General features: G+C 70.7%; 51 protein-coding genes, 1 tRNA gene and 1 pseudogene (2 of these 53 running past the window's edge). 34 read left to right on the top strand and 19 right to left on the bottom strand.

All coding sequences use genetic code 11. From position 1 onward, the window contains the following. Both MCHLDSM_RS38915 and MCHLDSM_RS02430 read left to right on the top strand, forming a co-directional pair. Positions 1 to 8: pseudogene (locus tag MCHLDSM_RS38915) on the top strand (Rv3654c family TadE-like protein); its annotated part reaches 322 nt to the left of the window's first position; the annotation flags it as partial. A gap of 49 nt (positions 9 to 57) precedes the next feature. Continuing rightward, complete coding sequence (locus tag MCHLDSM_RS02430; protein ID WP_048468713.1) at positions 58 to 1,284, top strand: serine/threonine-protein kinase; 1,227 nt, start codon at positions 58 to 60, stop codon at positions 1,282 to 1,284. A 7-nt stretch (positions 1,285 to 1,291) separates the two neighbouring features. Here MCHLDSM_RS02430 and MCHLDSM_RS02425 read toward each other — a convergent pair whose 3' ends face one another. Continuing rightward, on the bottom strand, positions 1,292 to 2,368 hold the full coding sequence (locus MCHLDSM_RS02425; protein WP_048468712.1) for a PAS domain-containing protein: 1,077 nt from the start codon (positions 2,366 to 2,368) through the stop codon (positions 1,292 to 1,294). A 162-nt stretch (positions 2,369 to 2,530) separates the two neighbouring features. Further along, positions 2,531 to 4,861 carry a DNA 3'-5' helicase SftH gene (locus MCHLDSM_RS02420; RefSeq protein ID WP_048468747.1) on the bottom strand — a complete coding sequence of 777 codons (2,331 nt, stop codon included), beginning with the start codon at positions 4,859 to 4,861 and terminating at the stop codon, positions 2,531 to 2,533. Positions 4,862 to 5,160: 299 nt separating this feature from the next. Here MCHLDSM_RS02420 and MCHLDSM_RS02415 point away from each other — a divergent pair, with 299 nt between their 5' ends. The 3 genes from MCHLDSM_RS02415 to topA all read left to right on the top strand — a co-directional run bounded on the left by MCHLDSM_RS02415 (position 5,161) and on the right by topA (position 9,060). Beyond that, positions 5,161 to 5,364: a cold-shock protein gene (locus MCHLDSM_RS02415; protein ID WP_006243848.1), complete on the top strand. Its 204-nt coding sequence runs from the start codon at positions 5,161 to 5,163 to the stop codon at positions 5,362 to 5,364. A 139-nt stretch (positions 5,365 to 5,503) separates the two neighbouring features. Next, positions 5,504 to 6,097: a hypothetical protein gene (locus tag MCHLDSM_RS02410; RefSeq protein WP_048468711.1), complete on the top strand. Its 594-nt coding sequence runs from the start codon at positions 5,504 to 5,506 to the stop codon at positions 6,095 to 6,097. A 155-nt stretch (positions 6,098 to 6,252) separates the two neighbouring features. Beyond that, on the top strand, positions 6,253 to 9,060 hold the full coding sequence (gene topA / locus MCHLDSM_RS02405) for a type I DNA topoisomerase (RefSeq protein WP_048468710.1): 2,808 nt from the start codon (positions 6,253 to 6,255) through the stop codon (positions 9,058 to 9,060). Positions 9,061 to 9,063: 3 nt separating this feature from the next. Here the strand turns inward: topA and MCHLDSM_RS02400 are convergent, their stop codons facing one another. Next, complete coding sequence (locus MCHLDSM_RS02400) at positions 9,064 to 10,674, bottom strand: adenylate/guanylate cyclase domain-containing protein (protein ID WP_048468709.1); 1,611 nt, start codon at positions 10,672 to 10,674, stop codon at positions 9,064 to 9,066. Between the two features lie 82 nt (positions 10,675 to 10,756). Here MCHLDSM_RS02400 and MCHLDSM_RS02395 point away from each other — a divergent pair, with 82 nt between their 5' ends. After that, complete coding sequence (locus tag MCHLDSM_RS02395; RefSeq protein ID WP_048468708.1) at positions 10,757 to 11,971, top strand: DNA polymerase III subunit delta'; 1,215 nt, start codon at positions 10,757 to 10,759, stop codon at positions 11,969 to 11,971. A gap of 46 nt (positions 11,972 to 12,017) precedes the next feature. Then, positions 12,018 to 12,093 (top strand) — tRNA-Thr (locus MCHLDSM_RS02390). 77 nt (positions 12,094 to 12,170) lie between these two features. Here MCHLDSM_RS02390 and MCHLDSM_RS02385 read toward each other — a convergent pair. Then, complete coding sequence (locus tag MCHLDSM_RS02385) at positions 12,171 to 13,967, bottom strand: hypothetical protein (RefSeq protein ID WP_201780353.1); 1,797 nt, start codon at positions 13,965 to 13,967, stop codon at positions 12,171 to 12,173. A 57-nt stretch (positions 13,968 to 14,024) separates the two neighbouring features. Here MCHLDSM_RS02385 and MCHLDSM_RS02380 point away from each other — a divergent pair, with 57 nt between their 5' ends. Next, positions 14,025 to 14,963: a GDP-mannose 4,6-dehydratase gene (locus MCHLDSM_RS02380; RefSeq protein ID WP_048468707.1), complete on the top strand. Its 939-nt coding sequence runs from the start codon at positions 14,025 to 14,027 to the stop codon at positions 14,961 to 14,963. Here MCHLDSM_RS02380 and MCHLDSM_RS02375 read toward each other — a convergent pair. From MCHLDSM_RS02375 to MCHLDSM_RS02355, 5 genes are read right to left on the bottom strand one after another with little or no spacing between them, the layout of a single operon-like run. Next, the gene (locus tag MCHLDSM_RS02375) at positions 14,960 to 15,301 is read right to left on the bottom strand and encodes a DUF2304 domain-containing protein (protein WP_048468706.1); all 342 of its coding nucleotides are present in this window, start codon (positions 15,299 to 15,301) and stop codon (positions 14,960 to 14,962) included. The genes MCHLDSM_RS02380 and MCHLDSM_RS02375 overlap by 4 nt on opposite strands. Beyond that, positions 15,298 to 15,984 (bottom strand): polyprenyl-phospho-N-acetylgalactosaminyl synthase PpgS, encoded by a 687-nt coding sequence (locus MCHLDSM_RS02370; protein ID WP_048468705.1) that lies wholly within the window; start codon positions 15,982 to 15,984, stop codon positions 15,298 to 15,300. The genes MCHLDSM_RS02375 and MCHLDSM_RS02370 overlap by 4 nt, the downstream gene beginning before the upstream one ends. Before the next feature lie 33 nt (positions 15,985 to 16,017). Then, a complete protein-coding gene (locus MCHLDSM_RS02365; RefSeq protein WP_048468704.1) occupies positions 16,018 to 17,259 on the bottom strand; it encodes a polysaccharide biosynthesis protein in 1,242 nt (413 codons plus the stop codon). After that, positions 17,256 to 18,602 (bottom strand): M1 family metallopeptidase, encoded by a 1,347-nt coding sequence (locus MCHLDSM_RS02360; RefSeq protein WP_234713821.1) that lies wholly within the window; start codon positions 18,600 to 18,602, stop codon positions 17,256 to 17,258. The genes MCHLDSM_RS02365 and MCHLDSM_RS02360 overlap by 4 nt, the downstream gene beginning before the upstream one ends. Beyond that, positions 18,599 to 22,519: a Pls/PosA family non-ribosomal peptide synthetase gene (locus MCHLDSM_RS02355; RefSeq protein ID WP_048468702.1), complete on the bottom strand. Its 3,921-nt coding sequence runs from the start codon at positions 22,517 to 22,519 to the stop codon at positions 18,599 to 18,601. The genes MCHLDSM_RS02360 and MCHLDSM_RS02355 overlap by 4 nt, the downstream gene beginning before the upstream one ends. Before the next feature lie 226 nt (positions 22,520 to 22,745). Between MCHLDSM_RS02355 and MCHLDSM_RS02350 the strand changes: the two genes are divergently transcribed. Together MCHLDSM_RS02350 and MCHLDSM_RS02345 are read left to right on the top strand one after the other, a co-directional pair. Then, positions 22,746 to 23,771 carry a TerC family protein gene (locus MCHLDSM_RS02350; RefSeq protein WP_048468701.1) on the top strand — a complete coding sequence of 342 codons (1,026 nt, stop codon included), beginning with the start codon at positions 22,746 to 22,748 and terminating at the stop codon, positions 23,769 to 23,771. Positions 23,772 to 23,839: 68 nt separating this feature from the next. Further along, positions 23,840 to 24,247 carry a hypothetical protein gene (locus tag MCHLDSM_RS02345; RefSeq protein WP_048468700.1) on the top strand — a complete coding sequence of 136 codons (408 nt, stop codon included), beginning with the start codon at positions 23,840 to 23,842 and terminating at the stop codon, positions 24,245 to 24,247. Here MCHLDSM_RS02345 and MCHLDSM_RS02340 read toward each other — a convergent pair. The 3 genes from MCHLDSM_RS02340 to MCHLDSM_RS02330 all read right to left on the bottom strand — a co-directional run bounded on the left by MCHLDSM_RS02340 (position 24,229) and on the right by MCHLDSM_RS02330 (position 26,561). After that, a complete protein-coding gene (locus MCHLDSM_RS02340) occupies positions 24,229 to 25,392 on the bottom strand; it encodes a serine hydrolase domain-containing protein (protein WP_048468699.1) in 1,164 nt (387 codons plus the stop codon). The genes MCHLDSM_RS02345 and MCHLDSM_RS02340 overlap by 19 nt on opposite strands. Before the next feature lie 17 nt (positions 25,393 to 25,409). After that, the gene (locus MCHLDSM_RS02335) at positions 25,410 to 25,931 is read right to left on the bottom strand and encodes a 2-oxo-4-hydroxy-4-carboxy-5-ureidoimidazoline decarboxylase (RefSeq protein ID WP_048468698.1); all 522 of its coding nucleotides are present in this window, start codon (positions 25,929 to 25,931) and stop codon (positions 25,410 to 25,412) included. 144 nt (positions 25,932 to 26,075) lie between these two features. Further along, entirely contained in the window at positions 26,076 to 26,561 is a 486-nt protein-coding gene (locus tag MCHLDSM_RS02330) for an inorganic diphosphatase (protein WP_048418624.1), read from the bottom strand. A gap of 110 nt (positions 26,562 to 26,671) precedes the next feature. Between MCHLDSM_RS02330 and dacB the strand changes: the two genes are divergently transcribed. The 5 genes from dacB (at position 26,672) to MCHLDSM_RS02305 (ending at position 32,949) form a co-directional block, all read left to right on the top strand. After that, positions 26,672 to 28,042, top strand: coding sequence for a D-alanyl-D-alanine carboxypeptidase/D-alanyl-D-alanine endopeptidase (dacB, locus tag MCHLDSM_RS02325; protein ID WP_048468697.1), 1,371 nt, complete (start codon positions 26,672 to 26,674; stop codon positions 28,040 to 28,042). After that, on the top strand, positions 28,039 to 29,100 hold the full coding sequence (locus MCHLDSM_RS02320) for an Rv3626c family coenzyme F420 biosynthesis-associated protein (protein WP_048468745.1): 1,062 nt from the start codon (positions 28,039 to 28,041) through the stop codon (positions 29,098 to 29,100). Before dacB ends, MCHLDSM_RS02320 begins: the two co-directional genes overlap by 4 nt. Next, positions 29,079 to 30,047: a tRNA lysidine(34) synthetase TilS gene (tilS, locus tag MCHLDSM_RS02315; protein WP_048468696.1), complete on the top strand. Its 969-nt coding sequence runs from the start codon at positions 29,079 to 29,081 to the stop codon at positions 30,045 to 30,047. The genes MCHLDSM_RS02320 and tilS overlap by 22 nt, the downstream gene beginning before the upstream one ends. A gap of 41 nt (positions 30,048 to 30,088) precedes the next feature. Further along, on the top strand, positions 30,089 to 30,646 hold the full coding sequence (hpt, locus tag MCHLDSM_RS02310; RefSeq protein ID WP_172506342.1) for a hypoxanthine phosphoribosyltransferase: 558 nt from the start codon (positions 30,089 to 30,091) through the stop codon (positions 30,644 to 30,646). A gap of 83 nt (positions 30,647 to 30,729) precedes the next feature. After that, a complete protein-coding gene (locus tag MCHLDSM_RS02305) occupies positions 30,730 to 32,949 on the top strand; it encodes a molybdopterin-dependent oxidoreductase (RefSeq protein WP_048468695.1) in 2,220 nt (739 codons plus the stop codon). On the opposite strand, the gene MCHLDSM_RS02300 is transcribed toward MCHLDSM_RS02305, so the two are convergent. From MCHLDSM_RS02300 to MCHLDSM_RS02290, 3 genes are all read right to left on the bottom strand, one after another. Beyond that, positions 32,942 to 33,679, bottom strand: a complete 738-nt coding sequence (locus tag MCHLDSM_RS02300) for an SIMPL domain-containing protein (protein WP_048468694.1) — start codon at positions 33,677 to 33,679, stop codon at positions 32,942 to 32,944. The genes MCHLDSM_RS02305 and MCHLDSM_RS02300 overlap by 8 nt on opposite strands. 37 nt (positions 33,680 to 33,716) lie before the next feature. Then, positions 33,717 to 35,126, bottom strand: coding sequence for a PE-PPE domain-containing protein (locus MCHLDSM_RS34840; RefSeq protein ID WP_168439962.1), 1,410 nt, complete (start codon positions 35,124 to 35,126; stop codon positions 33,717 to 33,719). A gap of 70 nt (positions 35,127 to 35,196) precedes the next feature. Next, positions 35,197 to 36,141, bottom strand: coding sequence for an alpha/beta fold hydrolase (locus MCHLDSM_RS02290; RefSeq protein ID WP_048468693.1), 945 nt, complete (start codon positions 36,139 to 36,141; stop codon positions 35,197 to 35,199). Between the two features lie 217 nt (positions 36,142 to 36,358). Between MCHLDSM_RS02290 and ftsH the strand changes: the two genes are divergently transcribed. From ftsH to MCHLDSM_RS02235, 11 genes are all read left to right on the top strand, one after another. After that, the gene (gene ftsH / locus MCHLDSM_RS02285) at positions 36,359 to 38,701 is read left to right on the top strand and encodes an ATP-dependent zinc metalloprotease FtsH (RefSeq protein WP_048468692.1); all 2,343 of its coding nucleotides are present in this window, start codon (positions 36,359 to 36,361) and stop codon (positions 38,699 to 38,701) included. A gap of 17 nt (positions 38,702 to 38,718) precedes the next feature. Further along, positions 38,719 to 39,327, top strand: coding sequence for a GTP cyclohydrolase I FolE (folE, locus tag MCHLDSM_RS02280; RefSeq protein WP_048468691.1), 609 nt, complete (start codon positions 38,719 to 38,721; stop codon positions 39,325 to 39,327). 44 nt (positions 39,328 to 39,371) lie between these two features. Then, on the top strand, positions 39,372 to 40,193 hold the full coding sequence (folP, locus tag MCHLDSM_RS02275; RefSeq protein ID WP_048468743.1) for a dihydropteroate synthase: 822 nt from the start codon (positions 39,372 to 39,374) through the stop codon (positions 40,191 to 40,193). Next, positions 40,186 to 40,572 (top strand): dihydroneopterin aldolase, encoded by a 387-nt coding sequence (folB, locus tag MCHLDSM_RS02270; protein WP_048468690.1) that lies wholly within the window; start codon positions 40,186 to 40,188, stop codon positions 40,570 to 40,572. Before folP ends, folB begins: the two co-directional genes overlap by 8 nt. Next, a complete protein-coding gene (folK, locus tag MCHLDSM_RS02265; RefSeq protein ID WP_048468689.1) occupies positions 40,569 to 41,096 on the top strand; it encodes a 2-amino-4-hydroxy-6-hydroxymethyldihydropteridine diphosphokinase in 528 nt (175 codons plus the stop codon). The genes folB and folK overlap by 4 nt, the downstream gene beginning before the upstream one ends. Then, complete coding sequence (locus tag MCHLDSM_RS02260; protein ID WP_048468688.1) at positions 41,096 to 41,572, top strand: DUF3180 domain-containing protein; 477 nt, start codon at positions 41,096 to 41,098, stop codon at positions 41,570 to 41,572. Before folK ends, MCHLDSM_RS02260 begins: the two co-directional genes overlap by 1 nt. Before the next feature lie 77 nt (positions 41,573 to 41,649). Then, positions 41,650 to 42,825, top strand: coding sequence for a DUF6779 domain-containing protein (locus MCHLDSM_RS02255; RefSeq protein WP_048468687.1), 1,176 nt, complete (start codon positions 41,650 to 41,652; stop codon positions 42,823 to 42,825). 90 nt (positions 42,826 to 42,915) lie between these two features. Then, the gene (locus MCHLDSM_RS02250; protein ID WP_048468686.1) at positions 42,916 to 43,863 is read left to right on the top strand and encodes a Rossmann-like and DUF2520 domain-containing protein; all 948 of its coding nucleotides are present in this window, start codon (positions 42,916 to 42,918) and stop codon (positions 43,861 to 43,863) included. Further along, positions 43,863 to 44,804: a pantoate--beta-alanine ligase gene (gene panC, locus MCHLDSM_RS02245; protein ID WP_174545742.1), complete on the top strand. Its 942-nt coding sequence runs from the start codon at positions 43,863 to 43,865 to the stop codon at positions 44,802 to 44,804. Before MCHLDSM_RS02250 ends, panC begins: the two co-directional genes overlap by 1 nt. Then, positions 44,804 to 45,211, top strand: a complete 408-nt coding sequence (panD, locus tag MCHLDSM_RS02240; RefSeq protein ID WP_048468684.1) for an aspartate 1-decarboxylase — start codon at positions 44,804 to 44,806, stop codon at positions 45,209 to 45,211. The genes panC and panD overlap by 1 nt, the downstream gene beginning before the upstream one ends. Before the next feature lie 6 nt (positions 45,212 to 45,217). Further along, the gene (locus MCHLDSM_RS02235) at positions 45,218 to 46,033 is read left to right on the top strand and encodes a type III pantothenate kinase (RefSeq protein ID WP_048468683.1); all 816 of its coding nucleotides are present in this window, start codon (positions 45,218 to 45,220) and stop codon (positions 46,031 to 46,033) included. On the opposite strand, the gene MCHLDSM_RS02230 is transcribed toward MCHLDSM_RS02235, so the two are convergent. Then, complete coding sequence (locus MCHLDSM_RS02230) at positions 46,034 to 47,257, bottom strand: alanine racemase (RefSeq protein WP_048468682.1); 1,224 nt, start codon at positions 47,255 to 47,257, stop codon at positions 46,034 to 46,036. It abuts the gene before it with no gap. Between the two features lie 50 nt (positions 47,258 to 47,307). Between MCHLDSM_RS02230 and lysS the strand changes: the two genes are divergently transcribed. The 6 genes from lysS to MCHLDSM_RS02200 all read left to right on the top strand — a co-directional run bounded on the left by lysS (position 47,308) and on the right by MCHLDSM_RS02200 (position 53,866). Continuing rightward, a complete protein-coding gene (gene lysS, locus MCHLDSM_RS02225) occupies positions 47,308 to 48,822 on the top strand; it encodes a lysine--tRNA ligase (RefSeq protein ID WP_048468742.1) in 1,515 nt (504 codons plus the stop codon). A 115-nt stretch (positions 48,823 to 48,937) separates the two neighbouring features. Then, on the top strand, positions 48,938 to 49,279 hold the full coding sequence (gene lsr2, locus MCHLDSM_RS02220; RefSeq protein WP_048418605.1) for a histone-like nucleoid-structuring protein Lsr2: 342 nt from the start codon (positions 48,938 to 48,940) through the stop codon (positions 49,277 to 49,279). 276 nt (positions 49,280 to 49,555) lie between these two features. After that, positions 49,556 to 52,099: an ATP-dependent protease ATP-binding subunit ClpC gene (clpC1, locus tag MCHLDSM_RS02215; protein ID WP_048468681.1), complete on the top strand. Its 2,544-nt coding sequence runs from the start codon at positions 49,556 to 49,558 to the stop codon at positions 52,097 to 52,099. Positions 52,100 to 52,284: 185 nt separating this feature from the next. Beyond that, positions 52,285 to 52,500, top strand: a complete 216-nt coding sequence (locus MCHLDSM_RS02210; RefSeq protein ID WP_048468741.1) for a CbtB domain-containing protein — start codon at positions 52,285 to 52,287, stop codon at positions 52,498 to 52,500. Positions 52,501 to 52,526: 26 nt separating this feature from the next. Next, positions 52,527 to 53,318 (top strand): CbtA family protein, encoded by a 792-nt coding sequence (locus MCHLDSM_RS02205; protein WP_048468680.1) that lies wholly within the window; start codon positions 52,527 to 52,529, stop codon positions 53,316 to 53,318. Then, positions 53,315 to 53,866 carry a histidine phosphatase family protein gene (locus tag MCHLDSM_RS02200; protein ID WP_048468679.1) on the top strand — a complete coding sequence of 184 codons (552 nt, stop codon included), beginning with the start codon at positions 53,315 to 53,317 and terminating at the stop codon, positions 53,864 to 53,866. The genes MCHLDSM_RS02205 and MCHLDSM_RS02200 overlap by 4 nt, the downstream gene beginning before the upstream one ends. 1 nt (position 53,867) lies before the next feature. Here the strand turns inward: MCHLDSM_RS02200 and MCHLDSM_RS02195 are convergent, their stop codons facing one another. Together MCHLDSM_RS02195 and mhuD are read right to left on the bottom strand one after the other, a co-directional pair. Further along, positions 53,868 to 55,184, bottom strand: coding sequence for a serine hydrolase (locus MCHLDSM_RS02195; RefSeq protein WP_048468678.1), 1,317 nt, complete (start codon positions 55,182 to 55,184; stop codon positions 53,868 to 53,870). A gap of 22 nt (positions 55,185 to 55,206) precedes the next feature. Then, the gene (gene mhuD / locus MCHLDSM_RS02190) at positions 55,207 to 55,548 is read right to left on the bottom strand and encodes a mycobilin-forming heme oxygenase MhuD (protein WP_048468677.1); all 342 of its coding nucleotides are present in this window, start codon (positions 55,546 to 55,548) and stop codon (positions 55,207 to 55,209) included. A gap of 39 nt (positions 55,549 to 55,587) precedes the next feature. Here mhuD and MCHLDSM_RS02185 point away from each other — a divergent pair, with 39 nt between their 5' ends. Further along, positions 55,588 to 56,352 carry an alpha/beta fold hydrolase gene (locus tag MCHLDSM_RS02185; RefSeq protein WP_048468676.1) on the top strand — a complete coding sequence of 255 codons (765 nt, stop codon included), beginning with the start codon at positions 55,588 to 55,590 and terminating at the stop codon, positions 56,350 to 56,352. Here MCHLDSM_RS02185 and MCHLDSM_RS02180 read toward each other — a convergent pair. Then, a complete protein-coding gene (locus MCHLDSM_RS02180; protein ID WP_048468675.1) occupies positions 56,326 to 56,580 on the bottom strand; it encodes a hypothetical protein in 255 nt (84 codons plus the stop codon). The genes MCHLDSM_RS02185 and MCHLDSM_RS02180 overlap by 27 nt on opposite strands. A gap of 72 nt (positions 56,581 to 56,652) precedes the next feature. Between MCHLDSM_RS02180 and MCHLDSM_RS02175 the strand changes: the two genes are divergently transcribed. After that, positions 56,653 to 56,786, top strand: the start of a protein-coding gene (locus tag MCHLDSM_RS02175) for a helix-turn-helix domain-containing protein (protein WP_048468674.1). 847 nt of this gene lie beyond the right edge of the window; only the first 134 of its 981 coding nucleotides appear in the window; its start codon is at positions 56,653 to 56,655; the stop codon falls past the right edge of the window.

Here is a 56,786-nt window from a genome sequence, read left to right as displayed (position 1 = left end):
CGGGATGAGCACCGGCGGGCGTGTTTACGGCGTCGTAAGGCGGGTTACGCACACCTCATGACCGGCCGCGAACTTCTCGTGGGCCGCTACGAACAACGCGGCGTTCTCGGTCGCGGCGGCATGGCCGAGGTCCGCGACGGATGGGACACCCGGCTGTGCCGACCCGTGGCCATCAAGGTGCTGCATCCGGCGTTCAACAGCGACCCCGACCTGCGTCGACGGTTCGAGGTGGAGGCGCGCGCAGCCGCCGCCCTCGAGCATCCCAACGTCGTCGCGGTGCACGACTTCGGTGAGCACGACGACTCGCCGTTCATCGTGATGGAGCGGCTCCCCGGCCGCACCCTGCACGACGTGATGGGCGCCGGCCCGATGACCCCGCATCAGGTGCGCGCCGTGCTCGATGACGTCCTCGCCGGCCTGGGCGCCGCCCACGCCGCCGGGGTGCTGCACCGCGACATCAAACCGGGCAACATCCTGCTCTCGGCCAGCGGGGACCGGATGAAGGTCGCCGACTTCGGCATCGCCAAAACGGGCGGCGCCGCCGACACCAAGACCGGCCAGATCATCGGCACCATGTGCTACATGAGCCCGGAACGGGTGATGGGCGCCCCGGCCTCGGTGGCCGACGACCTCTACGCCGTGGCCGTCATCGGCTACGAGGCGCTGCTCGGGCGCCGGGCCTTCCCGCACGACCACCCCGTCGCCCTCGCCCGCGCCATCATCGACACCCCGCCACCGCCGGTGAGCGCCTGTCGCGCCGACGTCGACCCCGTACTGGCCGCTGTCATCGAACGCGGGATGGCCCGCGACCCGGCTCAGCGCTTCGCGAGCTCCGATCAGATGCGGGCCGCACTCGCCGGCGATCCCGCCGCACTGAGGGGCGGACCCGCCCCGGCGCCCGTCGTCACCGGTCCGCGCCCGGCGACCAGGGTGATGGCCGCACCGCTGCCGCCGACCGCCGGCTACCCGCCGCCGCCGCAACTCCGCTCGTCGCAGCGCAGGCGCCCGCGCCGCTACCTGCTCGCCGCGGCCGGCATCCTGGCCGCGTTCGTCGTGTCGGCACTGGCACTGGCGCTGGATCCGTTCGCCTCGTCACCGTCACCGGCGTCGATCAGCACCAGCACGAGCGTGCCGCCGCCCACCACCAGCGTCGCCCCGCCTCCGCCCCCGGCGCCGGTTCCCGTCGTGCAGGAGCCTGCGCCTGCACCTCCGCAGCCCGCGCCGGGACCCGGCAACGGCCATGGGAACGGCAAGGGCAACGGCGGCGGGAAGAAAAAGGACTGAGCACGGCTCAGCGCTTGCCGTTTTTCCTTGTGCGCGTGCGTTTTTCGTCCACCGCGGGCGGTTGCCTCTCGTCGAGCTGCGCGTCCTCGATCTCAGTGGGCGTCGGCAGGCGCAGCTCGGCCAGCCCGGCATGCACACCTTCGCGCAGCTCGACTCGGTGCACGGTCACATGCACCGGCGTCCATCCGCCGTCACGGGCGATCACGCGCAGCACTCCGGACACGGCGCCGCTGCCGAAACCGGCGGCCATCTCCATCGCCGTGGCCATGTCGTCCGGGTGGATCCCCTCGGCGCCGGACATTCCTGCACGCCAGTCGAAGAACGGCGCCGGGTCGTCGAGCCACTTCACCAGCATCCAGTGCTGCGGATCGACCAGCGCCCGGTGCACGCCCGGCCGGGCCAGGCCCGCGAGGATGCGCTGCGCCAGCAGATCGTCCTGCACCGTGCGGCCCTCCCGCACGCTGCGCCAGTTCATCGCCCGGCACACCAGACGATCTCGGCCGTCATCGTCGGTCTCGGCAAGGGAGCGCGCCACGAATCCGATGGTGATCTGTTCGCCGCGGTAGTCGGTGACATCCCAGGTGCTGCAGATCGTCACGCCCGCTTCGGGTTTGATCAGCATGCTGATGACCTCGGCCTCGTGCGGCTTGAGGTCACGGCGCGGCAGATCGTCGGCGAAGGCGCGGTCGTGCGTGGGCTGCTTCGTCGGATCCCAGCCGCCGATCTCCAACGATTCGGTGGTGTCGGTGGCGGTGCCGGCGGTCAGATCCCACACCAGGGGGCCCACCGGCGGGCGCGGGGGCGGTTCCTCGTCGGCCGCGCCGATCCACATCTGCACGCCATGGATGCGGCCGTCGGACATCACGACGACCTCGGTGCGGATCACGCAGTCGTTCTTCGGGGTGATGCTGCTCAACCCGGACCCGCCGCGCACCGTCTCACTGATCGCCGTCTGGATCGCCATCAGATGCGGATTGCGCCGCAGCAACGACGAGATGGGGATGAGGTTGACGGTCCGCGCACCCTGCGCCACCACGGTGGGCTCACTGCCCAGTGTCTCCACGAGCATCCAGTCGTGGCTCATGCGTCGATCCTACCGACGACGGGCCGCGGCAAACACGACAGCGCAGCCCCGCGGTCTTGCCCCGCCCGCATGTGAAGGGGTAGGTTGCGATCCATCGAGGCGGTTACGGATACCGTTGTCGGCAACCACGGCGACTGTCGAGGGGTCGGTCGCCAGCACGGGTCACCCCCTCGTCAGCGCGTCGAGAACCAGGCGCAACACCCGGACGGCACCGTCCTTGTCCAGCGGATCGTTGCCGTTTCCGCACTTGGGTGACTGCACGCACGACGGGCATCCCGCCGGGCATTCGCACGCCTCGATGGCCGAGGCGGTGGCGTCCCACCAGCGCGCGATCGCACCGTAACCGCGCGCAGCGAAGCCGGCGCCGCCCGGATGGCCGTCGTAGACGAAGATCGTCGGCAGCCCGTCGACGGGCCCGACCGCGGTGGACACCCCACCGATGTCCCCGCGGTCGCAACTGGCGATCAGCGGCAGCAGTCCGATGGCCGCGTGTTCGGCCGCGTGCAGCGATCCGGGTATCCGCAGCGGGTCGATTCCCCTGTCCGCCAACGCTTCCGGTGTGATCGTGCACATCACCGCCATGGTGTCGAGCGTGCGGGTGGGCATGTCGAGTTCGCAGAAGTCGATGATCTCCCCATCGAGGCGGCGGCGCAGATATCCGGTCACGGTGTTGCTCACACACACCGGCACCAGGCCGACGGTGACCGGCCCGTGCGCAGAGCGTTCGCCGGGGCCGGTGGCGGTGATGTCGGTCAGTTCCCGCGCGAATGTGGTGTAGCCGGGGTCCTCGGCATGTACGAACGCGATGCCGTCCTCGAAATCCAGCGAATCCACCACGTAGGTCTCGCCCTGATGCAGGTAGACCGCGCCGGGATGCACCGAGGCGGGCGCCTGCCCCGCCCCCGCGCTGCCGAGCATCCGGCCGGTGTCGGCCTCCAGGATCGCGATCTGCCCACCGCTCGCCCCGCGGATGTCCACCGCGGGGTGGGGGTCCACGCCGGGGGCGGGGAAATAGCCACTGGGGCGCCGGCGCAGCAGTCCGTCGTCGACGAGCGTGCCCGCCACCGCCTCGGCGTCCCACATCCGCACCTCGGCGTCGGTCAACGGTAATTCGGTTGCCGCGCAGAGAAGTTGAGGGCCGAGCACGTAGGGGTTGCCCGGATCGATGACCACCCGCTCGATCGGCTTGTCCAGCAGAGCCGCCGGATGGTGCACGAGGTAGGTGTCGAGCGGGTCGTCGCGGGCGATCAGCACCACCAGGGCGCCCTGCCCGCGCCGCCCGGCGCGGCCCGCCTGCTGCCAGAACGATGCGACGGTACCGGGAAACCCGGCCAGCACAACGGCATCCAGGCCCGCGATGTCCACGCCGAGCTCGAGAGCGTTCGTGGTCGCCATCCCGCGCAGGCGACCGTCGGCCAGGGCCCGTTCCAGTGAGCGCCGGTCCTCGGCGAGATAGCCCGCCCGGTAGGACGCCACCTGTTCGGCCAACTCCGGTGCCGTGTCGGCCAACCGCGCCCGGGCGCCCAGGGCGGCGAGCTCCGCGCCGCGCCGTGAGCGGACGAACGTCATCGTGCGCGCCCCCTCGGTGATCAGGTCGGCCATCACCCGGGAGGCCTCCGCGCCGGCCGACCGGCGCACCGGCGCCCCGTTCTCGCCGACGAGGTCGGCGATCAGCGCAGGCTCCCACAGCGCCACGGTGCGCGCCCCCTGCGGTGAGCCGTCCTCGGTGACCTCGGCTACGGTCTGTCCGATCAGCTCCGACGCCGTGCGCGCCGGCTCGGCCGTGGTGGCACTGGCGAAGATGACGGTCGGCATCTCCCCGCCGGGGGCGTAGCGGGCGCACAGCCGCAGCAGGCGGCGCAGCACCATCGCCACGTTGGATCCGAAAATACCTCGGTAGTAATGACATTCGTCGACAACGACGTATCGGAGGTGACGCAGGAAGATCGCCCAGCGGGCGTGGTTGCGCAGCATCGACAGATGGATCATGTCCGGGTTGGAGAAGATCCACCGCGACCGTTCGCGCGCGAACCGGCGCACGTCGGCGGAGGTGTCGCCGTCATACGGCGTCGGCGCGACGTCGTCGAGTCCGGCGGCCGCGGTCAGCGAGGCCACCGCGCGCAACTGATCGTGCCCGAGCGCCTTGGTCGGGGACAGGTACAGCGCCCGGGATCGCGGATTCTCCGACAGCGCCGTCAATATCGGGAGCTGGTAGGCCAGTGACTTGCCCGACGCGGTGCCGGTACTGAGCACGACGTGGCGACCGTCGCGGGCGAGTTCGGCCGCGGCGAGCTGATGCGACCACGGGGCCTCGATTCCGCGATCATGGAAGGCCCGCACCACATCTGGGGGCGTCCACGCCGGCCAGGCGAGGCTGCGCGCACGGCGCGGCGGGAGGTCGGCGACGTGGCGCAGCGGGTGCTCGTCGGCCGGGGTGCCCTCGACCGCGCAGGCCAGCAGCTCGCGGCCGAAACCCGGCCCCGGATCAGCCACCTCGGACCCTTCCACACATCCCCTACATCGCGTCGTACCTGAATTGTCGCCTACATGTTGGTTCTGAAGCGCTTGTCGGACTGTCGCAGCAGCGCGAGACGTGGTTGACTTACCGCGGTCGCAGCTTCTGTGTTCGTGTATACGCACTCGCAGGAACGACGTTGCGATCGCGGTTCCTGCGAGGGTTGTAGGTCGGGTCGAGTTCCGAGCACTCCACGAAGGTATGGCGGTCGGAACGGGCCCGGTCTGCCGGAAGTCGGTGGACCGCTCCCGGTAAGAAGAGAAGGAAATTACGAAAGATGCCACAGGGAACTGTGAAGTGGTTCAACGCGGAGAAGGGCTTCGGCTTCATCGCCCCCGAGGACGGCTCCGCTGACGTTTTTGTCCACTACACGGAGATCCAGGGTTCCGGCTTCCGCACCCTGGAAGAGAACCAGAAGGTCGAGTTCGAGGTCGGCCAGAGCCCCAAGGGGCCGCAGGCCACCGGCGTTCGCGCCGTCTGAGTAACCGAAGACCTCTTCGAACACCCCCGCGCCATCCACACCAGGACGACGCGGGGGTGTTTCGTTTCGCCGTGAGGCGACGCGCAGCGGCAACGCGGGGTTCACGTCGGCGCGCTCGGGCTGGCCTACTGTCGTCAGTGTGAGCCAGCTGTCCTTCTTCTCGGCTGAGTCGGTGCCGCCGGCGATCGCCGATCTGACGGGGATTCTGGCTGCGCCGGGACAGGTCGTTCTGGCCGGGGGACCCCAGGGGCAGGCCGCGCGCCTGTCGGTGGTGGTCGATCAGCTGTGGCGTGCCGAGGCGTTGGCGGAGATGATCGCCGAGGCCGGCCTGGACCCCGAGATCTCCCGCACCGACGAGAACAGCCCGCTGGTGCGGACAGCACTCGACGTCCGACTGGTCGCGATCGCCGTGGAGTGGACGCGCGGAGCGGTCAAGACCGTGCCCGCGCAGTGGCTGCCCGGCCCGCGGGAGTTGCGCTCCTGGACGCTGGCCGCGGGCAGTCCGGAAGCCGACGACCGCTACCTGCTCGGGTTGGACCCGCACGCGCCGGACACCCATGCCGCGCTCGCGTCGGCGATGATGCGGGTGGGAATCGCGCCGACGCTCATCGGGACGCGGGGGGCGCGGCCGGCGCTGCGGATCAGCGGTCGGCGACGGCTGTCGCGCCTGGTAGAGAACGTGGGGGAACCTCCGGAGGCCCCTGAGGCGTTGGCTCAGTGGCCGAGGATCTGACGGTTCGGGGGTGATCGCGGCGCGGGGGGCCGGTTTGCGTCGGCACGCCCGGGGTGCGAAATTGACTGTTGCCGCAGCGGGGCAGCACAGGAACGTGCGAGCCTGCAGGGCGACAGAGAGAGAAGTAGTACGAGTGAGAACAGTGAACGGGATAGGTGGCTGACGCAGACCGCGATCGCGGTGGCAACGGCAGAGTGCGGCGGCTCGTCATAGTCGAGTCGCCTACCAAGGCGCGCAAAATCGCTGGTTATCTCGGTTCCAACTACATCGTCGAGTCGTCCCGCGGACACATCCGCGACCTGCCGCGTAATGCGGCCGACGTGCCCGCGAAGTACAAATCCGAGCCCTGGGCCCGTCTCGGGGTCAACGTCGAGCACAACTTCGAGCCGCTCTACATCATCAGCCCGGAGAAGAAGAGCACCGTCGCCGAGCTGAAGGACCTGCTCAAGAACGTCGACGAGCTCTACCTGGCCACCGACGGTGACCGCGAGGGCGAGGCCATCGCGTGGCATCTGCTGGAGACGCTCAAGCCGCGCATCCCCGTCAAGCGGATGGTGTTCCACGAGATCACCGAGCCGGCGATCCGCGCCGCCGCCGAAGATCCCCGCGATCTGGACAACGCGCTGGTCGACGCCCAGGAGACGCGCCGCATCCTCGACCGCCTCTACGGCTACGAGGTCAGCCCTGTGCTGTGGAAGAAGGTCGCGCCGAAGCTGTCGGCCGGCCGGGTGCAGTCCGTCGCGACGCGCATCATCGTCCAGCGCGAACGCGAGCGGATGGCGTTCCGCAGCGCCGGGTACTGGGACGTCACCGCCGAACTGGACGCCAGCGTCTCCGACGCGCAGGCCAGTCCGCCGACCTTCACGGCCAAGCTGAACACCGTCGACGGGCGCCGGGTCGCGACCGGCCGGGACTTCGACTCCCTGGGCGGGCTCAGGAAGCCCGACGAGGTCCGTGTCCTCGACGAGGCGGGGGCGAACGCCCTGGCCGCGGGCCTGCGTGGCGCGCAGCTGCAGGTCGCCTCGGTCGAGCAGAAGCCCTACACCCGCCGGCCGTATCCGCCGTTCATGACCTCGACGCTGCAGCAGGAGGCGGGCCGCAAGCTGCGGTTCTCCTCCGAGCGCACGATGAGCATCGCGCAGCGGCTGTACGAGAACGGCTACATCACCTACATGCGTACCGACTCGACCACGCTGTCGCAGTCGGCCATCGAGGCCGCCCGCAACCAGGCGCGCCAGCTGTACGGCGAGGAGTACGTGCACCCGTCGCCGCGCCAGTACACCCGCAAGGTGAAGAACGCCCAGGAGGCGCACGAGGCGATCCGCCCCGCCGGCGACGTGTTCCAGACGCCGGGCCAGCTGCACGCCGCGCTGGACACCGACGAGTTCCGGCTCTACGAGCTGATCTGGCAGCGCACGGTGGCGTCGCAGATGGCCGATGCGCGCGGCACCACGCTGAGCCTGCGCATCGCGGGCCAGGCCACCAGTGGCGAGCAGGTCGTGTTCAACGCCAGTGGCCGCACCATCACGTTCGCCGGATTCCTGAAGGCCTACGTCGAGAGCCTCGACGAGCAGGCCGGTGGCGAGGCCGACGACGCCGAGAGTCGGCTGCCGAACCTGACCCAGGGCCAGCGCGTGGACGCCAGGGACCTGACCGCCGACGGGCACACCACCAGCCCGCCCGCCCGCTACACCGAGGCCTCGTTGATCAAGGCGCTCGAGGATCTGGGCATCGGCCGGCCGTCGACCTACAGCTCGATCATCAAGACGATCCAGGACCGCGGCTACGTCCACAAGAAGGGCAGCGCGCTGGTCCCGTCGTGGGTCGCGTTCGCCGTCATCGGGCTGCTGGAGCAGCACTTCGCGCGGTTGGTGGACTACGACTTCACCGCCGCGATGGAAGACGAACTCGATGAGATCGCCTCGGGCCACGAGCGAAGGACCAACTGGCTCAACAACTTCTACTTCGGCGGCGAGCACGGGGTGGACGGCTCTATCGCGCGTTCCGGCGGGCTGAAGAAGCTGGTGGGCGGCAACCTCGAGGAGATCGACGCCCGAGAAGTCAACTCCATCAAGCTGTTCGACGACGCCGAAGGCCGCGCGGTCAACGTCCGCGTCGGCCGCAACGGGCCCTACCTGGAACGCATGATCGTCGGCGAGGACGGCGAGCCGACTCCGCAGCGCGCCAACCTCAACGACGAGCTGACGCCCGACGAGCTGACCCTGGAGCTCGTCGAAAAGCTTTTCGCCACACCGCAAGAGGGTCGCTCGCTCGGCGTGGATCCGGAGACCGGGCACGAGATCGTCGCCAAGGACGGCCGCTACGGTCCGTACGTCACCGAGGTCCTTCCGGAACCTCCCGACGACGGCGAGGCAGGCTCGACGGCGAAGAAGGGCAAGAAGCCGACCGGACCCAAGCCGCGCACCGGATCACTGCTGCGCTCCATGGATCTGGAGACCGTGACGCTCGAGGATGCGTTGAAGCTGCTGTCGCTGCCCCGCGTGGTCGGGGTCGACCCGGCCACCAACGAGGAGATCACCGCGCAGAACGGCCGCTACGGCCCATACCTCAAGCGCGGCACGGACTCTCGGTCGCTGGCCACCGAGGAGCAGATGTTCGACATCACCCTCGACGAGGCTCTGAAGATCTACGCCGAGCCGAAACGGCGCGGCCGGCAGGGTGCTGCCACCCCGCCGCTGCGCGAGCTGGGCGTCGACCCGGTCAGTGAGAAGCCGATGGTGATCAAGGACGGCCGCTTCGGCCCCTACGTCACCGACGGCGAGACCAACGCCAGCCTGCGCAAGGGTGACGACGTCGCGTCGATCACCGACGCGCGGGCCTCGGAACTGCTCGCCGACCGGCGGGCGCGCGGACCGGTGAAGAAGAAGGCGCCGGCGAAGAAGGCGGCCAAGAAGACGGCGGCGAAGAAGGCACCGGCGAAGAAGGCCGCCAAGAAGGCCTGATTCCTAGCGGGTCGACTGCGACACGTCGCCGCTGACCTCGCGCTCGACACTGTCGGGCGTCACCAGGTGCACGGGACGGGCGAGCTGCGTCGGCGCGGTGCGACCGCGCAGGTTCACCGTCTCCCCGACGTCCCAGCACAGCGCCTCCGCGTCGAGGGCCTCGCTGACCGCGATCGCCGATGCCAGCACGTGGCCCTTCTCGAGCTTCGCCAACTCGGTGAGGCGGGCGGCCTCGTTGACCGGGTCGCCGATCACGGTGTACTCGAAGCGGGCCTGCGCGCCGATGTGGCCGGCGATCGCCCGACCGGCGGACACGCCGATGCCGAACTCGGTCTCGCCGAGCACCTCGATCAGCTCGTCGTGCAGCTCCCGCGAGGCAGCCAGCGCCGCCCCGGACGCGTCGGGGTGTTCGATCGGGGCGCCGAAGATCGCCAGCGCCGCGTCGCCCTGGAACTTGTTGACGAACCCGCCGTGCCTGTTGACGGTGTCCACGACCACCCGGAAGAAGTCGTTGAGCAGGTTGACGACCTCGGCGGCCGGAATGGTGGCGGCCAGGTGCGTCGACCCGACCAGGTCGACGAACAGCACCGCCACGTCGCGTTCCTGGCCGCCGAGTTCGGTGCCGCGCTCGAGCGCCCGGCGGGCGACGTCCTCGCCCACGTAGCGGCCGAACAGGTCGCGCAGCCGCTGCCGTTCGGCGAGGTCGCGCACCATGTCGTTGAAGCCGGCCTGGAGCAGGCCCAGCTCGCTGGCGTCGTAGATCTGCATGTGGGCGTTGTAGTTGCCGCGCTGCACCTCCCCGAGCGCCCAGCGCAGCTGGCGCAGCGGGTCGGCGATCGACATGGCGACCAGCACGGTGCCCGCCAGCCCGATCACCAGCGCGACGATCGCCAGCAGCAGGATCGTCGTGATCACCCGGTCGGCGGGCGCGTTGAGGATGTCGAACTTGCTGGCCACCAGCGCGAGCAGGATCGCCACCAGCGGCACCCCGGTGGACAGCACCCACGTCAGCACCTGGCGCAGGATGACGCCGGGGGCGTGGAACTTCTCCGGCACGCCGCCGCGCAGCGCGGCCACGGCGACCGGCCGCAGCACCCGCTCGGACTGCAGGTAGCCGATGATCGCCGTCGCGGTGGCCCCCAGACCCGTCGCCACGGCCACCACCGGGGCCGACTTACTGGCCACCGGCCAGCTCGCGACGATGAACACCACCGATCCGAGCAACCAGTTCGTCGCGCTGATCACCGAGCGGTAGAACGGCATCCGCAGCGCCCGCATGCGGGCGACCTCGGTGTCCGCGGGGTCCCGGTCGCCGAGCAGCATGTCGCGGCGCTGCCAGCGCATCACCGGGATCAGCATCCGCAGCGTCAGGTACGACGCCACGGTGAACGACACGAACAGGTAGCCCAGGAAGATCGACAGGTTGTAGGTGGGCAGGTCCTGCAGCTGGATCCGGTCCTCCGGGGGTAGCCCGAAGCGCAGGAACCCGAGCACCAGCAGGGCCCCGATGATGTCGGCCTGCAGCATGCCGAGGGTGAACACCGGCCAGGGTGTGCGCGCGACCCAGCGGACGAATGCACTGATTCGCCCCATCTGGATCGCTTCGGCTGCCACCAGATCACCGTATCGGGCGGAGCTGACGGCTACGGGGCGTCTGAGACGGACGTGTCGGTTCGCAGCATTACTGTTATCCGCGATGGCCGGTGTTTTCTCGCGTCTTGTGGGCCAAGACGCCGTCGAGGCGGAGCTCACCGCTGCTGCGCGGGCAGCCCGCGGTGATTCCTCTCACAATGGGGCTCCCGGTGAGGTGGGCACCATGACGCACGCCTGGCTGATCACGGGTCCGCCGGGGTCGGGGCGCTCGGTGGCGGCGCTGTGCTTCGCCGCCGCGCTGCAGTGCACCTCGGACGGTGTGCCGGGGTGCGGGGAGTGCCGGGCCTGCACGACGACGATGGCGGGCACCCACGCCGACGTGCGCCGCATCATTCCCGAGGGCCTGTCGATCGGGGTCGACGCGATGCGCACGATCGTGCAGATCGCGTCGCGCCGGCCCGGGACGGGCCGCTGGCAGATCGTCGTCATCGAGGACGCCGACCGGCTCACCGAGGGCGCTGCGAATGCGTTGCTGAAGGTCGTGGAGGAGCCGCCGCCGTCGACGGTGTTCCTGCTGTGCGCGCCGTCGGTGGATCCGGAGGACATCGCGATCACGCTGCGTTCGCGATGCCGCCACGTCGCGCTGGTGACGCCCGGGGTGGACGCGATCGCACGGGTACTGGTCGACACCGACGGGCTGTCGGAGGCCGAGGCGGCCTGGGCGGCGTCGGTGAGCGGAGGCCATGTCGGCCGGGCGCGCCGGCTGGCCACCGACGAGCAGGCCCGGGAGCGGCGCCGACGGGCGCTGGGGCTGGCCCGGGATGCGGCGACGCCGTCGCGGGCCTACGCCGCGGCCGAGGAGCTGGTGTCCACCGCGGAGGCCGAGGCCAGGGCGCTGACCGAGGACCGCAACGAGGTCGAGACCGAGGAGCTGCGCACCGCACTGGGCGCCGGCGGCACCGGCAAGGGCACTGCGGGCACGATGCGCGGGGCGGCCGGGGCGCTCAAGGACCTGGAGCGCCGGCAGAAATCCCGTCAGACGCGGGCCTCGCGCGACGCGCTGGACCGGGCGCTCATCGACCTGGCCACGTACTTCCGCGACGCGCTGCTGGTGTCCTCCGGCGCGGCCGACGTCGCCCCCAACCACCCCGACATGCGCGACAAGGTCTCGGCGATGGCCGCCCACGCGTCGCCCGCGGCGCTGCTGCGGTGCATCGAGGCGGTGCTCGAATGCCGGGAGGCGCTCGCGGTCAACGTCAAGCCGAAGTTCGCCGTCGACGCCATGGTCGGGACCGTCGGGCAGGCACTCCGCGGCTGACTTGGGGCGCGGGCGGGCCCTGTCGTAGAGTGGTGCCGCCCGACGTGCCGCCTTAGCTCAGTCGGTAGAGCGATTCACTCGTAATGAATAGGTCGGGGGTTCGATTCCCCCAGGCGGCTCCACTTTCTCCAGCCCCGAGTGTGCGTCCAGGGCGCGAATTGGGGCGGATTCGCGCCCTCACCGCACACTGGGCACTGCGCTACCGCGGCGCGAGAAACCCGACGGGCCCAGACGCCACGCACACCGACAGCGCCGCGGTGTTCGCTCGCACGGTGATGGCGTCCCCGGCTCCGGGCAACCGGACGAACACCCGGTTCAGGCCCGGCCGCACCGGCACCTTGACCTCGGGCCCTTCCGACAGCGCCAGCATCAACGATCCGTCGGAATTCGCCAGGTAGTTGATCTCGACGGTCCAGTCCGCGGGCAGCAGCGGCCCGTCCAGCGGCATCCGCACCGGGAAGTCCGGCTGCACCAGGTAACCGCATCGCGGATCGGGCCCCTGCCGGATGCTGCGCACCCAGGTCACCTTCGCGCCGACCAGCCGGCCCGAGGAGTCCAGCATGCGCAGATCCGTTGTCGCCGAGGCGAAATCGGGACGATCATCCAGCAACGCGAACATGTGGGAGGCCAGGTTCTCCGGCCACGCCACCCGCTGCAGCACCAGCGGGTCGACCTCCTGGTCGAGCATCGGCGCGTCTGACGCGGCGTGCGCGGCGGCCAGACTCGCCTGCGCGGTGTGCAGGTAGTCCTTCGTGGGGTTGTCGCGCCAGCTGGTCAGGCACGTCGCGCTGGAATACAGGCTGCTCACCACGAAAAGCCCTGTGACGCCGATGATCCCGACGGTCCGCATACGGGACGTGTCGAGCCACCGCGCTCTGTCCCGGTTCGGCGCGCACAGCCCGACCGTGGCCAGCAGTGCCAGCACGACCACCAGATCGGGCAGATAGCGCAGGGTCTGCGCCAGTTCCAGCGCGGTGAACCGCGAGGAACGCATCAGATAGATCGGCACCTGGCAGGCCACCGCATAGGCCAGCGCGGCCAGCCACACCGGGCCCAGTCGCTGCTTGCGCAGCAGCGTCACCGCGACCACCGCGGCCAAGGCGAGCCAGCCCAGCACCATGACCACCGCGGGCGGGGTCGCCCATGGCGAGGCCGGCGCCCAGCGCTGCCAGTCCCACGGACCGCCGATCAGACCCGGCACGATGCCGTGAGTCATCGAGCGCCACAGCAGATCCGCCGTCATCGACAGGTCGAAGCTCCACCGCTGCTGATCGACCACCGCCACGTAGACGCCGACCCAGCCGGCGATCAGCACCAGGCACGCCACCCACAGCAGCCGCCCGCGCCGCCACACCTCACGCACCGTCGCGCCGCCGGTGACATGGCCGTGCAGGGCGGCCACCGCGAACGCAACGAACGGCACGATCGCCGACTTCTCGAAGAACAGCAGCGCCCCGAAGAACACCACGGTCCCGGTCACGGCGTAGCGCCTCGACCCGGTGCGCACCAGCAGCAGGGCGTCCGCGCACACCCACGCCAGCGCCGCCAGCATCGGTAGCGAGTTCAGTCCGGCCGCCCACCACGCGTACCCGGGTAGCGCCAGCGGGGTGAACAACGCGAACGTCAACGGGATCAGCAGCACCGGGCGCCGGCCCAGGATCACGTGCAGCGCCCGAAGCAGCGCCAGCGACGCCAGCAGTGCGAGCACCACCAGGCTGATCGCCGGCCCGATCCACTCCAGTGGCGCGAGCCGGGTGATCGTCCCGGCGACCAGGAACGCGCCGGGCATCACGTGGCCGTCGTGGTCGTCGAACAGGTAGCCCGGCGACAGCAGCGGTTGGGTGCCGGCCCGGCCGACCAGTATCAGATCGTCCCAGTAGAAGTAGCCGCCGAAAGCGAGTGCCGCCCGGATCACCAGGTGCAGCGCGATCAGCGCGACGGCGGTGCGGGCGACCCAGCCGGTCGTCTCCTCGCGCAAGCGCTCGTCGGGCTTCATGTCGCCTCGACTGTACGTATGTGACGAGCGCTGATAGTCCGCCGGTAGGGTGGCCCCGTGCGGACACTGGTCACGGGGGCAGCAGGATTCATCGGGTCGACGCTGGTCGACAGGCTGCTCGCGGACGGGCACCACGTCGTCGGTGTCGATGACCTGAGCTCAGGCCGCAGCGAGAACCTCGGGCAGGCCGAGCGCTCCGACGACTTCGAGTTCGTCAAGGCCGACATCGTCGAGGCCGACCTCGTCGGCCTGCTCGAGGACGTCAAGCCGGAGGTGGTGTTCCATCTCGCCGCGCAGATCTCGGTCAGCCGCTCGGTCACCGAGCCGGTGTTCGATTCCAGCGTCAACGTGGTCGGCACCGTCCGGCTGGCCGAGGCCGCCCGCCGCGCGGAGGTCCGCAAGGTGGTGCACACGTCGTCGGGCGGATCGATCTACGGCGTGCCGCCGGCCTACCCCACCGACGAGACCAACCCGCTCGACCCGGCGTCGCCGTACGCGGCCAGCAAGGTGTGCGGCGAGGTGTACTTCGGCATGTTCCGGAACCTCTATGGCCTGGACTGCAGCCACATCGCGCCCGCCAACGTCTACGGTCCGCGCCAGGACCCGCACGGTGAGGCCGGCGTGGTCGCGATCTTCTCCCGCGCGCTGCTGGCCGGCCGGCCGACCAAGATCTTCGGCGACGGCAGCGACACCCGCGACTACGTGTTCGTCGACGACGTCGTCGACGCGTTCGTGCGCGCCTCCGGCGAGGCCGGGGGAGGGCAGCGGTTCAACATCGGCACCGGCGTGGAAACCTCGACGCGGCAACTGCATTCGGAGATCGCCAGGGCGGCAGGCACGCCCGACGAGCCGGAGTTCCATCCGCCGCGCCTCGGCGACGTGCGCCGCTCCTGCCTGGACAACAGCCGCGCCGGTTCGGTGCTGGGGTGGCGGCCGACGGTCGCGCTGAGCGACGGGGTGGCCCGGACCGTGGACTACTTCCGGACCAACGGCTAGGACTGCTCGGGCACCTGGGCGTTCTGCAGCGCCACCGCGCGCGCCAGCCGGGTGTACTTGAGCTCGATGTCCTTGAACCGCATGTAGGTCGACAGCGTGGTGAACGCGAACGCGATGATCAGCACGTACTCCAGCAGATCCGTACCGCGGTCCACACCAAGCCAATTCGCGACCACGGTGGTGTCGTCGGGCCGCAGGATCGCGTAGATGCCGGCGATCACGAACAACACGTAGCCGACCTTCACCCACGCTTTGCTGCGCGCGCTGCCGCGGGAGCGCAGCAGGTAGACCAGCAGCACCAGCACCGAGGCGATCAGCAGCACCTGGATCCAGTTCATCGTGTCGTCCTTCTGCGCAGCAGACCGTCGAAGACGATGTTGACGCCGTTGAGCAGCGGCTGGCCCTTCGCCTTCGAGTAGTCGGTGTAGAGGATGTCGACGGGCACTTCGGCCACCCGCCAATGCCTTTCGTGTGCCAGCGCGATGAACTCGCCGGCGTGCCCCATGCCGCTGATCGTGAGGTCGAGCTCGTCGGCGACGCGCCGGCCGAACACCCGCAGTCCGTTGTGCGCGTCGGTCAGACCGAGCTCGCGGTTGCGCGGGCTCACCCGCGCCACGGTCTTGAGCACCCACCGCTTCAGCAGCGGCGTCTGCGTGGCGGCACCGGCGAACCGGGTGCCCACCACGAGATCGACGTCGCCGGCGCGCAGCCGCTCGATCATCGTCACCACGTCGGCGACTCGGTGCTGCCCGTCGGCGTCGAACGTGGCGAACACCTCGGCGCCGGGCCGGCGGCGGGCGTACTCCACCCCGGTCTGGATCGCCGCGCCCTGCCCGAGATTCACCGGATGGGTGACCACGTGCGCGCCGGCCCGCAGGGCCGCGTCCCCGGTGCCGTCCTCGCTGCCGTCGTCGACACAGACGACGTTGGCGAACACCGAGCGCACGTCAGTGATGACGTCGCCGATGACGGTCGCTTCGTGGTAGGCCGGGATGACGACCCACACGTCGCGGTAGCGCATGTCCGAGGTGTCGATGCGCAACAAAGTACACGCTCAGGCGGTCGGAATTCTGGCAAGGGCGGCCAGGTGCACGGCGATGCCGAGCAGAGGTCCGCACAGCAGCGCGACGACCGTGCGCACCTCCAGGTCCAGCGGCAGGGCCAGCAGCAACGCCGAGGCGACCGTCGCCGACATCCACCCGACCGCGTAGGCGCGGTGCAGCGCGGCGGCCACGGCGGCCGCCCCGGTGAGCGTCAGCAGCGCGATCGCCACCGCCGCCGCGGTCAGCCACCCCAGCAGCGCGCCGTCGGCGACGTAGTCGTCGCCGAAGCCCTCGCGCAGCAGCCACGGTCCGAACGCGGCGGCCAGCGCCACCCCGATCACGCCCAGCGCCACGACGACGGCGGCCGGGGTGATCAGCGCCCGCAGCCGGTGCGCACGCTGGTCGACGAAGTGCGCGATGAGATTGCCCTGCATCGCGGTCAACGGCACCAGCAGCGGGGCGCGGGTCAGCGTGACGGCCAGGATCACCACACCGCCCGCCGCGCCGAGATCGCCCGAGGTGGCCTTGAGCAGCACCGGGAAACCCATCACCAGCACCGCGCTGGCGCCGGCGGCCGCGATCGAGTGGCCCGCGCCGCGCAGGAACGTCACCGTGCCGCCGGGCGTGGACAGCCGCGCCGCGGCGCGGGTGACCGGCGACGCGGCCAGCATCAGCAACCAGCCGATCGAGCCGGCCACGGTCGCCCACAGGTAGCCGCCCAGCCCCCAGCCCAGCAGGAAACTGCCCGCCGCGACCGCCACGCGCAACAGCGCGTCGGCCACCATCAGCGCCCCGTACTCCGACCACCGGTCCAGCCCGGCGAGCAGCCCCAGCAGCGTGGTGTGCAGGCAGAATCCCGCCAGCCCGGCGGCCAGCAGGATGACGCTGAGCAGGCGGGCGTCGGCGAAGACGTGTCCCGCCCACAGCGGCGAGGTGGCGGCGATCACCACGGCCGCGACGATGCCGACGCCGATCGCGACCCGCACCGGCCGGGTGCGCGGCCCGGCATCATCCCCGGAAGCAGCCTGACGGACCTCACGGGTGGTCTCCTGCAACAACCCGAACGCAGCGCCGCTGGCCAGCCCGAACGCTCCCCAGAACACGCCGAAGATCGAGAAGCCGGCGGGTTCGAGATCGCGCGCGGCGAGATAGAGCACGGCGTATCCGCACAGCGCGGACACCGCCGTCGCCGCGCCGACCCGCACGACGCTGCCCCGCGTGACCGCGCCCGGACCCGCCGCGGCGTCGGTCACGACGGGGGGTCCAGCGGCGGGACGTCGGTCGAGTACAGCCACGCCGCCCACAGCGGTCGCAGCGACTCGTCGGCGTAGCGGGCCGCCAGCCCGATGAAGTCGTCGGTCACCACGCTGGCGTGCCGGTAGCGCGTGGTCCACTCCTTGAGCAGCGCGAAGAAGTCCTTGTCGCCCAGCCGTTTCCGCAGCACGTGCAGAGTCAGCGCGCCGCGCTTGTAGACGCGGTCGTCGAACATGTCCCGTGGTCCGGGATCGGCGAGCACCAGATCGTGCGCGGAGCTCTTCAGCCGCTGGTGATAATGCCGGGCGAGTTCGTCGGCACTGCGTTCCCCGCAGTGTTCGGACCACAGCCATTCGGCGTAGCAGGCGAAACCCTCGTGCAGCCAGATGTGGCGCCACCGTTGCACGGTCACCGAGTTGCCGAACCACTGGTGGGCCAGCTCGTGGGCGATCAACCGCTCGGCGCCGCGCTCGCCGTCGCAGTGGTTCGCGCCGAAGATCGAAATACCCTGCGCCTCAAGGGGAATCTCGAGGTCGTCGTCGGTCACCACCACGGTGTAGCCGGACTCGAGCGGATACGGGCCGAACAGTTTGACGAACAGCTTCATCATCTGGCCCTGGCGGCCGAAGTCGTGGTCGATCTCCCGGCGCAGCCGCTCGGGCGCCACGGCGTGGATCTCGACGCCGTTCTTGGCCAGGCGGTGGCGCTCGTACATCCCGATCTGCAGCGTGATCAGGTACGTCGAGGTGGGTTCGGGCTGTTCGTAGACCCACGTCGTCATCCCCGCGCGCACCCGGCGGTTCAGCAGCTTGCCGTTGGCCAGCGCGAGATACGGACTCTCCGTGCTGATCTGGATGCGGAAGCTGGCCTTGGCGCTCGGATGGTCGTCGCACGGGAACCACGACGACGCCCCGTTGGGCTGCCCGGCCACCAGCACGCCCTCGGTGAGCTCCTCGAAACCCACTTCGCCCCACAGGGATCGGATCGGACGCGGCGTGCCGCCATAGCGCACCGCGATCGTCATCGCCGCGCCCGCGGGCAACCGGTCGGCCAGGCTGATGTGCAGCTTGGCCCCCGAGGTGCGGAAGTGCGCCGGCCGCTTGCCGTTCACCGTGACCTTCGAGACCGACAGCGCCGCGGAGAGGTCGAGCGTGAAGGTCTGCAGTTCGGCGAGCGTGACCGCGGTTATCGTGGCGGCCCCGGCCAGCCGGTTGATCGCGACCTTGTACTCCAGGTCGAGTTCGTAGCGGGACACCCGGTAGCCGAAGTTGCCGGTGGCGGGCAGGTACGGATCGATGACGGGCGGCGACCCCTTCTTGGCCACCCGTTTACGGGCTCTCACGCGGCCGCGGGCTTCTTCGTCTTCGGGCCCGGAGCGTCGTCGCGCTTCTTGCGCGAGGGCAGCCACGGTGCGATCGGATTGCCCTGCCAGCGGGTCGAGGCCGGCACCTCGTCGCCACGCACCACCAGAGACGCCGGCCCGACGGTGGCCCCGGCGCCGATCCGCGCGGCCGGCAGCGCCACGCAGTGCGGTCCGAGGGTGGCTCCGCGCTCGAGCACGACGGTGTCCATCCGCATGATCCGGTCGTGGAACAGATGGGTCTGCACCACGCACCCGCGGTTGACCGTCGCGCCGTCGCCGAGGGTCACCAGGTCGGCCTCGGGAAGCCAGTACGTCTCACACCACACCCCGCGTCCGATCTCGGCGCCCAGGGCGCGCAGCCACACATTCATCACCGGGGTACCCGTAGCGGCCCGGGCGAACCACGGCGCCGCGACGGTCTCGACGAACGTGTCCGACACCTCGTTGCGCCACACGAATGACGACCACAGCGGATGTTCGATCGCGGTGATCCGGCCCACCAGAAGCCATTTCGCCAGCACCGCGATCCCGCCGGCCACCGCCCCGGCGGCCAGCAGCACCAGTCCGGTCAGGCATGCGGCGCCCAGCCAGCCGAGTGTCAGCGCCAGGGCCTGCACGGCCAGCAGCACGCCGACGCCGATCGCGAATGTGACGACGACGGGCACGAACCGGAACGTCTCGACGGTGGCGCGCAACGCCCGCAGCCGCGCCGAGGGATGGAACGTGCGCAGGGCGTCGGCCGCGGTCGGCTGCCGCCGCAGCCGCCTCGGCGGGCTGCCCAGCCACGACGATCCCGCCTTGGCTTTGTGCGGCGTCGCCGACAGCACCGCCACCAGGCCGTCGTCGGGCACCCGGCGGCCCGGCTGGGTGATCCCCGAGTTGCCGAGGAACGCCCGCTTGCCGACCGTCGCGCGCGCGACGTGGATCCAGCCGCCGCCCAGTTCGTAAGAGGCCACCATGGTGTCGTCGGCCAGGAACGCGCTGTCCTCGACGACGGTGAACTTCGGGATCAGCAGCGCGGTGGAGATCTCGGTGCCCTTGCCGATCCGGGCGCCCAGCAGGCGCAGCCACCACGGCGTCAGCAGGCCCGCGTAGATCGGGAACAGGTAGTTGCGGGCGCCGTCCATCAGCCGTTCGGTGGCCCACAGCTGCCAGCCCGACCGGCTGCGGACGGGGTGATAGCCCTCGCGCAGACCCAGCGACAGCAGCCGGACGCCGAGCACCGTCAGCGCCGCGTACACCACGAGCGCCGCCGCGGTGGCCGGGATGCTCCACAGCAGTGCGGGCAGCACCGCCTCGCCCAGGGTCGCCGTCCCGCGCACACCCCAGGCGACCACCGCCAGACCCACCGCCAGCGCCGCCAAAGGCAGCGCGCCCAGCAGCACCGACGTCGCGCCGTACACCGCGACCCAGAACGGGGACCGGGGCGGGCGGTGGTCTGGCCACGGGTGCTTGGCCTTACCGGACTTCACCGCCGGTGAGCCCTTCCAGTACTGCCGGTTCTTGACCTTTCCGACCACGCCGGAGCCGGGCGCCACGTCGGCGTTCTTGCCGACCACCGCGCCGGGCAGCAGCGTCGTGCGCGCGCCGATGGTGGCGTCGTTGCCGACGGTGATCGGCCCGAGGTGGAACTGGTCCCCGTCGATCCAGTGCCCGGTCAGGTCGACCTCGGGTTCGATGGAGCACCGGTGCCCGAGCGTCAGCATCCCCGTCACCGGCGGCGCGGAATGCAGATCGACCCCGGTTCCCACCGAATTGCCCAGGGCCCGTGCGTAATACACCAGCCACGGCGCACCGGCCATGTTCTCGGCGCCGCTGGCCTCGGCGAGGCGTTCGGCCAGCCACACCCGCAGGTGCACCGAGCCGCCGCGCCGGTAGGTGCCGGGCTGGAGTGTGCCGGCGAGGATGCGGGCGCCCAGCACCGCGATGCCCATCCGGCCGGGCGGCGTGACGAACAAGATGAACCCGGCGAGGATCCACCACCAGCTGAGCGGCCACGCCCACGGCACCAGGGCGAGTTCGGCGGCGACGTTGTTCGCGATCGCCAGCCACACCACCCACTGCATGCCGGTCAGCGTCGCCAACGGGACCGTCAGCGCCACCTGCACCGCCTGGGTCAGGCGCGAGACCGGCTTGACCTCCCGGGTCTCGACGGCCGGCGGCGGCTCCAGTTCCTCGAGGTAGCCGGCCAGCGAGCCGAGCCGCGGATGGTCATACAGGTCGGCGACCGTCACCTGCGGGTAGCGCTGCCGCAGCGCGGCGATCAGCTGGGCCGCTGACAGCGAGCCGCCACCGAGGGCGAAGAAGTCGGCCTCTGGACCGTCGATCTGGGCGGCCAGCACCTCGCGCCACAGCCCGGCCAGCCAGCCCAGCGTGCCGCCGAGGTCGGCGGCGTCATCTTCGGCCGGGCCGACCGGCCACGGCAGCGCGTCGCGGTCCACCTTGCCCGACGTGCGGGTCGGCAGCTCGTCGACGACGACCAGCCGCGGCACCAGCGCCGCGGGCAGCGACTCGGCCAGCCGGGACCGGGCCGCGTGCAGATCGAAGGCGGCCCCGGGTGCGACCACGACGTAGCCGACCAGCAGCGGCGTTCCGCCGGCCGTGCGGCGCACCGCGGCGGCGCCCCCGCTCACCCCGGGCAGGTGGACCAGCGCGGTGTCCACCTCGCCCAGCTCGATCCGCCGGCCGCCGACCTTCACCTGGTCGTCGGCCCGTCCGACGAAATACAGACCGTCAGGTTCCAGCCGGACCAGGTCACCGCTGCGGTAGGCGCGGCTCCAGGCCAACGTCGGCATTGCGGCGTACTTCTCGGCGTCCTTCTCCGGGTCGAGGTAGCGCGCCAGCCCCACCCCGCCGATGACGAGCTCGCCGACCTCGCCGATCTGCACCGGGTTGCCCGCGGCGTCGACGACGGCCAGGTCCCAGCCGGCCAGCGGCAGCCCGATGCTCACCGGGCCGCTGCCCGTCAACCGGGCCGCGCAGGCCACCACCGTCGCCTCGGTCGGGCCGTAGGTGTTCCAGACCTCGCGGCCCTCGACTGCCAGCCGCTCGGCCAGCTCCGGCGGGCACGCCTCGCCGCCGAAGATCAGCAGACGCACCGCCTCCAGCGCCTCGGCCGGCCACAGCGACGCCAGCGTCGGCACCGTCGACACCACGGTGATGTCGCGCGACACCAGCCACGGCCCCAGGTCCATGCCGCTGCGCACCAGCGACCGCGGCGCCGGCACCAGGCAGGCGCCGTGCCGCCAGGCCAGCCACATCTCCTCGCACGACGCGTCGAACGCCACCGACAGACCGGCCAGCACCCGGTCTCCCGGGCCGAGCGGATTGCCCTGCAGGAACATCTCGGCCTCGGCGTCGACGAACGCCGCCGCGTTGCGGTGGGTGACCGCGACCCCCTTCGGGGTGCCGGTCGAGCCCGACGTGAAGATGATCCACGCGTCGTCGCGGCTCAGGGGGGCCGTCGCGCGCCAGCCGCGCGAGGAGCCGGGCCCGCGGACCAGCCCCCGCTCGGTGATCACGGCGACGACGTCGGCCTCGGTGAACACCAGCTCGGCGCGCTCGGGCGGGTCGTCGGCGTCGACCGGGACGTACGCCGCGCCGGTGGCCAGCGTCGCCAGGATCGCGACGTAGAGCGCGTAGCTGCCCGACGGCATCCGGATCCCGATGCGGTCCCCGCGGCCGATCCCGCGCGCCGCGAGCCAGGCCACGCTGTCCTCGACGTCGGCGATCAGCTCGGCGTAGGTGAGCTGCACGGTGCCGTCGTCGAGCGCGGTCGCATCGGGGTAGCGCCGCGCGGTCTCGTAGAGGATGTCGATCAGCGTGCGTGGCTGCGGAGCCAGGGAGGACAGCAGATATTGACCGGGGATCTCGGAGGTTGGATCCGCTGCTGTCACGGGTACAAACTACTCACTGCGCGAAGCCGCTTCTCGCCGTCGGGTGGCCTTCGATTTCGCGTGTCGGCGGCCCGACTGGCAGAATGACCGGCTTGGAGGGGAGTATTCCTTCGCCACAGCGTCGTCATCACGTCGTCCGTGACCGGACGACCGGTGCTGTGGGCCGACCACCGGTGACGGAGGCGGTGGAAGAGACCTCCGGCGTTGAACGACGACCGGAGGTTTGATGAACGTCAGTGCACTCGAGTGGGGCATCACGCTCAGCGTGACCATCGCGATCCTGCTCTTCGATGTGATCGTGATCGGGCGCCGCCCCCACGAGCCGTCCCGCCGCGAGACGGGAACCGCGCTGACCGTCTACGTCGGCCTGGCCATCGCGTTCGGGATATGGACCTGGTTCTTCCACGGCAGTCAGTACGGCGTCGAGTTCTTCGCCGGCTGGCTCACCGAATACAGCCTGTCGGTCGACAACCTGTTCATCTTCTTGATCATCATGGCCAGCTTCAAGGTGCCGCGGGTCTACCAGCAGCAGGCGCTGCTCGTCGGCATCATCCTGGCGCTGATCTTCCGCGGCATCTTCATCGCGCTCGGCGCGGTGGCCATCGAGCAGTTCAGCTGGGTGTTCTACCTGTTCGGTGCGTTCCTGGTGTACACGGCGCTGAAGCTGGTCCGCGACACCGACCACGACGACGACGCCGAGAACGGCGTGGTGCGGTTCGCGCAGAAGCACCTCAAGTTCACCGACACCTGGGACGGCCTGAAGCTGTGGGTGAAGGAGAACGGCTCGCGGCTGATGACGCCGATGTTCCTGGTCATCGTCGCGCTGGGCACCACCGACCTGTTGTTCGCGCTCGACTCGATCCCCGCGATCTACGGCTTGACCCGCGAGCCCTACCTGGTGTTCGCCGCCAACGTGTTCGCGCTGATGGGCCTGCGGCAGCTGTACTTCCTGCTCGGCGACCTGCTCAAGCGGCTGGTCTACCTGTCGCAGGGGTTGGCGTTCATCCTCGGCTTCATCGGCGTGAAGCTGCTGCTGCACGCGCTGCACGAGAACGAGCTGCCGTTCATCAACGGCGGCGAGCCCGTGCCGGTGCCGGAGATCCCGACGCTGGCCTCGCTGGGCGTCATCGTGGTGACGCTGCTGATCACGACGGCGGCGAGCCTCTACAAGACGCGGGTGCACGACATGCGCAAGGGCGAGGACGAGGCGCAGCAGGAGAACGCCGACCCGGCGGCGGACACGACGCGCTGAAACATTCCGTTGTGCTCGCGCTGATCGCAACGGGTGCCTTGGGTATCGGGGCTGGCTAGCGTGGCCGGGTGCGGCTTTTCCTCTCCGACGACGCGGGTGTGCGCGAGCTCACCGACGGCCACCAGCCGATCATCCGGGTGGCGGCGCCCGACCTGCAGCGCGCGCGACGGGTCCGAGCCCGCATCCGGTCGGGTCCGGAGGACCTCGCGGTCATCCTGGACGTGACCGTCGCCGTTGCCGGCGACTTCCGGTCGGCGCGCAGTGCGTTCGACGCCGGCGACAGCGCCGACGCCGGCGACACGATCCGGTACGCCGGGACCGTCGCCGGGCTGGTGGGCCTCATCGGGGACATCGAGTCGGCGGGGGTGGCCGACGGGGTGACGCTGATCGCGGCGTCGGACCGTCAGGACCTCGGCCGGATCGGGCGCGACGTGTTGCGCGGGCTCGCGTCGCGCGATCAGGCTCGCGCGTCCTGAAGCGCCTCGTCGATCAGCCGCGCGTACCGCTGTGAGCGGTCGGTGCCCGTCGTGCCCTGCCCCATCTTGTTCATGACGTAGGCGAACGTCGCCCGTCGGTCGAGGTCCATCACCACCAGCGAGCCGCCCCAGCCGCCCCACCAGCAGACCCGGCCGGCGGGCACCGCACGGACGCTCTCCGGGGTGGACAGCCCGAAGCCGATGCCGAAGCGCAGCGGCACACCGAGCACCAGGTCGATACCGTGGGACTGCTCGGCGAAGATCAGGTCGACGGTGCCGGGGGACAGCAGGCGCACGCCGTCGACGCCGCCGCCCAGGGAGATCGGCCGTAGCGCGGTGACGAGGCCGCGCGCGTTGCCGTGCCCGTTGGCGCCGCCGATGTCGGCGTGGCGCCACCGCGCGGTCTCGGCGACCGCGACGCCGTAGGCGCCGGGAGGGAAGGCCGCGAACGTCTGGACCGCGGGGTGATCCGCGGGGAGCCGGTCGAGCCCGCGGTCGCGCGGCGGCGGTGCGACCAACTGCGCGATCCGCGGCTCGTCGGCCTCGCGCGCCCCGATCTGGACGTCGGCGCCCAGCGGCCCCGCGATCTCGTCGCGCACGAAGTCCTTCAGCGTGACACCGGTGATCCGGCGGACGAGCTCGCCGATCAGGTGGCCGTAGTTCATGGCGTGGTAGCCCGACGCGGTGCCCGGCGGCCACCAAGGCGCCTGGTTGGCCAGATGGGCCGTCGCTCCGTCCCAGTCGTAGATCTGCTCGACGTCGAAGGGCACCTGCCACCCCGACACCCCGGAGGTGTGGGAGAGCAGGTGGCGCACCTCTATCGCGTCCTTGCCGTGGGCGGCGAACTCCGGCCAGTACGACGCGACCGGGGCGAAGGGGTCGAGCGCGCCGCGGTCGACGAGGATCAGCGCCGCCAGCGCGGTCAGCGTCTTGGTGCACGACCAGAAGTTGACGATCGTATCCTGTTGCCAATCAACGGTTTTCGTGCGATCGGCGTACCCACCCCACAGGTCGGCGACGAGCTCGCCGTCGAGGTCGACCGCGATCGAGGCGCCGAGCTCCTCACCTGAGGCGAGCTCCTCGGCCAGCGCCTCGGCGAGACGGTCGAACCGCCCGTCCCACCGACCCTGCACGGCACCAGTCATGGGCCGAGCCTAGGCGGTCACCAGTTGTCGTAGCCGCCCTCCGGGCCGAGCATGCGTTCCAGCCGGGTGCGGTTGATCCGGGCGAGTTCGTTGCGCACGATCTTGCGTTCGGTCTCGTAGTCGTTGAGCATCCGGTCGCGCATCGTGGCGAGCACGTCGTCGGCACGGTAGCCGTTGACGAACATCACGAAGCCGAACCCGAAATGGTCGAGATAGGCCTTGGACGCGGCGGCCAGCTCGGCCATCATCTCCGGGCGCTCGTCGCTGATCGCGCACTGCTCGGCCTTGCACTTCTCGCTGCCTGGGCGCCGCCCCACGTCCGGGTACGCCTGCAGGATCGAGTCGATCGAATCCTCGGCGAGGGCGAACAGCAGCGAGTCGGCGCAGCGGAACAGCTGGTCGTGACTGTCGAACGGGCGTTGCCGGGCCAGGTCGGCGGCCAGCGGGACGCTGGAGCAGCATTCGTAGACCGCGTGCACGGCGCGGCGCATCGGCATCGTATTGAATGCCTCCAGCCCGATCCCCTGATGCAGCAGCACACCGCCATGATCGAACCTTCAGGGCACGCGGGCGTTACGCCGTGTTACGGCCACGCTAATTCCCGCGGGATCGCGCCTCGAAATCCACTTTTTGCAGCGACGTACTCGTACTTCTGTCGCAAAAAGTGGATCTCGCCAGGTAACTCAGTGCCCCTCGGTCTTGAACCTCTCGACCGACCGGTTCACCTCGGCCTCGGCCTCCTCGCGGCCCACCCAGTCGGCGGCCTTGACGAACTTGCCCGGCTCGAGGTCCTTGTAGTGCACGAAGAAGTGCTTGATCGCGTCGAGCTCGAAGTCCGACACGTCGCCGATGTCCTGGATGTGGTCCCACCGCGGATCGGCGAGCACGCACAGCACCTTGTCGTCGCCGCCCTTCTCGTCGGTCATCCGGAACATGCCGACCGGGCGCGCCTCGACGATGCAGCCGGGGAACACCGGCTCGGGCAGCAGCACCAGCGCGTCCAGCGGATCGCCGTCCTCGCCGAGGGTGTCCTCGATGTAGCCGTAGTCCGTCGGGTAGCCGAACGCGGTGAACAGGTAGCGGTCCAGTTTGACCTTGCCGCTGTCGTGGTCCACCTCGTACTTGTTGCGTGAACCCTTCGGGATCTCGATGAGAACGTCGAACTGCACCGGGAGGCTCCTTCGCGTGACGGGCGATCTACAGGCCGGAATCACCTTAATCGGGAGCGATACCCTGCTGTAGCGGGGTGGCTTTCGACCGATCGAGGGACAGGGGAAGTATGCGGCCCACTCGATGGCGACGGTCCACCTATGTGGTGGTGGGGGCGATGGTCGCCGTGCTGGTGGTCGTCGTCGTGGCCGCGGCCGCGCTGCTGGTCGGCAGGCAGACCTCCGACGCCGTGGCCGTGAAGCCCGCGCCTGCGCCGGCCACCGCCGATCCGGGCGTGGTCCCGGTGCCCGACACCGCCGACGCGCCGACGCCCGCCGGGCTCGCGGCGGTGCTCCGACCGGTGCTGGCCGACCCGAACCTCGGCCTGTTCACCGGCCGCATCACCGACGCGATGACCGGCGACGAGCTGTGGGCCCAGGGCGCGCACGTGCCGATGCAGCCCGCGTCGACGAACAAGCTGCTGACCACCGCCGCGGCGCTGCTGACACTGGATCGGGACGCCAGGTTGACGACGCGTGTGGTGAGCACCTCGCCCGGCGTCGTGGTGCTCGTCGGCGGTGGTGACCCGACCCTGTCGGCCGCCCCGCGCGGCGTTGACACCTGGTACCGCGACGCCGCCCGCATCGTCGACCTGGCGGATCAGGTGCGCCGCAGCGGGGTCTCGGTCAGGACCGTGCAGGTCGACGTCAGCGCCTACAGCGGCCCCACCATGGCGCCCGGCTGGGATCCGCTCGACATCGACGGCGGCGACATCGCGCCGATGGAGGCGGTGATGCTCGACGGCGGCCGCACGCAGCCCGTCACGGTGGAATCGCGGCGGTCCCGCACCCCGGCGCTCGACGCCGGCCGCGCGCTGGCCGTCGCGCTCGGCGCCGACCCCGCGACGGTGACGGTGCTGCCGTCCGCGGCGCGGGGCAAGGAGATCGCCTCCGTGCAGTCACCGCCGCTGATCCAGCGGTTGCGCGACATGATGAACGCCTCGGACAACGTGATGGCCGAGTCGACCGGCCGCGAGGTCGCCGCCGAGACGGGCCGCCCGCAGAGCTTCGCCGGTGCGGCCGGCGCCGTGCTCGGCGCGCTGGACGACGCGGGCATCGACACCGGCGCGGCGCGTCTGCTCGATTCCAGCGGGCTGTCGGTCGACGACCGGCTGACCGCCGAGACCCTCGACGAGGTGGTGGGCGCCGCAGTCGGCGACGACCATCCCCGGTTGCGTCCGCTGGTCGACCTGCTGCCGATCGCCGGCGGCAGCGGCACGCTGTCCAACCGCTACCTCGACGCCGCCGGGCGCGGCGCCGCGGGGTATCTACGCGCCAAGACCGGATCGCTGACCGCCACCAATTCGCTGGCGGGTATCGTCACCGACTCCAGCGGCCGCGTGCTGACGTTCGCGCTGCTGTCCAACCAGGCCGGGCCGAGCGGGCGCACCGCGCTCGACGCCTTCGCCGCGACCTTGCGGACGTGTGGGTGCCGAACATGAATCAGCGTGGCGGGCATGGCTTTTCGGTGGGCAACGCGGTGGACTGGAACCTGGCCGCCGCGTTCGGGGGCAAGCTGGCCCGCCCCGAGCCGCCGGCAACGGACTACACCCGCACGCAGGCGGTGACCCAGCTGGCCGAGTCGGCGCGCGCGGCGGAGATCCCGGTGCGCGAGGTGACCGGCCTCGCCGAGGGCGAGGGGATCCCGGAGGCGCGTGTCGTCAACCGGCCGGACTGGATCCGCGCCGCCGCGCACTCGATGCGGGTGATGACGGGCGGGGGCGACGCGGCGGCCAAGCCGCGTGCCGTCAGCGGGCGTATCGCCGGCGTGCAGACCGGTGCGGTGCTGGCGTTCGTGTCGTCGGGGATCCTGGGGCAGTACGACCCCTTCGGTGACGGTGGCGGTGAGCTGCTGCTGGTGTATCCCAACGTGATCGCCGTAGAGCGGCAGCTGCGGGTGAACCCCGCCGACTTCCGGATGTGGGTGTGCCTGCACGAGGTCACCCACCGCGTCCAGTTCCGCGCCAACCCCTGGCTGGCCGGGCACATGTCCGGTGCGCTCGCGGTGCTCACGGAGGAGAGCGCCGAGGACATGACCAAGGTCGTCGGCCGGCTCGCCGAGTACGTCCGCGATCGCCGATCCAATACCCAAGAGGCGGAACCGAATTCGGCCGGCATCCTCGGGCTGGTGCGGGCCGTGCAGTCGGATGCGCAACGGGAGGCGCTCGACCGGCTGCTGGTGCTCGGCACGCTGCTGGAAGGTCACGCCGACCACGTGATGGATGCGGTCGGTCCCGCGGTGGTGCCCTCGGTGGCGACGATCCGGCGGCGGTTCGACCAGCGCAGGCACCGTCGGCAGCCGCCGCTGCAGCGGCTGCTGCGTGCGCTGCTCGGCATCGACGCGAAGATGGACCAGTACACCAGGGGCAAGGCGTTCGTCGACCGCGTGGTGTCGACGGTGGGCATGGAACGGTTCAACGTGATCTGGACCGGTCCGGACACGCTGCCGCTGCCCGCGGAGATCGACGAGCCGCAGCGATGGATCGACCGGGTGCTGTAGCGCAGCTGCGCGCGGCGCTCACCCGGTTCGCCGGGGAGCACGCGGTCGACGGCGAGCGCTGGTGCGTCGCGCTGTCCGGCGGCCCGGACTCGCTGGCGCTGACCGCGGTCGCCGCCGCGCTGAGGCCGACGACGGCGCTGATCGTCGACCACCGCCTGCAGCCCGACTCGCACGCAGTCGCCGAGGCCGCGCGAGAGCAGGCGCTGGCGTTGGGATGCGTTGCGGCGCAAATGCTCTGCGTGGACGTCGGCACCGACGGCGGGCCGGAGGCGGCGGCCCGGACGGCGCGCTACGCCGCGCTCGACCAGGCCCGGGCGGGCGCGCCGGTGCTGCTGGGGCACACGCTCGACGACCAGGCCGAGACGGTGCTGCTCGGCCTGGGCCGCGGATCGGGCGCCCGCTCGATCGCGGGGATGCGGCCGCACGATCCGCCGTGGTGCCGGCCGCTGCTGGGGGTGCGGCGCAGCGTCACCCACGCCGCGTGCGCCGAGTTGGCGCTGACACCGTGGCAGGACCCGCACAACACCGACCCGCGCTACACCCGGGTGCGGTTGCGCAGCGAGGTGCTGCCGCTGCTCGACGACGTCCTCGGCGGCGGGGTCGCCGAGGCGCTGGCCCGCACCGCGACCGCGCTGCGCGAGGACAACGACGCGCTCGACGGCCTCGCGGGCGACCTCACCGCCGGCCTGGAACCCGGTGCCGAGCTGCCGGTCGCGTCGCTCACCGCGCTGCCGGGCGCGGTGCGGCGCCGGGTGATCCGGAGCTGGCTGCTGGCCGGCGGCGCCGCCGGCCTGACCGACGGGCAGATCCGGGCGGTCGACGCACTGGTCACCGCGTGGCGCGGGCAGGGCGGAGTGGCCGTGCCGAGCCCGGTGCCGCGGCAGCGGTTGTTCGCGGGCCGGCGCGGCGGTGCGCTGACGCTCTACCGCGAGCCGGTGGCCGACTGAGCACCGCTACGCTCTAGGGCGTGCCTGCGCATGCTGCGGAAATGTATCCCGGCGACATCAAGTCGGTGTTGCTGTCCGAGGAGCAGATCCGCTCCAAGACCGCCGAACTCGCAGAGCTGATCGCCGCCGACTACCCGACGCCCGGCGCGGGTGGTCAGGACCTGCTGCTGATCACCGTGCTCAAGGGCGCGGTCATGTTCGTCACGGACCTGGCCCGGGCCATCCCGCTGCCCACCCAGCTCGAGTTCATGGCGGTCAGCTCCTACGGCTCGTCGACGTCGTCGTCGGGGGTGGTGCGCATCCTCAAGGACCTCGACCGCGACATCAACGACCGCGACGTGCTGATCGTCGAGGACATCGTCGACTCGGGGCTGACGCTGTCGTGGCTGCTGCGCAACCTCGCGACGCGCCACCCCCGCTCGCTGCGGGTGTGCACGCTGCTGCGCAAGCCCGACGCGGTGCGCGCGGACGTCGAGATCGAGTACGTCGGCTTCGACATCCCCAACGAGTTCGTCGTCGGCTACGGCCTGGACTACGCCGAGCGCTACCGGGACCTGCCCTACATCGGCACGCTGGACCCGAAGGTCTACGAAGACTGACTCCCATCGCCCAAACCCACGTTTGGGCGCGAAAGTGCGAGAAGTTCTCGCCATTTCGTCGATCTGGACGCAGGATCGAAGCCATGCCTGAGACCGCGCTCCGGATCTGTCCCTTCTGCGAAGCCACCTGCGGCCTCACCCTGACCATCGACGACGGCCGGGTCGTCAGGGCCCGGGGTGACCGCGACGACGTGTTCAGCGCGGGCTTCATCTGCCCGAAGGGCGCGAGCTTCCCCGAACTCGACAACGACCCCGACCGCCTGCGGGCGCCGCTGGTCCGGCGCGACGGCGTGCTGACCGAGGCGACGTGGGAGGAGGCGTTCGCCGCGATGGCCGACGGTCTCGGCGCGGTGCTGCGCGAACACGGCGGCGCGGCGGTCGGCGCCTACCTCGGCAACCCGAACGCCCACACCGTGGCGGGGGCGCTGTACCCGCCGCTGATCATCCGCGGGCTCGGCACCCGCCAGGTGTTCTCGGCCAGCACGCTCGACCAGATGCCCAAGCACGTGTCGCTGGGGCTGATGTTCGGCAGCCCGGTCGCTTTCACGGTGCCCGACCTCGACCGCACCGACTACCTGGTGATCATCGGCGCCAACCCGCTGGTGTCCAACGGCAGCCTCGCGACCGCCGCCGACTTCCCCGGCAAGCTGCGCGCGCTGCGCAAACGCGGAGGGCGGCTCGTCGTCATCGACCCGGCCCGCACCCGCACCGCCGAGCTCGCCGACCGTCACCTCGCGCCGCGCCCCGGGACCGACGCCGCGCTGCTGTTCGCGGTCGCCCACGTGCTGTTCGACGAGGACCTGGTCGCGCTCGGCGCGCTCGCCGAGCACGTCACCGGCCTCGAGGAGGTGGAAGCGCTGGCCCGCGACTTCGCCCCGGACACCGTCGCCGGGTACTGCGGCGTCGACGCCGAGGAGATCCGGACGCTGGCCCGCGAGCTCGCGGCCGCGCCCAGCGCTGCGGTGTACGGCCGGATGGGCACGTCGACGGTCGAGTTCGGCACGCTGGGCAGCTGGCTCGTCGACGTCGTGAACGTCCTCACCGGCAACCTGGACCGGCCCGGCGGCGCGATGTTCCCCTGCTCGCCGGTCGCACCGGCGCCGCGCGGTCACCGGCCCGGCCGCGGATTCGTCACCGGCCGCTGGCACAGCCGCGTCTCCGGCCGGCCCGAGGCGCTGTCCGAACTGCCCGTCGCGGTCCTCGCCGAGGAGATCGAGACGCCGGGGGAGGGCCAGATCAGGGCGATGATCACGGTCGCCGGCAACCCGGTGCTGTCGGCGCCCGACGGCGAGCGGCTCGACCGGGCGCTGGAGTCCGTCTGGTTCATGGTCAGCGTCGACCCCTACCTCAACGAGACGACCCGGCACGCCGACGTCATCCTGCCGCCCCCGCCGCCGTCCCACGCCCCGCACTTCGACTTCGCGCTGAACGGTCTCGCGGTCCGTAACAACGCGCGGTACTCGCCGCCCGCGCTGCCGCTGCAGGGCCGACCCGACGAGGCGGAGATCCTGTCGCGGATCGCGCTGGTCATCTATGGGCTGGGGCACGACGCGGACCCCGCGCTGGTCGACGAGCAGGTGATCGCCACGACGCTGGCCAAGGAGACCGCCGATGCCGGGTCGCCGGTGGCCGGACGGTCGGTCGACGAGCTGACCGCGATGCTGCCCGACGGGCCGGGGTACGAGCGCCGGCTGGACATGATGCTGCGGCTGGGCGCCTACGGCGACGCCTTCGGCGCGCGGCCCGATGGGCTGACCCTGCAGCGGCTCAAGGACGCGCCGCACGGCATCGATCTCGGCCCGCTGCAGCCGCGCCTTCTCGACGTGCTGCGCACACCGTCGGGCCGCATCGAGCTCGCTCCGCCGGCGCTCGTCGACGACACGGCCCGGCTGCGCGGCGCCCTGGGCTCACCCGCCGAGGGGTTCGTGCTGATCGGCCGCCGGCATCTGCGCTCCAACAACAGCTGGATGCACAACCTGCCCGCGCTCGCGGGCGGCACCAACCGCTGCACGCTGCGGATGCACCCCGACGACGCGGCCGACCTCGGCGTCACCGACACCGCCGTCGTCAAGGGCGCGGGCGGCGAACTGGTGGTGCCGGTCGAGATCACCGAGGACATCCGGCGCGGCGTGCTGTCCCTGCCGCACGGCTGGGGCCACGACCGCGCCGGCACCGGTCAACAGCTGGCGGCCGGCCAACCCGGCGTCAACGTCAACCAGCTCAACGACGGCTCGGTGCTCGACCCGTTGTCGGGCACCGCGGTGCTCAACGGGGTCCCGGTCACCGTCGGACCGACTAGTTGAGCTGCCAGACCACCGTCACGGAGAATCCGACGGTCTGCTGACCCGGTTCGAGCGGCACCGCGGCCTCCATCGCGCGCGGCGCCGCGGGCAGCGGCACCGGTGGCGTCGGCGCGGCGGATTCGGAGATCGAGATGACCTTGCCCAGCCCCAGCCCGGAGAGCTGGGCGTACTGGGTGGCGCGGTCCTTGGCGTCCTCGAAGGCCCGTGCGCGGGCGTCGCGGACCAGCTGGGAATCGTCCTCGATCGAGTAGCTGATCGAGTTGATCCGGGTGGCGTTGCCGCCGGTGCTGACGATCAGGCCGATCGCGTCGGAGGCCTTGGCGAGGTCGCGGATGGTGACGGTGATCGCGTTGGTGGCGCGGTAGGCGGAGATCGTGGTGCTGTCGCTGCCGTACTGCGGCTGCAGATCGGCGGCGGTGGTGGCGATGTCCTTGCGGTCGATGCCGGCGCCCACCAGCGCGTCGATGACGGCTTTCTGGCGGTCGTTGGTCTGGTTCATCGCGCCGGTGGCGTCGGGGGCGAGGAACTCCATCGACGCGTTGACCGTCAACGTGTCCGGGGTGCCCTGCACCTCGCCGGCGCCGACGACGGTCACCTGCCGGCTGTCCGAGCCGGGTGTCAGGGTGGGGCCGCTCTGGGAGTCGCAGCCGGCCAGCGTCGCGGCGACGACGCCCACCGCGGCGACGGCGAGGGGGAACCGGAGGGACGTGGCGCGGGCTGGGATCGGCATGGCTGGCACACTAACCCGCCGATCGCCGCCGGCGGTGTCACTCCTGGCGGTGCCGCCCCCAGCGGTGCGGCGTCGACGCCTTCGACGTGCTCGATGCGGTGGTGTCGCGCTTCGGTGTCTCGGCGGCCTCGGGCGTGTCGGTCGCGGTCGTCGGCTTCTCCGCGGGCTCCGTGGCCGGCTCGTCCTTCCCGGCGGGCTCGGACGACGTCGCCGCCGCGGTCGATTCCTCTTCGGCGGCAACCTTTTTCGAGAACAGCTTCCGGCGTGGCGGCTTGTTGACGGTCTCGTCGGCGGTGTCGTCGGCGGTGACGGCCGCCTTCGTGGCAACGGCGGTCTTCGTGGCGGCGGCCGTGACCACGGTGTCGTCGGTAGACGCCGGTTCCTGGTTCGGCGCCGACGGCTCGGCGGGCGTCGTCAGATACGGCCGGTCGTAAGCCTTTTCGACGATTTCCTTCAGCGGCTCGTTGAGCGCGTCGGCCAGTGCGGTCATCCCCATCGCGCGCAGCGGCCGCAGCAGCGGCAGGTCTTGCGTCGGCACGAACACGTAGGTGGTGTTTCCCTCCGTCCACACCACGTTGGCCGGGTCGTCGAGGTCCACGCTGCGGTAGTCCAGGTGCATCGGCGACAACATTCCGGCGGCGACGTTGGCCAGCGCGAGCAGGTTCAGCGGGTTGTCGGGGAAGTCGGCCATCGGGTCGTACTGCCGCACGATGTCGATCACGTGGTAGTCCGTGGGCGTGATCGGCGGCCGGGTACCGCCGTAGGCGCGCCGCGGGTTGCCGATCAACACGAACGACACGTCCTCCGGCGACGGCGCGCCCGGCTTGCCGGCGTTGTCGGCCATCCACTGCTCGGCCACCCCGGCCCCGTTACTGAACCCGAGCACGATCGTCGGGCTTCCGCCCGGCTGCACGCCGGTCGTCTGCGAGAGCCGGGCGTCGAGCGCCCGCACGCCGTCCGGGGTGACGAACGGTACGTACGGGACCGTCGAGCAGCGGTTGGTCGCGCACATCGACCCCTCGAGTGCGGTGTCGATCGACCAGACCGGCCACAGCGGGCTGATCGTCAGCACCGTGGCCGGCGCCGGCTCGTCGGCGGCGACGGCGGCCGACGGCGGCGCCGTGCCGAGCGAGAGCACCGCTGCCGCGGCGAGCAGCGGCGGCACCATCTGGCGCGCCGACAGCCGGGGCAGTGCGACCGGTGCCCGGGTGACGGGGTGCTCCTCGCGCAGCGATCCCTCGAGATCGTCGATCACCGCGACGAGTAGCGCGTCGCGGTCGCCGAAGTGGACGGCGAGTTCGGCCTCGCTGACCCCGGCCGCGTCGGCGACCTCCGCCATGCTCGCCGCCGGACCCAGATCGGTGAACGCCCGGCGGGCCGCCGCGACCAATTCGCCGCGGTCAGGGCACTGGTTTTGACGCGTGCGCCGCTTTGCTATGAAGTTCATGCCAATTTCCCCCCGCTGGAGTGCGCCCCGTCCCGCAGCAAACATACCCAACGGTGAGGGGGATCACACCTCAGACGCGAAGGAACTCGATCAACAGCCGACTGACAGCGTCCGGACACTCCTCGGTCAGCCAATGTCCGGCGCCCTCCAGCAGCACCTCCCGGTAGGGGCCGGTGACGACTTCGCTGGCGCGGTGGCGCGGGGTGTACGCCAGCGTCGCGTCGGCGCTGCCGCCGACGAACAGCGCGGGCACCTCGATCGTCGCGGCCGGGGTGTCGGCCGTCAGCTCCCAGTTGCGGTCGAAACAGCGGTACCAGTTCAGCGGACCGGTGAAGCCGCCGCGGGTGAACGCGTCGGTGTAGACGTCGAAGTCGGCGCGGTCGAGCCACGGGGGAGGCGCGCCCGGATCGTCGATGCGGTCGAGGAACCCGGCGGGCCCGGGCGCGAGCATCCGCCGCGTGGCGGCCTCGTCGCCGGCCGGCGGGGTGGCGAGAAGCTTTCGCAGCGTGGTCGCCGGGTCGCGCGCCAGTTCGGCGTCGGCGGGGCCGGGCTGCTGAAAGTACAGGATGTAGAAGAAGCGGTCGCCGAAGACCCCGCGGAACGCCTCGGTGGTCGGGACGCGGGGACGGGGCACCGGGGGCAGGCTGAGGCCGGCCACGGCCGAGAAGCGCTCCGGGTGCAGCAACGGCGCCGCCCACGCGACGACGGCGCCGAAGTCATGACCGACCACCGCGGCGTCGTCGGCGCCGATGTCGTCGAGCAGGCCGACGACGTCGTTCACCAACTCGGTCACCGCGTACGCCTCGACCGCCGGAGGTCGATCGGAGCCGCCGTAGCCGCGCTGATCGGGGGCCAGCACGTGGAAACCGGCCTCGGCCAGCGCCCGCACCTGGTGGCGCCACGTGTACGCCAGTTCGGGGAAGCCGTGCAGCAGCACCACCGCGGGCGCACCCGGTTCGCCGGCCTCGGTCACCTGCAGCGCGACCCCGTTCGTGTGCACCGTCCGCGTTCGCACACCCTCAACTTTCGCCGAACGTGCTCGTACTGTCGTCCGAAGCGCCGAATCACGACGGGGAATGCACGTTCGGTGCCAGAACGCCGTCGGGAACTGCCGAACGTTGGTCTAGCGGTAGCCTTGAGGTTTCCAGCTGCGCGTATTGGAAGGATTTGGCCGGAGGGCTCGCCGTCGGCCGCACACATATGAACCGGACTCACGACATGAACTGCACCGCATGAATCGTAAGAATGTGATCCGCACGCTGACGGTGATCGCCGTGGTGCTGCTGCTCGGGTGGTCGTTCTTCTACTTCAGCGACGACACCCGCGGCTACAAGCCCGTCGACACCTCGGTCGCGACGGCGCAGATCAACAGCGGCAACGTCACCAGCGCGCAGATCGACGACCGTGAACAGCAGCTGCGCCTGGAGCTCAAGGACGGCAACAGCGACACCGAGGACAGCACCAAGATCATCACGAAGTACCCGACCGGGTACGGCGTGCCGCTGTTCGAGGCGCTGCAGGGCAAGAACGTCGAGACCAACACCGTGGTCAACCAGTCCAGCATGCTGGGCTCGCTGCTGATCTACCTGCTGCCGCTGCTTCTTCTCGTGGGTCTGTTCGTGATGTTCTCCCGGATGCAGACCGGCGGCCGGATGGGCTTCGGCTTCGGCAAGTCGAAGGCCAAGCAACTGGGCAAGGACATGCCCAAGACCACGTTCGCCGACGTGGCCGGGGTCGACGAGGCGGTCGAAGAGCTCTACGAGATCAAGGACTTCCTGCAGAACCCGAGCCGCTACCAGGCCCTCGGCGCCAAGATCCCCAAGGGCGTGCTGCTCTACGGTCCGCCCGGTACCGGCAAGACGCTGCTGGCCCGCGCGGTCGCCGGCGAGGCCGGGGTGCCGTTCTTCACGATCTCCGGCTCGGACTTCGTCGAGATGTTCGTCGGCGTCGGCGCCTCCCGCGTGCGCGACATGTTCGAGCAGGCCAAACAGAACAGCCCGTGCATCATCTTCGTCGACGAGATCGACGCCGTCGGCCGTCAGCGCGGCGCGGGCATGGGTGGCGGCCACGACGAGCGCGAGCAGACGCTCAACCAGCTGCTCGTCGAGATGGACGGCTTCGGCGACCGCCAGGGCGTGATCCTGATCGCGGCCACCAACCGGCCAGACATCCTCGACCCCGCGCTGCTGCGGCCCGGCCGCTTCGACCGCCAGATCCCGGTCTCCAATCCCGACATCGCGGGCCGGCGTGCCGTGCTCAAGGTGCACTCGGCCGGCAAGCCGATCGCCCCCGACGCCGATCTCGACGGCCTGGCCAAGCGCACCGTCGGCATGTCCGGCGCCGACCTGGCCAACGTCATCAACGAGGCAGCCCTGCTGACCGCCCGCGAGAACGGCACGGTCATCACCGGCGCCGCCCTGGAGGAGGCCGTCGACCGCGTCGTCGGCGGGCCGCGGCGCAAGGGTCGCATCATCAGCGAGCTCGAGAAGAAGATCACCGCCTACCACGAGGGCGGGCACACGCTCGCGGCGTGGGCGATGCCCGACATCGAGCCGATCTACAAGGTGACGATCCTGGCCCGCGGCCGCACGGGCGGGCACGCCGTCGCTGTGCCGGAGGACGACAAGGGCCTGATGACCCGCTCGGAGATGATCGCCCGGCTGGTGTTCGCGATGGGCGGCCGCGCCGCCGAGGAACTGGTGTTCCGCGAGCCCACCACCGGCGCGGTGTCCGACATCGAGCAGGCCACCAAGATCGCCCGCGCGATGGTCACCGAGTACGGCATGAGCTCCAAGCTGGGCGCGGTGCGTTACGGCACCGAGCACGGCGACCCGTTCCTGGGACGCACGATGGGGACGCAGGCCGACTACAGCCATGAGGTCGCGCAGATCATCGACGACGAGGTGCGCAAGCTGATCGAGGCGGCCCACACCGAGGCGTGGGAGATCCTCACCGAATACCGCGACGTGCTCGACACCCTCGCCGGTGAGCTGCTGGAGAAGGAGACGCTGCACCGGGCGGAGCTCGAGGCCATCTTCGGTGACGTCAAGAAGCGGCCCCGCCTGACCATGTTCGACGACTTCGGTGGTCGCGTCCCGTCGGACAAGCCGCCGATCAAGACACCCGGCGAGCTCGCGATCGAGCGTGGTGAGCCGTGGCCGAAGCCGGTGCCCGAGCCGGCGTTCAAGGCCGCGATCGCGCAGGCGTCCAAGGCCGCCGCCGAGGCCGCGCACCGCAACGGCGGCAACGGCAGCAATGGTGCCAACGGCGCCAACGGCGCCCCGGCCGGTGGCCAGACCCAGCCCGATTACGGTGCGCCTGCCGGCTGGCATGCGCCGGGCTGGCCGCCCCCTCCGCAGCAGGGCGCCCCGCAGCAGAACCAGCCGCAGGGCTACTGGTATCCCCCGTCGGGCTACCAGGGCGCACCGGCGAGCCCACAGCCGCCGTACTATCCGCCTTACCATCAGCCCTACCCGCAACCCGGCCCGCCGGACACGGGACAGGGACAGGGGCCGGACAACGGTCGCGACCCCAGCAGGGATAACGGGCGCGGCACCCCGCCGGGCAACGGGTAACAGCGGAGGAGACCCCGATGACGCGGTCGCAAGACGGTTCGGCCACGATCACCACTCCGGAATTCGACCAGGCCCGCGCGGAAGCCGCGGTGCGTGAGCTGCTCATCGCGGTCGGGGAGGATCCCGACCGGCACGGCCTGGTCGACACCCCGGCACGGGTGGCGCGCGCCTACAAGGAGATCTTCGCCGGCCTCCACACCAATCCGGACGAGGTGCTGAACACCACCTTCGACGAGCAGCACGACGAACTCGTGCTGGTCAAGGACATCCCGATGTACTCCACCTGTGAGCATCACCTGGTGTCCTTCCACGGTGTCGCGCACGTCGGGTACATCCCGGGCCGCGACGGCCGGGTCACCGGTCTGTCCAAGCTGGCCCGCGTCGTCGACCTGTACGCCAAGCGGCCCCAGGTGCAGGAGCGGCTGACCACCCAGATCGCCGACGCGTTGATGCGCAAGCTCGATCCGCGCGGCGCCATCGTGGTGGTCGAGGCCGAGCACCTGTGCATGGCGATGCGCGGGATCCGCAAGCCGGGCGCGCGGACCACGACGTCGGCGGTGCGCGGACAGTTCAAGACCGACAAGGCATCTCGCGCTGAAGCCCTGGAACTGATCTTGCGGAAGTGACCACCGCCAGCCTCCCGCCCTCCACACCGACGAGCGTGGCTGTGATGGGGGTCGTCAACGTCACCGATGATTCGTTCTCCGACGGCGGGTTGTATCTCGACCGGGACCGAGCGGTCGCGCACGGCATCGAGTTGGTCGACCAGGGTGCGGCGATCGTCGACGTCGGCGGCGAATCGACCCGTCCGGGCGCCAGCCGGGTCGATCCGGCGGTCGAGACGGGCCGGATCCTGCCGGTGATCGCCGAACTCGCCGGCCACGGCGTCACCGTCAGCGTCGACACCATGCACGCCGGGGTGGCCCGCGCCGCGCTGGAGAGCGGCGCGCGCATCGTCAACGACGTGTCCGGCGGTCGGGCCGATCCGGACATGGTCCGGGTGGTCGCCGACGCCGGGGTGCCGTGGGTGCTGATGCACTGGCGGTCGGTCGGCTCCGCCCGACCGCACGACGCGCCGTCCTACCGCGACGTGGTGGCCGAGGTGCGCGACGAACTGATGGCCGGAGCCGACGCCGCAGTGCGCGCGGGCGTGGCCGCCGACAAACTGATCCTCGACCCCGGCCTCGGGTTCGCCAAGACCGCGCAGCACAACTGGGCGCTGCTGGCCGCGCTGCCCGAGTTCGTCGCGACCGGTATCCCGATCCTGGTCGGTGCGTCGCGCAAGCGTTTCCTCGGCGCGCTGCTGGCCGACACCGACGGGCAGCCCCGGCCGCCGGGCGGCCGGGAGACCGCGACGGCGGTGATCTCGGCGCTCGCGGCCTGGCACGGGGCGTGGGGAGTGCGGGTGCACGACGTCCGCGCGTCGGTCGACGCGCTGGCGGTGGTGGCGGCCTGGAAACGGGCGGGGCAACAGGCGGGACGGCATGGCTGATCGAATCGAGTTGCGCGGCTTACGGGTTCGCGGAAACCACGGGGTGTTCGACCACGAGCGCCGCGACGGGCAGGACTTCGTCGTCGACATCACGGTGTGGATCGACCTGCAGGCCGCGGCCGCCAGTGACGACCTCGCCGACACGCTCGACTACGGCGCGCTCGCGCAGCGGGCGGCCGGCATCGTCGGCGGCCCGGCGCGGCAACTGATCGAGACGGTCGCCGCGGAGATCGCCGAGGACGTGATGGGCGACGAGCGCGTGCACGCCGTCGAGGTCGTGGTGCACAAACCCGCTGCACCGATCCCGCTGGACTTCGCCGATGTCGCCGTCGTCGCGCGCCGGTCCCGGCGCGGCGGGCGCGGGGCGGCGCCGCAGTGACGTCGGTGGTGCTGTCGATCGGCTCCAACCTCGGGGACCGGATGGCGCATCTGCAGTCGGTCGTCGACGGCCTCGGCGACGCCGTCACCGCGGTCTCACCGGTGTACGAGACCGACGCCTGGGGCGGGGTGGAACAGGGTGCGTTCCTCAATGCTGTTGTGCTGGCCGATGATTCGAGCCGTGATCCGCACGGTTGGCTGCGTCGAGCGCACGAACTCGAGGACGCGGCGCAGCGCGTCCGCGAGCAGCGGTGGGGACCCAGGACGCTCGACGTGGATCTGGTGGTGGTGCACGACGGCGACCAGCAGGTGAGCGTTCACGACGACGTGCTCACGCTGCCGCATCCGTACGCGCACGTGCGTGCGTTCGTGCTCGTGCCGTGGCTGGCGGTCGACCCGGAGGCGACGCTGACCGTCGCCGGTCGGCCGGTGGGTGTGGAGTCGCTGCTGGCCGCCGTCGATCCCGGCGAACGCGCCGGGGTGCGGCGCACGGAGCACGCGCTGCGGTTCGGGGCCGCGACCTGATGGGGCCGACGCGCAAACGCGACCTGGCTGCCGCGGTGGTCGCCGCCGCGGTGCTGGGTTACCTGCTGGTGCGGGCGACGTACCGGTACTTCCCGCCGATCACGGTGTGGACCGGCATGTCGTTGCTGGGCGTCGCGATCGGCCTCGCCGGGTGGGGCTTCTATGTCCGGGCGCGCATTCGGGACGCCGAGATCGGGGTGGGCCGGGGACGGCTGCATCCTCTCGCGGTCGCCCGGTCGGTGCTCATCGCGAAAGCCTCGGCGTGGATGGGCGCCGTGGTGCTCGGGTGGTGGCTGGCCGTGTCGGCCTATGTGCTGCCCCGGCGGGGCACGCTGAGGGTGGCCGCTGCCGACTCCCCGGGCGCGGTGATCGCGGGGTTGTGCGCGCTGGCGCTGGTGGTGGCGGCACTGTGGTTGCAGCATTGCTGCCGGTCTCCCGAAGACGCGCCGCCGGACGCCGACCCGGCGCCGGGCTGACCCGCTCACGCCGTCAACCTGCCGAATCGCCGCAGAGGTCGACACGCGCAGCGACCTGTGGCGGGTACAGTCGCCCCATGACCGATCCGACCCGCGGCGCCAGGATCCGGCGCGGTGCTCGTCGGCCCGGTTGGATCCTCACGACGGCTTTGCTGGTGCTTGCGATCGCCGCCAGTTCTGCCTTGGTTTTCACCAATCGGGTCGAGCTGCTCAAGCTTGCTGTGATCCTGGCGCTGTGGGCGGCGGTGGTCGCTGCGTTCGTGTCGGTGATCTACCGGCGGCAGAGCGACACCGACCAGGCGAAGGTGCGTGACCTCAAGCTGGTCTACGACCTGCAGCTGGAACGGGAGATCTCGGCGCGTCGCGAATACGAGTTGTCCGTCGAGTCGCACCTGCGCCGCGAGCTCGCCGCCGAGTTGCGTGCCCAGTCCGCCGACGAGGTGGCCGCGCTGCGCGCCGAGTTGGCCGCGCTGCGCGCCAATCTGGAGTATCTGTTCGACGCCGACCTGTCGCACCGGCCGGCGATCGAGACCGATCGGGCCGCGCCGCCGTCGCTGACCGAGTGGGGGCCTCGCCCCGAGGGCGCCGGCCGGGTGCGCAGCAGCCGCATCGACGCCGAGGAGACCGCGATCCTCCACGAGATCGACGACCACTCCCCGGACACCGAGGAGAGCCCGATCATCGACGTCCCCGCCGAGCCGCACCCGCCGGAGGAGAACTGGCCGCCCGCCGCGGAGCCCGCCGGGGGTGCGCACCGGCGCGCCGGCGAGCGTGAACCCGCCCCGGGACCGTGGGCGCCTCCGCCGCCCCCGCCGCCCCCCGAGACACCGCCGCCGCCACCGCAGTTCCCGTGGCTGCCGCCGCAGGCGTCACCCCCGCCCCCGCCCCCGCCTCCGCCGGAACCGGCGCCCGAACCCGAACCCGTCTCCCAGTGGGAGCCGGCGCCCGCCGAGGGGCGCTTCATCCCGGCCGGCGAGCCGGGCAGCAACTGGGTCGCTCCGCCGGTGAACGGCACCGGGCCGGAGTACGTCGGACGCAGGCGCGCACCCGAATCGGAACCCGAGCCCGAGCCCCCGCGGGGCCGGCACTCGTCGTCGGCCGCCGAGACGCCCGAACCCGAGCCGGTCCCCGAGGAGACCGACGACGACGGGGACGGAGGCGCCCACACCGGTGGCCAGTCGGTCGCCGAACTGCTGGCGCGGCTGCAGGCCACGCCGTCGGGCGGAGGCCGGCGCCGACGCCGCGAGGACTGATCTCGGCGCTGCGTTAGGCTGTGGCCGACCGTCCGGTACCCGCCCGCGGGACCGGAACGAAACCTTCGACAACCAGCGAGGTCGTCTGCAATGGTGCAGCCCCCGGTCGGTGGGAATGCCCCCCACGACGGGCTCCGCCCCGCCCGGCTCACCGTCGGTGTCCTCTCGGCCGGCCGGGTGGGCTCTGCCCTCGGCGCGGCCCTCGAGCGTGCCGAACACGTCGTCGCCGGGTGCGCCGCCGTGTCGAACGCGTCGCGGGCCCGCGCCGCGCGGTGGCTGCCCGACACGCCCGTGCTGCCGGTCGACGAGGTCGCCGCGCGCGCCGAGCTGCTGCTGCTGGCCGTTCCCGACGCCGAGCTGGCCGACCTGGTCGCGGGGTTGGCGGCCACCGGTGCCGTGCGGCCCAACACGATCGTGGCGCACACGTCGGGTGCCAACGGCATCGCGGTGCTGGCGCCGCTGGCCGAGCGCGGCTGCATCACGCTGGCCATCCATCCGGCGATGACGTTCGCCGGCACCGACGAAGACGTCGATCGGCTGCGGGGCACCTGCTTCGGGATCACCGCGGCCGACGAGATCGGGTACGCGATCGCGCAGTCGCTGGTGCTCGAGATCGGCGGGGAGCCGTTCCGGGTGCGCGAGGACGCTCGCACGCTCTATCACGCGGCGCTCGCACACGGCAGCAATCACGTGGTGACCGTGGTGCTCGACGCGCTCGAGGCGTTGCGGGCGGCGCTGAGCGGTCAGGAGCTCCTGGGTCAGGATCTCGTCGCCGATGCGCCGGGCGGGCTGGCCGAGCGGATCATCGGCCCGCTGGCGCGGGCGTCGCTGGACAACGCGCTGGGGCGCGGGCAGCGCGCGCTGACGGGCCCGGTGGCCCGCGGCGACGCGCGCGCCGTCGCCGCCCATCTCGAGGCGCTCGACGAGGTGGATCACGAACTGGCAGAGGCGTATCGAACGAATTCGTGGCGGACGGCGCAGCGGGCCCGGGCCCCGCGCGCTGTCCTCGACGTGTTGGCGGAGGCGGAACGACGATGATCACCGGTAGGGCGCCGAAGTTCTCGGCCGGTCACCTGAACGTGTACGCGCGGCCGCGCGATGTCTCCGATGTGACGCGGGCGCTGCGCGCGACGGGCCGCCGGATCGTGCTCGTGCCGACGATGGGCGCCCTGCACGAGGGACACCTCACGCTGATCCGCGCCGCCAAGCGCGTGCAGGGGGCGGTGGTGGTGGTGTCGATCTTCGTCAACCCGCTGCAGTTCGGCGCCGGTGAGGATCTCGACGCCTATCCGCGCACCCTCGACGACGACCTCGACGCGCTGCGGGCCGAGGGCGTGCAGATCGCGTTCACCCCGACCGAGGACGACATGTACCCGCAGGGACGGCGCACCACCGTGGTGCCCGGGCCGCTGGGGGCCGAACTCGAAGGTGCGTCGCGGCCAACGCATTTCGCGGGTGTGCTGACCGTGGTGCTGAAGCTGTTCAACACCGTGCATCCCGACCGCGCCTACTTCGGCGAGAAGGACTATCAGCAGCTGACGCTGATCCGGCAGATGGTCACCGACCTCGATCTCGGCATCGAGGTGATCGGCGTCCCGATCGTGCGCGAGGCCGACGGGCTGGCGATGTCGTCGCGCAACCGCTACCTCGACCCCGTGCAGCGCGAGCAGGCCGGGGCGCTGTCCGCGGCGCTGCTGGCCGGCATGTACGCCGCCGCCACCGGGGTGCCCGCCGCCCTGGACGCCGCCCGCGCTGTGCTCGACGAGGTGCCCGCACTCGCGCTGGACTACCTGGAGGTGCGCGACCCGATGCTCGGGCCGGCTCCCGCCGAGGGCCCCGCACGGATGCTGATCGCCGCCAAGCTCGGCGCCACCCGCCTGCTCGACAACATCGCGATCGACGTCGGCGCCAGCGCCGGCATCGACGGCCATCCCCGCACCCCCAGCGGTGACAGCCACGAATTGCCCTGGAGGAATTGATGTTCCGCACGATGCTCAAGAGCAAGATCCATCGCGCCACCGCGACGCAGGCCGATCTGCACTATGTGGGATCGGTGACGGTCGACGCGGACCTGATGGAGGCCGCCGATCTGATCGAGGGGGAGCAGGTCACCATCGTCGACGTCGACAACGGCGCCCGGCTGGTCACCTATGTGATCACCGGCGAGCGTGGCAGCGGTGTCATCGGAATCAACGGCGCCGCAGCTCATCTGGTGCATCCCGGAGATCTGGTGATCCTGATCGCCTACGCGGTGGTCGACGACGCCGAAGCCAGGGCACTGCAGCCGCGGGTGGTGTTCGTCGATGCCGACAACCGCATGGTCGAGCTCGGCAACGATCCAGCCCACGCGCCGGCCGGCGCGCCAGACCTGTTGTCGGCCCGGTGATCTGCGGTGCTCCTTGCGATCGACGTCCGTAACACCCACACCGTCGTCGGCCTGATCTCCGGCACCGGCGACCACGCCAAGGTGGTGTCGCACTGGCGGATCCGCACCGAATCCGAGGTCACCGCCGACGAGCTCGCGCTGACCATCGACGGGTTGATCGGTGACGACGCCGAGCGGCTCACCGGCGCGGCGGGCCTGTCGACGGTGCCATCGGTGCTCCACGAGGTTCGGGTGATGCTCGAGCAGTACTGGCCTTCGGTGCCGCACGTGCTGATCGAACCCGGTGTGCGCACCGGGATCCCGCTGCTGGTCGACAACCCCAAGGAGGTCGGGGCCGACCGCATCGTCAATTGCCTTGCCGCGTACCAGAAGTACGGCACGGCCGCGATCGTCGTCGACTTCGGGTCGTCGATCTGCGTGGACGTCGTGTCGGCCCGGGGCGAGTTCCTCGGCGGTGCGATCGCCCCCGGCGTGCAGGTGTCCTCGGACGCCGCAGCCGCCCGGTCGGCGGCCCTGCGGCGCGTCGAGCTGACCCGGCCGCGCTCGGTGGTCGGCAAGAACACCGTCGAATGCATGCAGGCCGGTGCGGTGTTCGGGTTCGCCGGCCTGGTGGACGGTCTGGTCAGCCGGGTGCGCGAGGACGTCGAGGGTTTCGGCGGCGACGACGTCGCGGTGGTGGCCACCGGCCACACCGCGCCGCTGGTGCTGCCCGATCTGCGGACCGTCGAACACTACGACCGGCACCTGACGCTGGACGGGCTGCGGCTGGTGTTCGAACGCAACCGTGACGGTCAGCGGGGCAAGCTCAAGCAGGCCCGCTAGTCAGAAGTACGTCCGGATCAGGTCGACGACGCGGTCCCCGGCGTCGAGCACGGGGATCAGCCGCCACTTGTCGAACACGGTGCAGGGGTGCGAGATCCCGAACCGCAGCCACTGTCCGACGTCGGCGCTGTCGAAGCCGCCGAGCCGCAGATTGGCGTGCTGGTCGTACAGCGTGGTCAGCGCGCTGCCGGGCAGATCGAGCGGCACCGGCAGCCCCTGGTCGAATCCGACGTCACGCCGGCCCATCGCGACCACCGCCAGCTCCGGTTCCGGCCGGGACACCACCGCCGCGCGCACCTCGAACGCGGGCCGCAGCGCGTCGCCACCGTCCCGGGTCAGCGGCGACGTCCGCTGGTAGATCCCGTGATCGTGGGTCAGGTAGCACCCACTGCGCAGCACCGTGCGCACCGGGAGGTCGCCGGCCCACCCGGTCAGCGCGTCGGCGACGGCGTCGAAGTAGGTGCTCCCGCCCGCGCTGACCATCATCGACTCGGTCTGTACCAGCGGCGCCAGCCCGATCGCCGTCGCGCGCAGCAGCCGCAGGTGCTCGGCCACCACATCCTGTTCCTGCGGCGCCAGCGTCTGGCCGACGGCCGCCTCGTATCCGGCGACGCCCGCCAGCCGCAGCCGCGGGGAGGCGGCGACGGCACGGGCGACGGCGTCGATCTCGGCGCGGTCGCGGCAGCCGCTGCGGCCGCCGGGAATCCCCACCTCGACGCACACGTCGACCGGGCGGCTCGTGCCGGCCAGCCCCGCCGTCATCAGCTCCACGCCGCGCACCGAGTCCACCCAGCACGTGAACGTCAGCTGCGGGTCGGAGTCCAGCTCGGCGCCCACCCAGGCCAGCCCGGCGCGGTCCACGAGTTCGCCCGCCAGGACCAGCGACGCCACCCCGAAGGCCCGGTAGACCGCGGCCTGCGCCACGGTGGCGACGGTGATCGCACTTGCGCCCGCCGCGAGCTGGCGGTCGGCCAGCTGCGGCGCCATGTGCGTCTTGCCGTGTGGAGCCAACTCCACACCGCGCTGTCGGCACCACGCCGCCATCGTCTCGAGGTTGTGCGTCAGCGCCTCGGCGCGCAGCACGCAGACCGGGCCGGGGGCGTCGTCGTCGGACCACCGGGGTCCCTCGGCGACGATCTCGGCGGCCGTGCGACCCCACCACTGCACCGGGACGCCCTTGAAGCGCCAGTCCAGCGGCTCGTCGGCAGCTGCGGGCACGGTCATCCGTTCATTTAAGCTGGCACGTCGTGACCGACGAATCCGGCAACGCAGATCTGGCCAGCGGCAACTCCGAGGACATCCCCGACGACATCCCCGAGCAGTTCCGGATCCGTCAGGCGAAGCGCCAGAAGTTGCTCGACGAGGGTCGCGAGCCCTACCCCGTCGAGGTGGCGCGCACCCACACCCTCGCCGAGGTGCGCCAGGCGTTCCCCGCGCTCGCCGCCGACGAGACCACCGGCACGCTGGTCGGGGTGTCGGGCCGGGTCATCTTCGCCCGTAACTCCGGCAAGCTGTGCTTCGCGACGTTGCAGGAGGGCGACGGCACTCAGCTGCAGGCGATGATCAGCCTGGACCGCGTCGGCCAGGAATCACTCGACGCGTGGAAGGCCGACGTCGATCTCGGCGACATCGTGTTCGTGCACGGGGAGGTCATCAGTTCGCGGCGCGGCGAATTGTCTGTGCTGGCCGACTCCTGGCAAATCGCGTCCAAGTCGTTGCGGCCGCTGCCGGTGGCGCACAAGGAGATGAGCGAAGAGGCACGGGTGCGGCAGCGCTACGTGGATCTCATCGTGCGCCCCGAGGCGCGCACCATCGCCCGCCAGCGCATCGCGGTCGTGCGGGCCGTGCGCTCGGCGCTGGAGCGGCGGGGCTTCCTCGAGGTCGAGACCCCGATGCTGCAGACGCTGGCCGGCGGCGCGGCGGCGCGTCCGTTCGTCACCCACTCCAATGCGCTCGACGCGGATCTTTATCTGCGCATTGCCCCGGAACTTTTTCTCAAGCGTTGCGTCGTCGGCGGTTTCGACCGGGTTTTCGAGTTGAATCGCGTGTTCCGAAACGAAGGCGCCGATTCCACCCATTCCCCCGAATTCGCGATGCTGGAGACTTATCAGGCCTACGGTACGTACGACGATTCCGCGAAGGTGACGCGAGAACTCATCCAGGAGGTCGCCGACGAGGCGATCGGCACGCGCCAGGTGACTTTGCCCGACGGAAGTGTCTACGACCTCGACGGCGAATGGGACAGCATCGGAATGTATCCGTCTTTGTCCGAAGCGCTCGGGGAGGAGATCACGCCGCAGACTTCCGCCGAACGGCTCTGGCAGATCGCCGACCGACTCGGTGTCGAGATTCCCCGTGATCGCGGATATGGGCACGGGAAATTGGTGGAGGAACTGTGGGAGCACGCGGTCGGCGACACTTTGTGGGCGCCGACATTCGTCCGCGACTTCCCGGTGGAGACCACACCGCTGACCCGCGAGCATCGCAGTATCGACGGCGTCACCGAAAAATGGGATCTCTACATTCGTCACATCGAACTCGCGACCGGCTATTCCGAACTCATCGATCCGGTGATCCAGCGGGAAAGGTTCGAGGCCCAAGCGCGCGCCGCGGCCGCGGGCGATGACGAAGCAATGGCTCTCGACGAGGATTTCCTGTCCGCGCTCGAGTACGGTATGCCCCCGACAACGGGTACCGGAATGGGCATCGACCGCCTGCTCATGGCGTTGACAGGGCTGTCCATTAGGGAGACGGTTTTGTTCCCGATTGTTCGTCGGCACGGCTACTGAACCGCCGCGATTGTCGCGTTGTTGAATGGATTGCCCATTTATGGCAGATTGATGCCGGGGATTGGGAGCCTAGCGAGCATTTGTGTCGCGCAGCGCGTACAGAAGGGCACTGGCCATGGCCAAGAAAGTCACCGTCACCCTCGTCGACGATTTCGACGGTGAAGGCGCCGCCGACGAGACCGTCGAATTCGGTCTCGACGGAGTGAGTTACGAGATCGACCTGTCCGCCAAGAACGCCGCCAAACTCCGCAACGATCTCAAGCAGTGGGTCGAGGCGGGCCGCCGGGTCGGTGGCCGTCGCCGCGGCCGCGCCGTCGGTACCGGCCGGGGTCGCGCCGCCATCGACCGCGAGCAGAGCGCGGCAATCAGGGAGTGGGCGCGCCGCAACGGTCACAACGTCTCCACTCGCGGCAGAATCCCCGCTGACGTCATCGACGCGTTCCACGAGGCAACGTAAGGCCTCGTTGCCGGCACACTTTCCGGGGTGATCGTTCGCTCGCGGCGAACTCACCCGGGTGCTCGGGACGAAACGAAATCCGGGCCCGACGCGTTGGTCTGGGCAGTGCCGGGTGGTCACCGCATCCGCGCCCGTTGCCATCGCCGGTTTCAGCCAGCGGTGAACCGGGGCGACAGGCGGGGCACCCGGGGCCGCCGCCCATTACAGTGGACGGCAGGTGCAGAGCACTTTCTCGTGCGTGTGCCTACCTATGCGATGGAGAGCAGGTAACCACGGATGTTCGAAAGATTCACCGACCGTGCACGTCGGGTTGTCGTCCTGGCCCAAGAAGAGGCCCGGATGCTCAATCACAACTACATCGGCACCGAGCACATCCTGCTGGGACTCATTCACGAGGGTGAGGGCGTGGCCGCCAAGTCACTCGAATCGCTGGGCATCTCCCTGGAGGGTGTGCGCAGCCAGGTCGAGGAGATCATCGGTCAGGGCCAGCAGGCGCCGTCCGGGCACATCCCCTTCACCCCGCGTGCGAAGAAGGTGCTGGAGCTGAGCCTGCGCGAGGCGCTGCAGCTCGGCCACAACTACATCGGCACCGAGCACATCCTGCTGGGCCTGATCCGCGAAGGCGAGGGTGTTGCCGCCCAGGTGCTGGTCAAGCTCGGCGCAGAACTGACCCGGGTGCGCCAGCAGGTCATCCAGCTGCTGAGCGGATACCAGGGCAAGGAGACCGCCGAAGCCGGCACCGGCGGGCGCGGCGGCGAGGCGGGCAACCCGTCGACGTCGCTGGTGCTCGACCAGTTCGGCCGCAACCTGACCGCCGCCGCGATGGAGGGCAAGCTCGACCCGGTCATCGGCCGCGAGAAGGAAATCGAGCGGGTCATGCAGGTGCTGAGCCGCCGCACCAAGAACAACCCGGTGCTGATCGGCGAGCCCGGCGTCGGTAAGACCGCCGTCGTCGAGGGGCTCGCGCAGGCGATCGTGCACGGCGACGTTCCCGAGACGCTCAAGGACAAGCAGCTCTACACCCTGGATCTGGGATCGCTGGTCGCGGGCAGCCGCTACCGCGGTGACTTCGAGGAGCGCCTGAAGAAGGTCCTCAAGGAGATCAACACCCGCGGCGACATCATCCTGTTCATCGACGAGCTGCACACGCTCGTCGGTGCCGGTGCCGCCGAGGGCGCGATCGATGCCGCGAGCATCCTCAAGCCGAAGCTGGCCCGCGGTGAGCTGCAGACCATCGGCGCGACCACCCTCGACGAGTACCGCAAGTACATCGAGAAGGACGCCGCGCTCGAGCGCCGGTTCCAGCCGGTGCAGGTCGGCGAGCCGACGGTGGCGCACACCATCGAGATCCTCAAGGGGCTGCGCGACCGGTACGAGGCACACCACCGCGTCTCGATCACCGACGGTGCGATCGCGGCGGCCGCGACCCTGGCCGACCGCTACATCAACGACCGCTTCCTCCCCGACAAGGCGATCGACCTGATCGACGAGGCCGGCGCACGGATGCGCATCCGCCGGATGACCGCGCCGCCGGACCTGCGCGAGTTCGACGAGAAGATCGCCGACGCGCGCCGGGAGAAGGAGTCCGCGATCGACGCGCAGGACTTCGAGAAGGCCGCGAACCTGCGCGACAAGGAGAAGCAGCTCGTCGCGCAGCGGGCCGAGCGTGAGAAGCAGTGGCGCTCAGGCGATCTCGACGTGGTCGCCGAGGTCGACGACGAGCAGATCGCCGAGGTGCTGGGCAACTGGACCGGTATCCCGGTGTTCAAGCTCACCGAGGAGGAGACCACACGGCTGCTCCGCATGGAGGACGAGCTGCACAAGCGGATCATCGGCCAGGAGGACGCCGTCAAGGCGGTCTCCAAAGCGATCCGCCGTACCCGTGCCGGTCTGAAGGACCCCAAGCGTCCGTCGGGCTCGTTCATCTTCGCCGGCCCGTCCGGTGTCGGTAAGACCGAGCTGTCCAAGGCGCTGGCCAACTTCCTGTTCGGCGACGACGACGCACTCATCCAGATCGACATGGGCGAGTTCCACGACCGCTTCACCGCCTCGCGCCTGTTCGGTGCCCCTCCCGGGTACGTCGGCTACGAGGAGGGCGGCCAGCTCACCGAGAAGGTGCGCCGCAAGCCGTTCAGCGTCGTGCTGTTCGACGAGATCGAGAAGGCCCACCAGGAGATCTACAACAGCCTCCTGCAGGTCCTCGAAGACGGCCGCCTCACCGACGGTCAGGGCCGCACGGTCGACTTCAAGAACACCGTGCTGATCTTCACCTCGAACCTCGGGACGTCCGACATCTCCAAGGCGGTGGGCCTCGGCTTCACCCAGGGTGGTGGCGAGAACAACTACGAGCGGATGAAGCAGAAGGTCAACGACGAGCTGAAGAAGCACTTCCGGCCGGAGTTCCTGAACCGTATCGACGACATCATCGTGTTCCACCAGCTGACGCAGGACGAGATCATCAAGATGGTCGACCTGATGATCGGCCGGGTCGGCAACCAGTTGCGGGCCAAGGACATGACGATGGAGCTGACGGATCGGGCCAAGGCTCTGCTGGCCAAGCGCGGCTTCGACCCGGTGCTGGGTGCCCGCCCGCTGCGGCGCACCATCCAGCGCGAGATCGAGGACCAGCTGTCGGAGAAGATCCTCTTCGAGGAGGTCGGACCCGGTCAGAACGTCACCGTCGACGTCGACAACTGGGACGGCGAGGGTCCCGGCGAGGACGCCGTGTTCACCTTCCAGGGTGGACCGAAGCGCTCCGAGACGCCGGAGCCGGACCTGGCCCAGGCCGGAGCGGCAGGCGCGCCGAGCGTCGCCGAATAACGCACGCACACGCCAAACGGGCGGTCACCTCACCGGTGGCCGCCCGTTTGTCATACGATCCCTTCTGTCATCGACGGACATCGGAATCTGGTGAGACTCCAGAACGGTCGCGCCACTGTGAACAGTCAGACCCGATGCCGTCGGCACCCGCCGACTGGGACGCGAAATCCCGGAAAGGACTCACCATGACCGCTCCTCACGCCCCCACCACACGCGCGAAGGCCATCGACTTCTCCGCCACCAAGGCGGTGCTCTGGCTGTCGCTGACGGCGTTCTTCGCGCTGCTGACGCTGTACTTCGTCGGCCTGGATCAGGGCGCCACGTCCGTGTTCGGCTCGAACACCGCCATTCACGAGTTCCTGCACGACGGGCGGCACCTGCTCGGCTTCCCCTGCCACTGACCCGGCGACCCAGGGGACAACCGAACATGGAGAAACAGATCATCGGGCGCGGCCTGCTGGCCGGCGCCGTCGCCGGTGTGCTGGCGTTTCTTTTCGCGCGGCTGTTCGTCGAGCCGCAGATCGACAAGGCCATCGCCTACGAGGACGGCATCGGCGCCGCGCACGAAGCGATGCAACACGGCGGACACAGCCACGGTGAGGCGGGCGGCGGTTTCAGCCGCGCCATCCAGGCCAACATCGGGATGGGTCTGGGTGTGCTGCTGTTCAGCGTCGCGATCGGCGCGCTGTTCGCCGTCGTCTTCGCGGTGGCCTACGGCCGGGTGGGCGACGTCTCCGCACGCCTGCTGGCGGTCTACGTCGCGGGCGGCATGCTGCTCAGCCTCTACGTCGTGCCGTTCCTGAAGTACCCGGCCAGCCCGCCGGCGCTCAGCCTGGACGAGACGATCCGCCAGCGCACGCTGCTCTACCTGCTGATGGTGGTGGTCTCGGCCGCGCTGCTGGTGGGTGCGGTGATCCTCGGGCGGCGACTGGCGGGGCGGCTCGGCGGGTGGAACGCCACGCTGGCGGCCGCCGGCGCGTACGTCGTCGCGGTCGCCGTGGTGATGCTGGCGTTGCCGACGGTCGACGAGACGCCGGGCCCGCTGGTCGACGACGCGGGCACGATCCTGTACGGCGGTTTCCCGGCCGACGTGCTCTACGAGTTCCGGCTCGCCTCGCTCGGCACGCAGGTCGTCGTCTACGCGACGATCGGACTGGTGTTCGCCGCGCTGGTGTCGCGTCTGCTCGGGGAGCGAAAGCAGGTCGTCTCCGCATCGTGAGTGAGGTCGTCCGGCTGACCTTCGTGTCACACGGCATGACCGACGCGATGGCGGCCGGACGATTTCCCACCGACGAACCGCTAAACGCACTGGGACGCAGGCAGGTCGGCGCGGGGATCGACCTGCGCGGCGCCGACCGCGCCTACTGCGGTCCGGAGGCGCGGACCATCCAGACCGCCGACCTGCTCGGCGCGCATCCGCAGATCGAACCCCGGCTCGCCGACCTGGACTGCGGACGGTGGCGCGGCGAGGTGCTGGGCCGGGTGCCGCCCGCCGAACTGGCGATCTGGCTCACCGACCCGGCGCAGGCGCCGCACGGCGGTGAGACCGTCGTCGACCTGATCGAGCGGGTCCGCGGCTGGATGGAATCACTGACCGCCGAGCGGATCCGGGTTCTCGCCGTCACCCACCCGGCGGTGATCCGCGCCGCGATGCTCGTCGTGATCGATGCGCCGCCGAAGTCGTTCTGGCGCATCGACATCGCACCGGTCAGTGCGACCGTGATGCACTTCCGCGGGCACGCCTGGACCCTGCACGCGCAGCCCTGAGCTACCGCGGCGCCACCATGCCGAACATCTGCCGGGCGATCGACAGCAGCCAGGACGCCGCGGTCGGGCTGCGGTACTGCGACCAGTTGGTCTGCATGCTGACCACCCAGCCCTGCCCGGTGCGGTCCACGGCGTACCAGCTGAACGTCAGATCGCCGGGCAGGTTGCCGGCCTTGGCCCCGATGTAGGGCCACAGCGTGCGGTCCAGGTCGATCCCGGGCACGACGGACAGGATGTCGTGCACCGGTGCGGCCTCGCCGGTCGCGTTGCGCTGCAGCGCGGCGTGCAGTCGGCAGATGTCGGCGGCGCTGGCGTACCACTCGGCGCCGATGTCCGAGGCCGGCATGTGGGTGCGCTGCGGGTCCGGCTCGTAGGGGCGGGCGTTGGTCTGCTGCAGCAGTTGCGCACGTCCCGCCGGCGTGGCCTGCTTCCACTGTTCGCGGAGGTTCGGTTCGCCCCAGCCCACCGAGAACATTTCGTGCATGGTCGGGAACGGCGTCATGCTCGCCGGGTCGTGATGGCCCGCGGCCACCAGGGCGCGCTCGATGGCGCCGGGGCCCATCCGCTCGATGAGCAGGTCGGTGGCCATGTTGTCGCTCGCGGAGATCATCTGCTGCGCGGCGTCACGCACCGTCACCGTCGCCCCCGGCGGCAGCTTGTCGAAGCCCGAGGACCCGACGGCCTTGGCCTCGGTCGTGATGGTCAGGGGATCGGTCCACGCGACCGTGTGGGCCTTGACCGCGTCGGACAGGGCGTAGAGCACGTACAGCTTGAAGATCGACGCGAGCGGCAGGGACATCTCGGTGTTGGTGCCGGCCACCTTCGTGCACCGGCCGTCGGTCACCTTGGCCACCTGATACGAGTACTTCGCGCCCGACTTCGTCAGCTCCCGGTCGACGTCGGGCCACGACGTGATCGGCGGCGGCACCAGCTCGGCAGAGAACCGGTCGACCATGCCGGCGTCGTCGGTGCGCAGTTCGATCGTCTGCGCCACCCCGTAGGACGTGAGCACGTGCAGAGTGGCGCTGCCGGCGCCGACGTCGATCTTGGTGACGGTGAACGGCCTGTCCCACCACATCCGGTCGAGCGTGACGCCCACGGCCTCGACGACCTGCGGGGCGGCCAGGGTGCGCACCCCGTTCTCCCCGATGGGCCAGTCGCTGTTGAGCATGTCCATGGTCTGTTTGGCGCGCAGACCCTGCGGGGTGTTGATCTGGATCGGGACGCCGTAGGCGGCGTCGGCCGGGGCGGGTCGGGTTCCGGTGCAGCCGCACGCCAGGGCTGCGACGGACAGCAGCGCGACCGCGCAGGCGGCCACTCGGCGTCGAGCCCCGGCGGCCCTACGCGTCGGTGCGGGTTCCTGCAACGTCGAGCACAACCTCGAACTCGAGCAGCGACGCGCCCTTGGACACCGGGTTGGCACGCTCACCGGCGTGCGCCTCGATGGCCGGTCCGCTGGCCCATGCCTGGAACGCCTCTTCGGACTCCCACTGCGTGACGACGAAGTACCGGTCCTCGCCCTTGATCGGGCGCAGCAGCTGGAAGCCGAGGAAACCGGCTTGGTTGTCGACGGCGTGGGCGCGGTGAGCGAACCGCTTCTCCAGTTCCGGGCCGGCGCCGGGCGGGACCTCGATCGCGTTGATCTTCACCACCGGTGTCGGCTTGTCGTTCTGCTCGGACATGGCGTTCAGGCTACCGCGTGGCCCCGGCATGATGACCCCATGGACCTGCTCACCGCCGTGGGCGGCAGTGGCCGCCCGCTGGTGCTGGTGCACGGGCTGATGGGCCGGGGCTCCACGTGGTCGCGGCAACTGCCGTGGTTGACCCGCTGGGGCCGGGTGCACGTCTACGACGCGCCGTGGCACCGCGGGCGCGACGTCCCCGACGATCAGCCGGTCTCGACCGAACGTTTCGTCGCCGATCTGGCCGACGCCGTCGCGTCGCTGGGGGAGCCGGCGATCATGATCGGCCACTCGATGGGCGGCCTGCACTCGTGGTGTCTGGCCGCGGCCCGGCCGGAACTGGTCGAGGCGGTGGTCGTCGAGGACATGGCGCCGGATTTCCGCGGCCGGACGACGGGGCCGTGGGAGCCGTGGGTGCACGCGCTGCCGGTCGAGTTCGGCGCCGAGGAGCAGGTCTATGCGGAGTTCGGCCCGGTCGCGGGGCGGTACTTCCTGGAGGCGTTCGACCGCACGGCGACGGGGTGGCGACTCCACGGGCACCCCGGCCGGTGGATCGAGATCGCGGCGGAATGGGGCACCCGCGACTACTGGGAGCAGTGGCGGGCGGTCGACGTGCCGGCGCTGCTGATCGAGGCCGGCAACTCGGTGACGCCGCCGGGCCAGATGGCCGAAATGGCGCGGGTGGGCAGGCGCACCACCTATGTGCAGGTGCCCGGGGCGGGTCATCTCGTGCACGACGACGCCCCGGGGAAATATCGGGACGCCGTCGAGACGTTTCTAACGACGTTCACCCGTGGCGCTTGAGCGCGGCCAGGACGGCTGACGTTCGAAGCGGGTCCGGATGGCGTCCACATCGTGCGCGACGCGGCAGAGGTCACGGTCGTCCTCGAAGAGGCGGCCCGCCAGCGGCGCGGCGAAGCGGAACTGCTCGCGGTGCAGCCGCAGCACGCCGGAGCGGTGAGCCGCCCAGGTCAGCGCGGCTGCGAGGGCGAACGGGAGGGACAGGATCAGGAAGGTCAGTGCAATGCTCATGGCAGTAATCGTGCGCCGACGAAATATCGTGCCAACAGTGGCAGAAGCGACATCCGTGGATAAGATGCTGCCATGACGATCCGCACGGTGGCGACGCTGGTCCTCGACGGACTGGCGGTGTTCGAGTTCGGCGTGATCTGCGAGGTGTTCGGCATCGACCGCTCCGCCGACGGGGTTCCCAACTTCGACTTCAAGGTGTGCGGCCC

The organism is Mycolicibacterium chlorophenolicum (assembly GCF_001044235.1).
Taxonomy (GTDB): Bacteria; Actinomycetota; Actinomycetes; order Mycobacteriales; family Mycobacteriaceae; genus Mycobacterium; species Mycobacterium chlorophenolicum.
This window is presented reverse-complemented; position numbering and strand designations above follow the sequence as displayed.

Bases quoted from the DNA above. Each gene is read 5' to 3' on its own strand.
- MCHLDSM_RS02180 (WP_048468675.1), bottom strand. From the start codon at position 56,580: ATGAGCATTGCACTGACCTTCCTGATCCTGTCCCTCCCGTTCGCCCTC.
- MCHLDSM_RS02395 (WP_048468708.1), top strand. From the start codon at position 10,757: ATGGCCGGTGTTTTCTCGCGTCTTGTGGGCCAAGACGCCGTCGAGGCG.
- MCHLDSM_RS02255 (WP_048468687.1), top strand. From the start codon at position 41,650: ATGACCGATCCGACCCGCGGCGCCAGGATCCGGCGCGGTGCTCGTCGG.
- hpt (WP_172506342.1), top strand. From the start codon at position 30,089: ATGTATCCCGGCGACATCAAGTCGGTGTTGCTGTCCGAGGAGCAGATC.
- MCHLDSM_RS02375 (WP_048468706.1), bottom strand. From the start codon at position 15,301: ATGAACTGGATCCAGGTGCTGCTGATCGCCTCGGTGCTGGTGCTGCTG.
- folE (WP_048468691.1), top strand. From the start codon at position 38,719: ATGACGCGGTCGCAAGACGGTTCGGCCACGATCACCACTCCGGAATTC.
- MCHLDSM_RS02340 (WP_048468699.1), bottom strand. From the start codon at position 25,392: ATGACTGGTGCCGTGCAGGGTCGGTGGGACGGGCGGTTCGACCGTCTC.
- MCHLDSM_RS02385 (WP_201780353.1), bottom strand. From the start codon at position 13,967: ATGAAGCCCGACGAGCGCTTGCGCGAGGAGACGACCGGCTGGGTCGCC.
- MCHLDSM_RS02210 (WP_048468741.1), top strand. From the start codon at position 52,285: ATGACCGCTCCTCACGCCCCCACCACACGCGCGAAGGCCATCGACTTC.
- MCHLDSM_RS02350 (WP_048468701.1), top strand. From the start codon at position 22,746: ATGAACGTCAGTGCACTCGAGTGGGGCATCACGCTCAGCGTGACCATC.
- mhuD (WP_048468677.1), bottom strand. From the start codon at position 55,548: ATGTCCGAGCAGAACGACAAGCCGACACCGGTGGTGAAGATCAACGCG.
- ftsH (WP_048468692.1), top strand. From the start codon at position 36,359: ATGAATCGTAAGAATGTGATCCGCACGCTGACGGTGATCGCCGTGGTG.
- MCHLDSM_RS02415 (WP_006243848.1), top strand. From the start codon at position 5,161: ATGCCACAGGGAACTGTGAAGTGGTTCAACGCGGAGAAGGGCTTCGGC.
- MCHLDSM_RS02260 (WP_048468688.1), top strand. From the start codon at position 41,096: ATGGGGCCGACGCGCAAACGCGACCTGGCTGCCGCGGTGGTCGCCGCC.
- MCHLDSM_RS02305 (WP_048468695.1), top strand. From the start codon at position 30,730: ATGCCTGAGACCGCGCTCCGGATCTGTCCCTTCTGCGAAGCCACCTGC.
- MCHLDSM_RS02300 (WP_048468694.1), bottom strand. From the start codon at position 33,679: ATGCCGATCCCAGCCCGCGCCACGTCCCTCCGGTTCCCCCTCGCCGTC.
- folB (WP_048468690.1), top strand. From the start codon at position 40,186: ATGGCTGATCGAATCGAGTTGCGCGGCTTACGGGTTCGCGGAAACCAC.
- dacB (WP_048468697.1), top strand. From the start codon at position 26,672: ATGCGGCCCACTCGATGGCGACGGTCCACCTATGTGGTGGTGGGGGCG.
- lsr2 (WP_048418605.1), top strand. From the start codon at position 48,938: ATGGCCAAGAAAGTCACCGTCACCCTCGTCGACGATTTCGACGGTGAA.
- MCHLDSM_RS02230 (WP_048468682.1), bottom strand. From the start codon at position 47,257: ATGACCGTGCCCGCAGCTGCCGACGAGCCGCTGGACTGGCGCTTCAAG.
- MCHLDSM_RS02250 (WP_048468686.1), top strand. From the start codon at position 42,916: ATGGTGCAGCCCCCGGTCGGTGGGAATGCCCCCCACGACGGGCTCCGC.
- MCHLDSM_RS02185 (WP_048468676.1), top strand. From the start codon at position 55,588: ATGGACCTGCTCACCGCCGTGGGCGGCAGTGGCCGCCCGCTGGTGCTG.
- folP (WP_048468743.1), top strand. From the start codon at position 39,372: ATGGGGGTCGTCAACGTCACCGATGATTCGTTCTCCGACGGCGGGTTG.
- MCHLDSM_RS02425 (WP_048468712.1), bottom strand. From the start codon at position 2,368: ATGAGCCACGACTGGATGCTCGTGGAGACACTGGGCAGTGAGCCCACC.
- MCHLDSM_RS02370 (WP_048468705.1), bottom strand. From the start codon at position 15,984: ATGCGCTACCGCGACGTGTGGGTCGTCATCCCGGCCTACCACGAAGCG.
- MCHLDSM_RS02205 (WP_048468680.1), top strand. From the start codon at position 52,527: ATGGAGAAACAGATCATCGGGCGCGGCCTGCTGGCCGGCGCCGTCGCC.
- MCHLDSM_RS02430 (WP_048468713.1), top strand. From the start codon at position 58: ATGACCGGCCGCGAACTTCTCGTGGGCCGCTACGAACAACGCGGCGTT.
- tilS (WP_048468696.1), top strand. From the start codon at position 29,079: ATGGATCGACCGGGTGCTGTAGCGCAGCTGCGCGCGGCGCTCACCCGG.
- clpC1 (WP_048468681.1), top strand. From the start codon at position 49,556: ATGTTCGAAAGATTCACCGACCGTGCACGTCGGGTTGTCGTCCTGGCC.
- MCHLDSM_RS34840 (WP_168439962.1), bottom strand. From the start codon at position 35,126: ATGAACTTCATAGCAAAGCGGCGCACGCGTCAAAACCAGTGCCCTGAC.
- panD (WP_048468684.1), top strand. From the start codon at position 44,804: ATGTTCCGCACGATGCTCAAGAGCAAGATCCATCGCGCCACCGCGACG.
- MCHLDSM_RS02320 (WP_048468745.1), top strand. From the start codon at position 28,039: ATGAATCAGCGTGGCGGGCATGGCTTTTCGGTGGGCAACGCGGTGGAC.